The following is a 46089-nucleotide window of genomic DNA, read 5'->3' as shown; positions in this document are numbered from 1 at the left end:
TGCGGATGCGACCTTGAAAGACATCTTCACCGCCGCCGAACTGCAAGGAGCGGGGCACTGGTCGGCGAATAACCTGCAAACCAGCTATTTTGAAGGAAGTGCGGATGGTAAATTCAAAGCCAGAACTTTGCCCTTGGAGGCGCAGTTCTCCCCGGTGTTTGCCATTACCACGTTAGACTACAACCAGGACGGCAAACCGGATGTACTGCTGGCCGGCAACCTGAACCAGGCCCGGTTGCGGTTTGGCAAGTACGATGCTAACTATGGTACTTTGTTGCAGGGCAATGGAGCGGGAGGGTTTACTTACGTACCGCAGGCGCAGTCCGGACTGGCTATCAAAGGAGATGTGCGCAGTATACTAAATATCAAGAACACTTTGCTGTTTGGCATTAACCAGCAGCCGATTAAAGCTTATCGGGTAAGTAAATAATATTATGAGAAAGCTATTACCATTATTATTTCTGTTAATGGTTCTTGCCTGCAAAAGCAAGAGTCCGGAAGAACAAATCAGGTTTAACAGCCGCCACATCAATAACATTATTTCGGAAATGACCGACCTGATGGTGAATGATGTTACGAATCCGCCTTTAGCTGCCCGTTTCTTTTCTTACGCTTGTCTGGCTGGTTACGAGGTAGTATCACAAAACGATAGTGCGTACCGCAGTATGCATGGTTTGTTAAACAAATATCCGCAGATAGCGAAGCCCGCCGGTATTAGCGGCTATAATTACCAATTAAGTGCCATCCTGGCCATGCTGGAAACCGCCAAGAAAATGCAGCCCTCGGGCACCCTGCTTCAAAAATACCAGCAACAGTTTCTGGATTCCTGCCGGCAAGAAGGCTTATCCGAAGAAGTCATTACAAATTCCCTGACTTACGCCCAGGACATCAGCAAACAAATTCTGGCTTACGCCAAGGCCGATAAATACAACCGCATCAGCAACTATCCGCGCTATTCGCCAAACAACCAGGAAGGTGGCTGGTACCCGACACCGCCTGGATTTTTTGCCCCGGTAGAGCCTTACTTTAATACGGTTCGTTCTTTTACTCTCGATACCTGCGCGCAGTTTAAGCCAATTCCGCCGGTAGCTTTTTCCAAAGATAAAAATTCAGCTTTTTATCAGCTTACAAACGCTGTTTACCAGGAAGGAAAAAACTTACCCAAAGATCACCAGGAAATTGCGGCTTTCTGGGATTGTAACCCTTTTGCCTTGCAGGACAACGGCCACCTGATGGTAGGGATGAAAAAAATATCGCCCGGCGCCCATTGGCTGGGTATTACCGGCATTGCCTGTGCGCAAGCTAAAGTAGATTTTGCTAAAGCCATGAAAATAAATACCCTGGTGGCGGTTTCGCTGATGGATGGATTTCTTGCCTGCTGGGACGAAAAATTCCGGAGTAATCGTATCCGGCCGGAAACGGCTATTCGCCGTTACATCGACCCTAACTGGAAGCCCTTGCTGCAAACGCCACCATTTCCGGAGTACTTAAGTGGGCATTCTACTATTTCGGCAGCAGCGGCCGTAATTTTAACGCATTATTTGGGCGAAGATTTTAAATACACCGATACCGTAGAAGAGCGGTTTGGTTTGCCGGCCCGGAAATTTAATTCTTTCCAGGAAGCAGCGATTGAGGCGGGTATATCCCGGTTCTATGGCGGCATTCACTTTATGGATGCCATTGACAACGGTCGCAAACAGGGCTTACAGGTGGGCGAATGGGTATTAAGCAAAACAGAGCAGAAACCCGCAGTTGTTGCGGCCTCCCCTAAACCGGAATAAAATGTATTACATAGCAGCACCCCACCCTTGTTATTAATTCTGATAACAAGGGTGGGGTGCTGTACTCTATATTATCTTCTCCATCCGGTCGGGCTTTGCCTAAATTTTTTCTGATATTTTTTCTTTTTCTTTCGTAAACTAGTATCAGGCAAGAGATTTTAAGATAAAGAGAAGCGAAAGGATTCAGGTTAATGGCCAACTACAAGCAATACAGTATGAGTGCCGCCTCTGCGGTAGCCGTGCAAGCCGCCAAAGATCTGGAAGCTTATTTGCGGAATAAGCCCGAAACCATAGAAGTGCTGAATGTAGAAGACGAGCCTTCCTGCCGGGCCAAAGACATCGACCTGATCTGGACTTATCGTCGCTCCGACGGAGAGCAAGCCGTAAAGACCATTGAAATTAAAGGCGACCGGTACTACGGAACCGGTAATTATTTTTTGGAAACCATCAGCAATGAGGCAAAAAATACGCCCGGTTGTTTTATGTACACGGCGGCTGATTACGTTTTCTATTATTTTCTGGAGCCAAAGGAATTACACATATTGCCCATGCCGGCTACCCGCGACTGGTTTCAGCAACACCTAACCTCCTTTCCGGAGAAAAAAACCTCTACCCCGGTAGGCAAAAACAAATTTTACATTACAGTTGGGCGGTTAGTGCCCCGGCAACGTATTATTGATGAAGTACCCGGAGTAAGAGTAATGGATTTGGCAGCGCGATTAAATTTCTAAATTTCAAGGTTAATACCTTTTGCAAGAATATTACTCTCTGCTAAGTCCTCAATCCAAGCTTTATCCTGGCCTACTCAATAGCTACTACACTTTTGAAGCTTTACCTAAAATGGACATACGAGTAAATTAGCGCCTTTAAATAACCGGTACCTGCCATACCGCATCGTTCGAAATCAGTAATTCTGATATTTCGCCGCGGGCCTGCCCATTGGCGTTAATGGCCCGTTTGGCCTTAACCCGATTTACCGTATATTCCTGGTACAAGCTATCAAAAAAGCTAATATCTGCCGGCGAAGTAGCCGTATCGGAATTGCTCAAAACAAAATAGGCCCCGGTAGCCTGAATTGTATCGCAATAGGTTTTAAGCCTAATTTGGTCTTCGTCGTAGAAACCTTCTTTGGCATAGGTGTTAAAAGAAGCGGTACTGCTGAGCGGTTTATACGGCGGATCGAGGTAAACCAAACTATTCTCTTCTAAAAATGGCTCAGTTAGCGTGAAATCGCCGAGCAAGATTTCGGTATGCTGCAACGCTTCGCTATCGGCTAATATTACTTCCTGGTTGCAGATATTCGGTTTTTTATACCGGCCAAAAGGCACATTAAACTGCCCTTTGGCATTAACCCGGTACAAACCATTAAAGCAAGTTTTGTTTAAAAATAACAACAAGGCACTTTTTCGTACCGCGTCGGGCTGTATTTGGTTAAACTCCGCCCGAATCCTGTAAAAATATTCTTTCCGTTCAATATCAGTCGGGTAACTGAAATAAGTTTCTGCTAAGGCCGATAATTGTTCAATTAAGGCCAACGGCTGATCCCGGATAATCTTATACAAGTTAATTAAATCCGGGTTAATATCGCTGATAACGGCTTGTTTAATATATTGCTTGTAGTTCCGGAGTAAAAAAAATAAAACGGCACCACTACCAATAAAGGGCTCCAGGTAATTAACCTGGCCTCTGGCTTTAAAAAAAGGCACTATTTTGGTCTCGATGGCCCCTAACAGTTGGGTTTTACCACCCGCCCATTTCAGGAATGGTTTAACAGAAGCTTTTGTGTCTAGTAATTTTGGCATATAAACAGAACAGGTACAAATTTATGCTATTCCGGAATAAACTCCCGCAGGTTTCTCCACCTGTATCACTAATTTGTTTCTGTAGCTCGTTTCTTACAAATTTCAGTTTTGCTTTTATACACTTTAATTGGTTTAAGCTCGTTATAAATTTAAAGTTTTCTGAGCAATCCTTAATCAAGCTGGAAGAAGTATTACGGAAAACATTACAAATTATTCTTTGATAATTTTTTTAGCGAAATTTGTTTTACCTATAATCATCCGAATCAGATAAGGACCTGGAGCTAGTTTAGCGGTATCCAACTTAAAATGTGCCATTCCGGGGCTTACCCACATTTCTTTTTGCAAAACTATTCTACCCGTATAATCCATTAATTGGATAGTAGCATTAGCTGATTTCTCGGTTTGAAAATAAAAATTAGCTTGCTCTTTAATAGGGTTAGGATATACATTTATATTCATTGCAGCTTCACCTGTCGCTATTTTCGACTCATCAGTTTTCCCATTGACCATCATTTCCAAAACCCCACCTGTAGAATTTGAAGTTATTACATTCACATTAGTTAATCTTACTTCATCAAAATACATGGTGGCTGCAATAGTTGCATTATTTTGAATTATTATTTTTTGAATAGAAGCCGGATCACCTAATTGGCTTATACTAATTTTAACCTCAACCCATCTTCCTTTGGTAGGCTTAAGTGATAATACCTGACTTTGTAAGCCACTTGCCGTTTCTGTATAAATTTTAATCCCATTTTTATCCGTATTATAAGTCCAGAACTGCAATTGAGTATTAGCGGTCGTTATAACCTCATTTCTTTTACCGATAATCAATTTGCCATTACCTGAATAATTTACTTTGATAGAACTGCTACCTGTTTTTACCGGGTTGGTATTGCTGTAATTAGGAATACATGCTTGCGATACATCCTGCCAGTCTGCTCCGATCATATCAGCGTAAATCATATTGGCTACTAAAACCATGCACGACTTTGTTGATGCCGTATTACTTACTGATGAATAGTTACCTGCTGCATCTTTAGCTTTTACTGTAAACTCATAATTAGTAGCACAGCTCAGTCCGGTAACATTATAAGTAATATTAGTAAGATTGGCTTGTAGTAAGTTCGTTCCATTATAAATATCATACCCAGCTACACCTACATTATCGGTTGATGCTGTCCAACTTAGGGCAATACTGTTCTCAGAGATATTGGTCGCAATTAAATTAGATGGTGCTGACGGGGCCTCCGTATCAGCGTCTTCTGGCAAGTTTGTATCTGGCGGCATTAATCGGGCAAGCATTGAGACATAAGCGGCTTGGTAATAAATAGCGTTTTCTGTTATTTCCCATGACTTATCAGGCCAGTTGGTGTTCCAGTCTTTATATGCTTTTTGATGAGGTGCCATACTAATTTCACTCTCTAAGTCGCTATAACTTTTATTCGGACCACCAGGAACATAGCCAGGAGCAGGGCCTTTAGGAGAGATAAGAGCGTTATCCCAATCAGAACCATTGGTAAACCAAGTGTGAAATATTTCATTCACACATTTTTCTGCTCCATAATTATACATATTTGATAGCATAACCATACCCATCGGATTCACCCCATGCATCCAATGAATATATTGTTCAGCTACTTCTTTATACTGGGCATGCCGCGAATTATTAATATTGAAGGTAATATAATCAAGGTTTATATTTCCAGCATCAGCTCTGGCTTGGTTATGTCCCCAATGATATGCCTCATCATTCATATGTGACCTGTATAAATCTTTGCCAGAAATATAATCGGTTATGGAGCTTAAATTATCCATATTTGCTTTTTGGTTGCGAATATTAGTTATAACCGTAGAAGAAACACCAGGCAAAGTAGTCAACCGGAGCAATGCTAGATGTTGCGGCATTCTATAAGGCCCCCACCAGTATTCTTTATAAGGCCTAACTTTGGTATAATTCAATTCAGCAAAATTTCTGTATTCATCCTTGCCTGTAGCTTCATACAGGTACACCGCCGCAACAAAAGCATTTTCTAATTGCTGTTCAGCTGTATTATCAGCATCACCACTTTTTATATCGCCATCATCACAGTTGGTTTGCCAGTAAGAAAAATTGCTGGTGGTTATTTTGGCTCTGGCCCAAGCCCGTTCAGCTCTGGTAATGAGATCTAATCCATAATCTGCTAGGGCTGGCACATTCTTTAAGGCAACTCCTGACACTGCAAACATTGAGCAACCAGCTATTGTAGCGGAAGTACATTCAGGCAAATAATACCTCGGCCGCGTATCTTTACTTAGGGGGGTCACCTCATTATAATTATCCACTCCAACTTTCAGCAAGAAACCATTAGTACCAGTGGCATTCTGCATCCGTTTTAAAAAATCCAGTTCCCATTTTGCCTCGTCAAGCAGGTCCGGAATTCCGTTCCCAGATTCGGGTATATTATAATTATCTTTAAAAACACTTGGGTTAATACGATAAGCCTCCATTAGCTGTATGATGGCAGAAGTAGCAAAGGTTGTATATTTATTTACATCTCCTGCATCCATCCAACCACCATGTAAATCTTTAACCGTGGACATATCCCCTTTGGCAAACCGACTGGTTGCATACCGATCCTGATTTAATCCTTCATAGCTAGCAGCATCGGCCCACTCTGCATCGGTATAAGGTGTCTCCTTCGCAAAATTAAGCCGCTGGTAATAAAAAGTCCGCACAGCATGTTTTAATACTTCCTGATAAACTGTTTCCGCAATTTCAAAGCGAAAGGATCCTACATTATTAGCTGTATCATAAATATAATAAGATCCTGGTGTGGTAACAGCTGAGAAGTCGAACCACCAGCCTTTATCGCCCGACTGGATATGAGTAGAACCGTTGTTCCAAACCATTAAAGTACCACTAAAAACAACTTCATCATTGTCCCAACGTCTTACCTCATATTGATTAATTCCTGTACCCGCTGTAAATTCCTCAGTAGCATTAAATCCTTGTTGAGGATCCGCAATAACTGCCACTTTATTAGATATCGGGAAATAGCCAAATTGGTCTACCTTGATGTGGTAGGTTATTTGAGCAGGAGCAGCCAAAACAGAAACCATATTGACCAAGTAAATTAAAATTAGAATAGAAAGCCTGGTAAAATTTTCACACATAAGCACCACTTATTGTAGGACAAATAACAGATTAATAAATCTGTCTTATTTAAAAACCTTTATAAAAACAATTAAAATAGCTAAATTCGACTTAACAATTCAATCTAGCCCATTAAAGGTTTAATTATAATTATTAGCCTCTAAACATTTAATCACAAAAATATAATAAGTATTATATATAAAAAATTAAATAATAAAATAATACGCTTGATTAAATAGTAATTTTGGCAAGGAGTAATTAGAAACAACCCAGTAGAAGCAAAATTGGAACTGGATAAATTTTAGCACTGATATAAAAATAGTTAAACATGAGCCGTTGTAACAATCAAGCCAAAATCATAAAAACTATTTTAATCCTATTAAACATTTTACATAAATTCTCTACACAGCATTTAAGTACAATATTACTTCAGAAATTCTTTTATTTCTAAATTTGGAATACTATTGTATTAACCCAAGATGTAGTGCCTTGTTTTTAAAAGTAGTTGTTGATAGGTAGAACATTACTAAAATGTTCTAGTGAAGGCATACGGAGTAAATGATTTGCTTACAAACTGCAATAATATCTGGAATAATATTGGAATTTCTTTCTGCAGGAGAAAATTAGTAACCCTAATCTTATAAGCTGAAAACCATCGAAAGGCAGTTTAACATTAACTTGCTGTTCAAGTAATATCTTCCGGAAAACAGTTTACTATTCAACCAGGTATAGCACCTATTAAATTCAACATATAACAAGCCTGACGATTTTAAAGAAGTTTTTACCGATGTATGGATGTTTGTTTAGCCCCCAATTCCCATAAGCAATTAATCCATATAAATAAAAATGGGTGAATTACTTTTTAAATAAAAAAATTGGGTTAATTATTTAAATTGCATTCTCATTTGTACTGATGCCTCTAACCTTTTCACATCCAGCACTTGCCTTACCAATTTACTTTTTACACAAGCGCTATTTTTCTGTAACTGGATTAATTACGGGTAGCCTTGCGCCTGATTTTGAATATTTTATTCGGATGAAAAAAGGCCCAAGCTTATACAGCCATACAATACCGGCGCTGTTCTGGTTTAATTTACCTGTTGCCTTAGTATTAGCATTTCTATTCCACGCGTATATTAAAATACCATTGCTGCACAACCTGCCTCAATGGCTATATAAAAGATTTGAAAAGTATAAAGAACTTAAATGGCGCTCTTATTTAACTTACAATTGGCATATAGTAATATGCTCCATCCTTATGGGCGCAGCATCTCATTTATTATGGGATTGGTTTACCCATTACAGTATTAAATTTACCAATGGCAACCATAAAATAGACCTTGAAATAATCTCAAGGGGTTTTTATATAGATACATACACCTTAATACATATTATATTTTCGTTGGCAGGACTTATCTACCTTTTTGGTTTAGTAATTCAAATGCCGTATTATAACACGACTCAAATAGTCAGGCAACACTATGGGTACTGGACAAAAGTTCTGATATTAAGTTTAATTATTGTTTATATAAGAAAAATGCTTGGCTCTCCCATGAATTTTGCTGATACAATTGTTTCTGCTATATCAGCAATCATGATAGCAATTACCATAATATCCTGCTTTTTTATTAAGAAAAAAGGAGAAGAAATCTAACTATCATTTTAAATTTAAATTTCATAGTAGTAATGAGTGGATTTATATATTCATATATTGTAGGAATACATTAAATCACCTTTTAAATAGCGACAATAAGGTGCAAGTGTATTTATTAAAAGTGAATTTTATTTTTTAAACAAATATCTTTCTTTCAAGTTAAATGCTAATAATTAGGGTTAAAATAAAACAAATAAAAAAATTTCCTGCCTTTTTACATATTTATGAGGAACTATTTCATTATTGCTTTGCTAGTATTTCCAGGAGTATTTTCTTGTATAAATACTAAAAGAGCTACATATTTTAACAAAATAAAAGATTCCGTCACCTACGATTCTTTACAAATTCCTGAACATTTTATTAAACCAAACGACCTACTAAGTATAAACATTAGCAGCGCAAACCCAGAAGCAGCCAAAATTTTCAACCAACCAAATCAGTCTGAAATACGCAGCACCACTCCAACAGGAGATATAGTAGAGCCTGCAGGTTACCTGGTAAATAAAAACGGCTCTATTCAATTTCTTATACTAGGAACCATTAAGGCTGAAGGGTTGACTACACATCAGCTTCAGGAACATATAAGAAATGCTTTATTGTCGCGCAAATTATTATTAGACCCTGTTGTCAAAGTGAGATTTCTTAATTTTAAAGTGACCGTGTTGGGTGAAGTAGCCCGCCCAACCGTAATAACTGTGCCTAATGAAAAAATAACATTACTTGAAGCTTTAGGTTTGGCCGGAGATATAACCATTTTTGGGAAGCGGAGCAACGTTTTAGTAATTCGGGAAGAAGCAGGAAAAAAGGTGACTAAACGTATTAACCTCAACTCATATGATCTTTTTAAATCCCCCTATTACTATCTTAAATCAAATGATATTGTTTACATAGAACCCAACAAAGCAAGAATAGCAGGAGGCACCCGCTTTTACCAACTTTTGCCCACTATTATAAGTAGCTTTTCAGTAATCATTATAGTTATTGATAGATTAGGAAATTAATGACCAAAGTAACAAAATCACTTAAGAAACCTGTAGCAGAAACTTCAGGTGATACTTTATTAAACATAATTTTATTTCAGTTCATTCCTTATTGGCCTTTAGTAGCTATTCTTTCTCTAGCATTTTTATCTGTTGCTTTTGTTTTTACTAAGTACATTACCCCAACATATTTAATAACAGCAACACTTGTTATTAAGGATAAGGGGAAAGGGGTGGAAGAGTCCCAAACCCTGCAATCGCTTAACATGTACGCAGGAGGCAAAACAGTTGAAAATGAAGTTTTGGTATTAAAATCCAGAACGCTAATGCGGGACGTGGTACTCAATTTAAACTTATATGCCCCAATATTCGAAAAAGGGAACATTAAACCAGCTTCTGCTTATTTATCTTCTCCAATTATTATAGAGGCCAAGAAACCTGAAAACCTGAAGGAACAAACAGAAATAAATTTTGCATACAACCACAGTACTAACACTGTTAATATTGGAGATCAAAGCTATCCCCTAAACCAGTGGGTAAAACTTCCTTACGGTACCCTTAGGTTTTTAAGAAATCCCTTCAAACAACTAAGCACAACCCGAAGCCTTTATTTTTCTTTAGTTGACCCAAGAAAAGTGACTGATAACATGCTAGGAAGCTTGGAGGTGGCGGCAAGCAGTAAGCTTTCATCAGTTGTAAATATTGGTTTTACCGACGAAGTACCCAGAAGAGGCGAAAATGTAGTTAATACCTTAATTGATGCTTATAATCGGGCTTCGGTACAGAATAATAATCAACTTGCATCTAACACATTAACGTTTGTATCGGATCGGGTACGCCTTTTGGAAAATGAACTTGATTCTATTAACCGCAGAATTCAGGAATTCAAATCTAAAGAGGGCATTGTAGACCTTAGCGAACAAGGCAAGTTGTACTTGGAAAATGTTTCTGAAAACGATCGGAAAGCATCAGACATAAACATGCAATTAGCAATATTAAACCAGGTTGACCAACATGTACGTGCTGGTGGTAGCCAGACGGGAATTGTACCAACTACTTTAGGGATTGAGGATCCGGTGCTAACAGATCTGTTACAAACCCTAAACGAACTTGAACTCCGCTATGCCAGCTTACGGAGAACCACAGGTGAAAATAACCCAATGACCGAAGAGGTAGAAAGCGAAATTCAAAAAATAAGACCCAATATTTTAAGCATTGTACGTAACCAACGGCAACGTTTACAGGCTAGCCGGAATAATCTGGTCAGTACTTCCAACCGCTTTAATTCTGCTATAAGCACTATTCCGCAAAAAGAAAGGGAACTATTGGAAATTAGCCGGCAGCAAGCAATTAAAAATGATGTATATGCTTTCTTACAACAGCGGCGGGAAGAAGCAGAATTAAGTGCTGCTTCAACTATTGCGGATAGTAGAATAGTAGACAGAGCCGAGGCAAGCGTCAGGCCAGTGGCCTCTAAACGAGTGTTAATTTTAGCTGGGGCCATTATAGCCGCAACTGCATTTTCAATTGGCTATGTTTTCATAAAAGAAGGGCTAACGAATAAAGTTCTTTTTAGGTCTGACATTGAAAAGGCCACCAGTATCCCAGTAGTTGCTGAAATACCCCATATTAAAAAATTAAGAGCCTCGAAATCGCATTTGTTAACTAACTCCATACTTTCTGCTCAGTTTAATCAATTGCAAGCAACAATCGGCTTATTTGCTTTTGGAGTTAAAAACCAGAAGGTTATGATTACTTCAAGTATTAAAGGAGAAGGGAAAACATTAGTAAGTAACCAGCTTGCAATTAGCTTAGCCGAAACAGGGCAGAAAGTGCTTTTAATGGATTTAAACCTTACCTCCCCAGATACATCTATTCTGCATCAGATGGATGATTTTTCAGGCTTTATAGATTATATTAAAGGTGATTCGGAACTAGATGAAATTATTTATAAATCAAACATTGAAAATCTATCTATATTACCTGCAGGTGGTAATTATAATAATTCCACAAAGCTACTTTTGAATAGCCGCATACAGGACTTATTCAATTTAGTGGAAACTTATTATAATTATATCATAATCGATACTGCACCAACAGAACTTACAACAGATGCCTATCTCCTTACCCAATATATAGATCTTTCTTTGTATGTAATCAGACAAGGTAAAACTAATAAAAATAACCTTCAAAAATTTGGCAGAAATCCTCAAATAGAAAGGATACCCAAATTATCAATTATTTTTAATGATATAAAAGGACGAGGATTTCTTAATAAATATTACGGTTATGGCTATGGCTATGGCTATGAAACAATTCCAAAAAGTAATTTACTTAAGTTTAAAAAAGCTTGAAACAAATTAAAATTTACTTAAACCATATTATAGAAAAAAGATTTTAAATAAAATTGTAAAAAATGGATTTAAGTAAATTAATAGGAATAGCTGTTTTTTTAGGTTATATTCCCTATATTCTATCTAAAAGGTATACCCAGGTCCGCAAATCATATCTTTTATACATTTTATACCTTTTCCCATGTATTGATTTATTTATTACTCCGGTCCAATACGGTGGGTTCTCTTCATTCGATGGAATTAGCTTTCTTACCTTACTCATAATATTTTCTAAGTTTAAATTTAGTCTAAGGACCAATGGTATTTATATATTCCTTTTTTTAACCTTCTTCATTGTTCTATTTTTAGGATCTTTAAATTCAGAATTCTTTATAGAATCCTTATTCCCTTATCTAAAGGCAATACTCTTGTTTTTCTTTGCCAAATGTGTAATAGAGGAAATTAATTCTGACCCTGATTTTGGATTAGAATTATTAAAAAGACTGAAATTTTTAGCATTAATATCAATTGGATTTTTAGTAATGCAATTAATTATTGGCTTAGGGTTCACTTTTTATGCCGCTTTAAATACCAATACCAATACAGGTGCCGAAAGCACGTTTCGTTATCCAAGCTTTTTTCATGATGCTCAAAAATATGCTCAATATTTAGCTATGTCCAGTTTTCTTTTTTTTATTGATACAGATAGAACCAAAGTGAGAAGTAATATTTACAAACTAACTCTATTTTTGATAATGGTAATCGGCCTTATATTGTCAGGAGGCAGGGCTGGATTCTTAGGCATGTGCTGCGGTCTTGCATTTCTGTTTTTAACCGGCAGGAATAAATATAAAATGCTGGGTTTGTTAGGTATTTTCATTGCTTCTTTCCTCATTATAACTTTTGCCGATAAAATACCACTACTTAACCGGTCAGAAACAGTTGACGAATCTTATGAGATAAGAAACAGGTATTGGCAACAGGCCTTAAATATTTATGAGGATAATACCATATTAGGAATTGGAATAGGTAATTATCGTAATTATGTGGCAGCGTACTCACCGGATCAATTTTGGCTTTTAGAAAATGGCGAAATCCTTTTCTTCGATCATCCGGAAAGTGGTTATTTAAAATTTTTAATAGAATTCGGCTTAATTGGATTTTGCATTTGTATGTTATTTTTCATCATTCCGATTGGCTCATTCGTGATTGAATATATTAAAACAAAATGCTATACTCCTTTCTTCCTCATTGCTTCTGTTATCAGCTTTCTGGTATCATTTATTACAGTTTATACTTTAAGTGATTATCGGATTGCGGTTTTACTAATTGCTGTAATATGTGTTTTGATAAAGTCTAGAAATGTTTTTGAAGATATATGTTAGGTACTGCCACAAATAAAATAAACGCTTTTAAGAGTTCACCCTTATTTAAAAATAGTTTTTGGGGAATCCTTTCCAATATTGTGCAGAATGTGTTCTTAACGCTCTTCTTTGTGATTTTGGCCCGAAAGCTCGGTACAGATGAATTCGCACATTATCTTATCGCTAATGCCCTTTACCTGCTTTTGGCTGCTTTTTCCACACTCGGACTCAGCCAATGGTTTATCCGGGAACTGGACGATACAGCGGATGAAAAGGAATTGATAAACCGGTTCTTTAAGGTGCAGCTACTATTTGGCATAGCTTTTTTCTTTTTTAATGCCGGAACCGCACTTGTGTTGTATTCAGATTTCAACATTCGGGTTTACACCATTTTTTTTGGGCTTAATATTATTGTCGATAACCTTATATATGCTATTAAAGCCTTAAATATTGCCAAGCACGAGCAAAAAATAACATTCAAAATACTCATCATTGAAGCTTTATTACTTTTTGCTCTTGCGGGTACGCTGTACTTGTTCAAGGTTTCCGTACTCTTTCTTATAGTTGCCCAAATTTTTATAAGGCTTTTCAGCCTGAACCTATTTTTGAGGTTAGGGACTTCTAAGCTAGTATCGATTAGCACTATTTTAAAAAGCGAGATTTCCTACAAAGATGTAAAAGCTCTTATAATTAACAACTGGGTTTTTGTAATTATCGGAAGTATATCACTCATTTATTGGCGCAGTGCAAATATAATTGTTTCAAAATTTCTGTCTCTCACAGATGTAGCTATTTATGCTATAACGTATAAAGTATTTTCAGTATTTATCATATTCCCACTTATAGTTTCTAATTCCGTTTATCCAGCTTTGGTGAAATTATTTAATAAAGGAGATGTGGAGAAACTGAAGGAATTTTATCAAAATGTTTTTCTTTTTTATTTTTTATACGGTTTGTTGGCATTTAGCTTCATCTTTTCTTTTTCAGACATTTTGCTTCCATTTATTTTTAGTAAAACTTATGAAAGTACAGCCTTTTATACAAGGGAAATGTTTTTGACCATGCTGGTTTTTCCTACTGCCATTTTGCAGGCCAATTTATTGGTAGCTATAAAGCTTGAACGCTTTGATATGTGGATAAATGCTGCAAGTCTTGCTATTTACATAATCCTCACCATGATAGGTTTGGCATTTCACCAATCCTTAACAGGTATCTACCTCTCCATCTTTATTTCTTTTCTAGTTTTTCATTTTATACAGGATTTGGTACTTATTAACAGGAAGATCCTTACAAAAGGGCACATGGCCTTTTTTTATATAATTAGCATTACTTGTACTTTAGCATATGTAGAATTAATTCAATTTTTTAATCCATACTTATTTTTTGTACTGTTTTGGGTTATTGTAGGAACATTGTTTCTGTTATTCTTTTTACGTACTCAGAAAAAACATTCCATTCAACCAACAGTGGCAAAAAACCTGGAAGATAGTTAGTAGAACATCTTATTATTTATAAAGTATAAGCAGGATATTCTAATATATAAAATGCTTTTCTTAGCGATCAAATGCATTTTGTACAAAATTACAATACTTGGGCACAAAGCAACTCTAATATGAAGGTTTACTATTTTTCTATAACTTCTTTTTCAGATGTTGATATGGGGATTATGCATCACTTAAATGCTGATCTGGTTTATGGTGCCATAGTTCAGAAAAGGAATGCAAATTACACGCGGGAGGAGCTACAAGCATATTGTGATAAACACAATATTATATTTGAGGGCTATCAAATGAAATATAACTTAAAAGATCCTCGGTGTCTATTTACATTTCTTGAATGTATTGCTAATATCCGAAAGCATAAGCCGGAGGTAATTTATTTAGTTGCTTTTGATAATATTTATTTTAGTCTTTGTAGTTTACTGCTAAATAGAACAAAAACAATTATAGCTTTACACGATGTAGTATTTCATAGTGGCACGTCCTTCTTGTTTGTTTTGAAGTTAAGCCGATGGATCACGATGACCTATTTTCGTAATTTCCAGGTATTTTCGAGAGAACAATTCAAAATATTTAAGCGGTTATTTCCCCGTAAACAAGTAAATTTTATTCCTTTGCCACTTAAAGATTTCGGTAACGGAAACTTAAATATTAATAAAAGTAAAAAAGTAATTCAATTCTTATTTTTTGGCAATGTATTATTTTATAAAGGATTAGATATTCTGCTTAAAGCTGTTAATAATTTAGTAGAAGAAAAGAGTGCTCCGCCCTTTACATTAGTAATTGCTGGTAGGAGCGATAATTGGGAAACAGAATATGAGCCTCTTATTTTATATCCCGAAATAGTAAAAAAACATATTCGATTTATTGGCAACGATGAAGTTGCTAATTTTTTTCAGAATGCCGATTATTTGGTACTGCCTTATCGGGATGCTACACAAAGTGGCCCTTTAAAAATTGCCTTTCATTACAACATACCTGTTATAGCATCTGATATCAGCAGTTTTAAAGAAGAAGTTGTTTCTGGTGTTGATGGTTATTTATTCAAAACCGGAGATGTGGAAGATTTAAAACAAACCTTGTTACAAAGTCTTAACAAGCATCAAACAGATTACTATAACCTTAAGAAAGCACAATTACAATACGTGAATACTAATTATTCGCCAGAAAAAGTTAAACATGATTTTTCAGAGATGTTCAGTAAGGTAAGCTAATGCTTCAGCTTTAATAAGCTAAATAGATGTTCAATTTATTTTAATTTCCAAAAAGATGGGTATAAAGAAATTTTTATCAGCACAAAGAGGAAGGTACTTTAAGTACTTGCGAGATGTCCAAATTAAGCCCCTCCAGAACTACTTTTCTGATTCACCCTCCATTATTTCCAATAACTGTTTAGCAGGTTTTTTTTATCAGGACCTTAATATGCCTTACTTAAGCCCTACAGCAGGTCTATATTTCTTCTTTCCGGATTATATTAATTTTCTTTCTGATTTAAAAGGCAACCTTGAAGCAAAGCTTAGGTTTGTAACTGAATCCAAATACTCTTTGGGGAATGAGCGTTACAACAAGGCTAAAAAAAGTTATCCAATTGCCCTGTTAAACGATGAACATGAAATCCACTTTTTACATTACGCCAACCAGTATGAAGCCGAATCAAAATGGCATAAGAGGGCAGAAAGAGTAGATTTTGATAAATTGGTGGTAGTCGGGACAGAGTTGGATCAATGTACTGAGAAAGATATTCGGGATTTTGATCGGATGAATTTTGAAAGAAAGTTCTTTTTCACCCGAAAGGATTATAATCTACCGTCTACTATTTACATAAAAGATTTTGAGCACAATGTTAAAATAGGAGACCCTTACAGAAGTGGTCATATTTTATACAAATCTTTGGCCATTAATAAAAATGTTAAGCAATAAAAGTTCTATAGTTTCTCCCGAGCCAGAATCTTTAATTAATTTTTTTTTTGCTTAGTAATCTGATTTTAATGATGCAAAGGAATGGATTTAATAAATACTTTGTAAGACAAAACACCTATGAAGAATATTAATCTTTTTGTTTAAGTATTTGGCACAACCCGACTACTTTTAAGCGGGGAGTAGATTGCTCATTACTAAATTTAATAATTCATATGAATTTATACTATTAAAAAATGACGTCAAGCACATGGTATTTGAATCATTAAGAACCAAATCAATTGGTATCATTATTCCAGATTTTGATTACGGGGGCGAAGAAAAGAGGGCATTATACTTTGCTAATAACTATGTTTCTTTTTTTAAAAAGGTTTACTTGTTTTCGCCTGCCGGGGCACAAACCAATTCAATTGATACCCGGGTTCACCAAGTGCAAATGAAGATTCGAGGTTATAAAAACGTTTTTAAATTACTTAATTATGTAAAAGAACAACAAATCGATTTTATTCAAGGCCATAAGCGAACTACTTTTCCGTACTTGTATGCTTTGGAAAAATTTACGGACGCTCACGTTAACTTTAATTTTGATAATATTTATTTAGATAAAGAATGGCTTTATAGATTTGCTCCAAAAAGGTTATACTATTTATCTGATTACATGAAGAACCATTATCAGAAATGGTTCAGAAGCAAAGAGAATATAACTATAAACATGGGAGGAGAGTTTTACCAATCTATCCCAACAGAAGATGCTAATACTTTAAAAGCAAATTTAAATGTGCAGGGCAAATTTATACTTATTTCATTAGGCCGGTTATCTGACCAAAAAAACCAGGAAATTACTTTAAAAGCCTTGAGCACCATTCAAGATGACTCGATTATTTGCCTCATGGTAGGTGAGGGGCCTAAAGAAGCCATTTTAAAAAACTTGGCCCAGGAGCTTAACCTTGGTGCAAAACTTATTTTTTTAGGGCACCGGAATGATGTAGATAAATTACTTAATATTTCAGATGCTTTAGTGCAGGCTTCTATTTTTGAAGGTTTTCCTAATGTATTTATCGAAGCAGCATCCTTGGCAAAACCCATTATTACAACTAAAGTAGGCTCTTATAGTACCCTAGTAAAAGACAACGGCATTGCAGTTGAGGTAAATGATGTACAAGGATTAGCCGAGGCAATCATTAATATGAAAGAGAATTATGAGAAATATGCCGAAAAAGCCAGCAGCCTTAAAAGCAGTTCTTATTTTCAGCAGTTTCATAAAACTAAAATGCTGGAGAACTACCTGGCCCATTATAGTAATTACGTTAAGAAATAATTTGAAAAATGAGTCAAAAGGAGCAAGCAGAAAAAAGAAATGGGAACTGGAAAGTTGCCTTTACTAAAGTGCAAGACTTTACCATACAACGCGGGGTTAATTCATTTATAAATCCATTTTCGCTGTTGAAACTGGGTGAAACTAATAATGTGGTGAATGGAATAGACCATTTGTATGTGGATGGTATATCTTTAGTAAAGTTTTTTAATTTTTTTCTGAAAAAATCGGTAAGTCGTTACAGTTTTGATGATTCTTCTATAGCACCTGTTGTTTTTAAATTTGTAAAGGACAACAACCTCCGAATTGCCGTTTTGGGTACTACACAGGAAAACCTTGAAAAGTCTGTTGGAATTTTAGAAAAAAGGTATGATTTTAAAGTATCGTATAGTCGCAATGGGTTTTTCGCGGGTGAAAGTCAGAGAAAAGAAATCATTCAACTAATTAACCAAAATGAATACGATGTAGTGGTCTGCGGTATGGGTACGCCGCTACAAGAAAAATTTTTAATTGAGTTGAAAGAGGCCGGATGGAAAGGATATGGCTATACTTGTGGCGGTTACCTTCACCAATTAGCTACAAAAGAAAAATATTATCCTAAATTCTTCGACAAATTAAATATTCGTTGGATCTATAGAATTTACGATGAACCAAAGCTATTTCACAGGTACTTTGTTCTTTATCCTTTATTTGCTTTTTATTTTCTTATCTACTGCATCAAAAGCAACTGATTTATGAATAGAAAAGTAATTCAACGTAAATTAACTTACTTAATTTTCCCAATTGTTATCCCGCACCTGTATTTTTATCTAACTAGCCGTAAAAAATCTACTATAGACTTGGATCTCAAAGCATGGAATTATCAATATGAAATAGCCAATTCTAATATTTATAATCTTATTTATTTACTGATTTGGCACAAGGAATTCAGAAATCTTTTCTATTACCGTTTAAAACCTTGGGGTGAATTGTTAAATTTAATTTTACCAAAATTATCTTCTTTATTCTTAAACGCGAAATACATTGGTCCAGGCTTTTTTATTCAGCATGGCGATAATTCCCGCATTAATGGTGAGTATATTGGTGCCAATTGTTGGGTAAATCAGGATGTAGCCATTGCATTTACTAACAAAATGGATCGGCCAACTTTAATGGATAATGTAAAAGTTTATGTAGGGGCTAAAGTACTTGGCAAGATTACAATTGGAGAAAATTCAATAATTGGTGCTAATGCTGTAATTGTAAAAAATGTTCCTCCTAATTGTACAGTAGTGGGGGTTTATCCTGCTTATATTGTTAAGCAAGATGGCAAAAAAGTAAGAATACATCTATAGATTTACTGCCCCTTTCTATAGTCAACAGGATAAATACATTCACATGAAAAATTTAGCAATAATATAATACTTTACATCTTTCTAATAGTACAGTTATTAAGTAAGAATCAGTATTCCACTTATTTAGGGCAAGCTAAATGTATTTTTTAGATTAATTAAATTTTACTTTCTAATTTATTCTAGTATAAAGTATGTTTCGATTTATTTTTAAAGCAGGCTGCTGCATCAAATCAATAATATGTTATTAAAAGAAAGCCGCTAATTTACAGGTAATTATTGGGGCAAATGGTAGTAACCTGTAAATTTTGATTACAACAAACCACTCAAAGAAGACCTATTGCACTAATGTGAAGCTACCGTTCTGTGAAACTTTGGTTTTAGTTGAATAAGGTTACTAATCTGGTAAACAATGCATCTTTGTTATTGTTTATAAATTAACTTTATTAAAATCGCTTAAATACTTCTTTTTTATTTTATATTATGGAATGAAGTCTAAGATTAATAATAATATATATGAATAGGTCATTTAAGCGGTTTTTACAACTGTTCTTCCTCCTGCTAGATATAATTGTTTTAAATTTAATCTATTTCCTAGCCCAAAGTATTTTTGAAGAGGATCCGGAATCGCAATACTTTATGCGTTATGCCCAATATTGGCTTGCTATGAACGGATTTTGGTTTCTGTTAGCCTGGTTTGGAAAAGTTTACGCTACTGAAAATATCTCTTATTTCGAAAACTTCTTAAAAGCTACTTTCCGTGTTTATGCATTATGGGCCGGCCTTAATTTGCTTTACATGTTTTTGCCCCGGCTGGTACAGCTTTCAAGACCTTTGGTCTTTTTTACGGTCTTTGCTTTTCTGTTCGGCTTAATCATTAACCGCTTTATTTATTTCTCTATTAAAGAATGGGTTAAAAGAAGCGTTCACCTACAAAGAAAAATCTTGATTTTAGGAAACAACCAGGTAGCTAAAAAACTTACCGCTTACCTGGAACGGCAAGGTTTTGGAGCTAACATTGTAGGATATGTGGATGATAAAGTCAGCGCTACTGGAACTACAAAACTTCCGGTTTTCAATAATTTAGATGAAGCCTTGACCATCTCAAATCAGTTACAGGTTAACGAAATTTATTCGACTATTATGCCAGAGAATAACCATAAGGTTTATAACATGATGAAGCAGGCCGATAAGGACCTGATTCGGTTTAAAATAGTACCAGATTTTTCTTATTTCATTGACCGGCCTATACATATTGATTATTTAAACGACCTGCCTATTCTGACGGTAAGGCGAGAACCGCTGGAGGAAGAAATAAACCGGTTTAATAAAAGAGCCTTTGATATAGCCGTTAGCTTATTTGTAGTTATTTTTATTCTCTCCTGGTTATTTCCACTCATCGGAATATTAATTAAGCTTGAATCTAAAGGGCCTATTATATTTAGCCAGTTGCGCAGCGGTAAAGACAATAAGCCCTTCAAATGCTACAAATTCCGGAGTATGGGTGAAAATAATGACCCCAGCAAACAGGCTACAAAAAATGATATGCGGGTTACCCGGATTGGCAGAATATTACGCAAAACCAGCCTGGACGAATTTCCGCAATTTGTAAATGTATTAAAAGGAGAAATGAGTATTGTGGGTCCCAGACCGCATATGCTGAAGCATACCGTAGATTTTTCAAATCAGGCAGATGATTATATGATACGGCAGTTTTTAAAACCCGGTATAACCGGCTGGGCCCAGGTTAATGGTTTCAGAGGTGAGATAACAGAACTTTACCATATTAAGAAACGCGTGGAATACGACCTGTGGTACCTGGAAAACTGGAGCCTATGGCTCGACATCCGGATCATGTTCTTAACCGTTTACAACGCCATCAGGGGCGAAGAAAATGCCTATTAGTAGGGAAGAATCTTTTAACTGAATAATAAATTATTATGAAGTCGGCACCAATTCCTGAGAATGAGGAGGCTCGGTTAAAATCACTTAGCGAACACCAGTTACTGGATACCTTACCAGAGGAGGTATACGATGATATAACCCGGATTGCTTCCGAAATATGCGGTACGCCTATCGCGCTATTATCTTTAGTAGATGAAAAGCGGCAATGGTTTAAGGCCAAGCAAGGATTAAGTGCCGCCGAAACCCTGCGGGAATATTCTTTTTGCGCGCATGCCATTATTAATCCCGACGAACCTTTCATAGTGCCGGATGCCCGCTACGACGAGCGTTTCCACGATAACCCGCTGACTACCGGCGAACCACACGTGGTGTTCTATGCCGGGGTACCGGTAAAAGATACCGCCGGACACGCCTTGGGAACCCTTTGCGTAATCGATAACCGGCCCCGGGAGCTTTCGGATGATAAAATTGAGTCATTAAAAGCCTTGGCTAAGTTAATTAATACACATTTTGAATTAAGAAAGAAGAAGTTACGCCTAACTGAGGGCCAACAGAAACTTCAAATGGCAAAATTAACGGCAAATACCATTTGGAGAAAGGTACAAACATTAACCAATAATAGCCAGCCCGACCAGCCAAACCATTATCATAAGTTATTGCAAGCCGCCAATACCCTAAAGGAACTAACTTAATACGTAAGTGCAAAACAGGAATAAATCGCGAATTATGCCAAACTTTAACCTCTGCAATCTGTTATCGAATGGAATAAATAATTAGCAGAAAATATTAATTTAACTAATTACACTGTATCTGAAGCCCAGAACTATTCTTAATTTTATTTTCAGGATTCTTCAAAACGCAGGGTTTTTTATTACTACCAAAATTGTATTTCCCCGTATATTCAAAACTAGAAGTAAAGAAATTATAAAGTTTTCAGTTAGTTAAATAAGAACCAGTTTATGAAGTCTGCACCAATGCCTTCGGATGAGCCTGCGCGCTTAAATGCACTTTCGGCCCATCGTCTACTTGACACTTTACCGGAAAAGGTGTACGATGATATTACCAAAATAGCGTCAGAGATATGCGGCACGCCTATTGCGCTCCTTACGCTGATAGATGAAAACCGGCAGTGGTTTAAATCCAAGCAAGGCCTACACATAGAAGAAACCCCGCGAGAATATTCTTTTTGCGCGCATGCCATTATTAATCCCGACGAACCTTTTATAGTGCCGGATGCCCGCTACGACGAACGTTTCCACGATAACCCGCTGACTACCGGCGAACCACACGTGGTGTTCTATGCCGGGGTACCGGTAAAAGATACCGCCGGACACGCCTTGGGTACCCTTTGCGTAATCGATAACCGGCCGCGGGAGCTTTCTGAACAAAAGCTGGAATCGCTGAAGGCTTTGGCCAAGTTAGTTAACGCTCATTTCGAACTTAGAATAACAACTATAGACTTAGAAGAAACCGCTCTCAAACTCCAAAAAGCACATGCAATATCAACTACTATAAATAAAGAAGTCCAGAGTTTAGTTAGCAGCGGCCAAGTTGTTTCAAGCGTTCATTTTAATGAATTACAAGAGGCTGCAAACGCTTTAGAAGCCTTATTGGCCAGTTCGGAGGTGTCTAAAGAGTAATATCTTTTTTGTAATAACTTACAACATCAGATTCAACCCAATAAAAAACAGGACCTGCACGCCGTAGATGTACGGAGCCATGGGGTTTTCTTTTCGGAAAGGTGTTTTTTGAGCAATTACCTGTAAAATAAAAGCTACTCCTAACCAGCCCCAGTAATTACTAGCCGGAATGCGGTATTCCTGCCAGGTCCAGTAATCTAATACAGCCGCAACGGGTTCTATCAGCATATCCAGAAATACCATAAGCGCAGCTGCCAGCAAGGCTTTAAAAAGCCATGATACCGGCAGCCGCTGAACCAGGACCGCTGTACTATACACGAGGTAAAGCCAGTTAATAGCAATAATTACCGGTATCTCCCAAAGTTTAAGCCCCAGGCCGTCGCCATAAGTGTAATCGCCAAAGAGTAAGCCCGTGTGCACCCCAATTACTTCCGAAAAAAAGCCTGCGAGCAAAACCACCATTACAAATAAGGCAAAAGAAAGTGTCCAGGTTTTATGAAAACTGAACAATAAAAAATTGGTAAGCAGCAGGTTAAGCGCCGACAGCTGCCGAAACCAGCCTGGATTATGGCTAAAGGCCAGACCGTAAAAACCAACAATATGAAAAACAACTAAAACAAAAACGGCTAAAGCTAATTTTTTATCTCTCATGCGGTACTACCATTGGGGGCCAAATCGCTTACTATTCTGGCCGAAAGCAAACACAAAGGGATGCCGCCGCCCGGGTGCACGCTGCCCCCGCAGAAATATAAGCCTTTAACGCCCGAAGTAAAATTGGGATGCCGTAGAAAAGCGGCCATCCGGTTATTAGAAGAACTGCCGTACAAAGCACCGGCAAAAGAAGAAGTATCGGCCTCAATTCCTACCGGGTCCCATACCCGTTCGGTAGCGATTAAGCCGGCTAAATCAATATTTAAAACGCTGGAAATTTTCTGAATTATAGTCTCACGTGTAACCCGGATTAGCGTATTCCAATCCTGCCCGGCGTTATGCGGCACATTAACCATTACAAACCAGTTCTCACCGCCCGGCGGCGCATCGGTGGGGGTATACTTGGAGGTAATATTTACATACACCGTTGGGTCGGGACTAATATCTTTCTCCCTGAAAATGTGCTGAAACTCCTGCTGGTAATTCTGGCTGAAGAAAATATTATGCAGATGTAGTTCCGGAAAGGTTTGCCGGATGCCCCAGTAATATATTAAAGCCGAACTGGAACGGGGCTGCTGCAAGGTTTTTTCGGGTGCTTTCAGGTGCGGCAGTAACCGGCGGTAAGTTGGCACCACATCCATGTTACTTACCACCACATCAAAATCCAGTGCGCCGGCAGTTGTCCGGATACCGGTAACGTTATCATCCTGGGTAATAATTTCGTTTACTGGCTGATCGTAAAGAAAAACTACACCCAGTTCTTCGGCTAACCTAACCAAGCTCTGCGCAATGGCATAAATTCCTCCCTCCGGATAAAAAGCCCCCAGGTTATGCTCCAGGTGCGGAATCAGGTTTAAAGTAGCCGGCGCCTGATAAGGGTCGGAACCATTGTAAGTGGCAAATCTATCGAGCAGTTGTACCAGCCGGTTATCCGGAAAAGCCTGGGCGTTGGCCGCGTGCATGGTGGTGGTAAGCCCCAGCGCCGGTAATGCCGGTAAGGTTTTCAAAACATCCGGACTCAGGTAAGTACTTATTTTATGTAACGATTTGTAAAGAAAGGTAGGTGCCGTCGCCTCGTAAGTACGGGCACTCTTTTCTAAGTACGCTTTCACCTGAACGGCGGGTACGCCTAATTTTTCTTCTACTTCGGCCGCAAATTTAGCTGGTTGGGCGTAAGCCGTTAAGCGGGTACCATCGGCAAAAAAATATTGGGTAATAACATCCAGGCGCTGGTACCGGAAATAATCGGTTGGGTTCCGGCCTGCCAGGGTAAATAATTCGTCAACCAGGTGCGGCATGGTAAACAACGACGGACCCGTATCAAAACGAAAATCGTCCTGCACAAATTCTTTCATTTTACCGCCAAAGGTAGAACTGGCCTCAAATACGGTTACCGCATAGCCTTTTACCGCCAGCCGGATAGCCGTGGCAATGCCTCCTATTCCGGCACCAATAATAGCTGCTTTTTTCACAAGGTTAAACTACAGAACTTTTAGTATTGGTGAGATAACCAGAAAAAGATTAAATGGTTTTGCTTTTTCTGTGACCTGCTCGGTTTATTATATTCTAAATAAATTACTATATTAAAGAACCATAATAAGTTATACCCTTAAAAAACACCACATGAAAAAACGTTTACTCTTTTTGCTTTGCTTCAACCTTTGCCTGGCGTACCATCACAGCCGGGCCCAAACCACCCAACCTGCACCGGATGTTAATTTCCGGCAACCCTGGCTAAACCTGCAGAAGTTAACTTTTAAATCGGTAGAGAGTGGTGTCCGGAAAATATATACGCATATTAAATTTAAAGAACTTACCCAGAAACACCACCAGGTAGCTATTTTGCCCGTGGAAATTATTATTGATCAGAACGAAATAAGTCATATGCCGGCCCAGGACCTAAACCACCGGGCTTTTGTAGAGGCTAAAAATGCCTACCCTATTCTATTTGCTTCGTTGCAGAAAGAAAAAGTAATGCATCGTTATAACATTAATTTTCAGGACATATCGGAAACACAACGTATTCTTTCAGAAAACGACCTAACTCCCGATAAATTAAAAAGTACCCCTGCAGCTAAATTGGCCGCCTTGCTGGGTGTAGATGCAATTATTACCTGTAGCATTGTCCGGGACGAAAAACTGGTAGCCGAAGCCAAAACATTGGAAAACCTGCGGCGCTCGAAAGGATTGGTTGGACCCAGCGCCGGTACCGCCACCGTAAATATTTACGACGGCAGAAACAACGAATTGCTTTGGCAGTTTGAGCGCCTCCTGACGGCCGGCCTGGGCAATAATATGCACGAGACGATGCTTAACTTGGGCAACCGCATGGCTATGGCATTCCCGTATTTTAAGCCCCTGTAAGAAAGTAGTAAGTAATAAGTGTTAAGTTGTAAGTTATAATATGGAAGGTTCATAGCTTCAGGAGAGGAGGCCTAGCTGAGTTATATTGTTTAGGTAAGTTAGGTTTATTATTTATACCGATTTAGGAGTGACATAAGTAGAGATAGCTAATGCTGACGGGAGGTTAGCGTATAATAACTAAATTTGCCGTCGTACTTATTATTACAACCACATGACTTTAGATGATTTTAAAGCTTCGTTAACCCAAGATGCTCCGCCAAAAGGTTTAAGCAAAGAATTGCAAGCGTTGTGGTACGATGGCAAAGGCAATTGGCACCAATCCCACGAAATTGCGCAGGAAGTTAATACGCCCGCGCATTGCCTTATTCATGCGTATTTGCACCGCAAAGAAGGCGACAACTGGAACGCGAATTATTGGTACAACCGGGCCGGGCGTAAAATGCCGCAGGTATCTTTGGCGCAGGAATGGGAAAATATTTCCCGTGAAATGCTGGAGAAATAAGTAATTTATTACCTAAAATATCGCCGGTAAATAGGCTTGCGATAACTAAACTGGGCCAGCATAAACGGGTAAATCAATAAATCGAATAGCCGGAAAGCCGTGCGGTACTGAATTAGGTCAGAGATAATGGCCCCGCCGGCCGGATTGCTTTTAATCAGGTGTTGGTGCCGCCAGAACTTTAATGGCCAGGGTAACTGCTGGCCTTGGTCTATAAAGTAAGCCTGCTGGGCTGTGGTTTTACTTTCGGTTATCACACTCGTCCAGGTTTGCCGGAACAACCAGAAATTCAATTGTACTGCCACCCGATCGCCGGGCTGGCTCCCATCGAACCGTAATAATTTAAATCCCGGAAATGGTGGGGCCAGTTGTAGAAACAGCTTCTGGTCAAATTTTCTGAAAACCGAAAGGTAATCCTGGTTTACCGGGGTATGTATGGCTATTTTCAAAGCTGCGTTTCCTTTTATCTCTTAAACAACAATTTTGCAAGATAAAAGGTTATCCGCCAGAAAATATATACCTGTTGCTCAGCTAACCAAGTAAATGGTAAATGCCAGAACATGAACAGAACTCACCGTCTCCCTCCGTCTCTTCATCTATTAAAGGCTAATCACTAATCACTATTACTAATTACTAATTACTAATCACTAACAACTCTAAACCTACGACAGCAGACTCTCGATATCAGCCTTGGTTAAATTTTTGATTACGCTTTCGTCCGTAGAAATAAGGTCGGTTACAAGCTGCAGCTTTTTGTTCTGCAGGGCCAGTATTTTCTCTTCTACCGTATCTTTTGAAATAAATTTGTAAGTAAATACCGTATTCTGCTGGCCAATGCGGTGTGCCCGGTCAACGGCCTGGGCTTCAATAGCCGGATTCCACCAGGGGTCGAGGATAAACACGTAGTCGGCAGCCGTTAAGTTTAAACCCACGCCGCCGGCTTTCAGCGATATTAAAAATACCCGGATGCTTTCGTCGGTCTGGAAGCGGTCTACCTGCTGTTGCCGGTTTTTGGTGTTGCCATCTAAATACGTGTAGGTAATATGGCGCTCATCCAGGGCCGCCCGCACAATATCCAGGTGTTTCACAAACTGGCTGAATATTAAAACCTTGTGCCCCTTCCCTACCACATTCCGGATCATGCGCAATATTTCCTTCATCTTGCCCGATTCGCCTTCGTAAGCGGTATCGGCCAGGCGCGGGTGATTGGCGATCTGGCGGAGCTTCATCAGGCCCTGTAACAGCATAAACTGGGTATTTACGGTGCCTTGCTCTTCCAGCCCTTTTAATATTTTATTCCGGTAAAACGATTTGGTTTCTTCGTAGGCCTGCTCCTGCTCCTCGGTCATTTTGCAGTACGTTAGCTGCTCTATTTTCTCGGGCAGTTCTTTAGCTACCTGCGATTTGTGGCGGCGCAGAATAAAAGGCTTAATGAGCGAGTGCAGCTTTTTGGTTTTAACCTCATCTTTTTCTTTTTCAATCGGTTTTAAAAACTCTTCTTTAAAAAAAGCCTGATTACCCAATAAGCCCGGGTTAATAAACGACATCTGCGACCATAAATCCATGGTGCTGTTTTCGACGGGGGTACCCGTTAATATAAGCTTGTGTTTCGATTTAAGCTCCCGCACGGCCAAAGACGTATTAGAACCCGGATTTTTAATTGATTGTGATTCATCCAGAATAATGTAATCGAATAAATATCCTTTGAGCAGTTCCTTGTCCAAGCGTACAATCCCGTAGGAAGTTAAAACCAGGTCATAGTGTTTAAATTGCGAAACTGTTTTCTCGCGGTAAGTGCCGGTATAATTTAAAATGCGTAAACCCGGCGTAAAGCGTTGCGCCTCGTTCAGCCAGTTATAAATGAGCGAGGTGGGCATTACCAGCAAAGAAGCACTCTGGGCCCCATTCTCTTTCTGAAACTGCAGCATGGCCAGCGTTTGCACCGTTTTTCCCAAGCCCATATCGTCGGCAAGGCAGCCGCCAAACTTATAATCTTTTACAAAGTGCAGCCAGTTGTAGCCGGCTTTCTGGTAAGGCCGCAGTTCGCCTTTAAACCCAACCGGCATAGGCTTATCTTCAATAGTTTCGAATTCGCGCAGCTTTTCCAGTTTGCGGCTCATGGTTACCACAGCCAGGTTTCCGTTCTGCAGCTCGTTTACCAGCGCCATGTGGTGCTTGCGCAGGGTAAGTTCGGTATCGTCGCCATCCGAAAAAGCGAATAACTCAATATATTGGGTAAACCATTCTTCCGGAATAATGGCAATTTGGCCATTGGGCAGCCGAAACTCGTTTTTACGGTTTAAGATATAACTTTTAAGCTTGATAAACGGAATTTCAAACTCCCCGAAATGCACCGTACCGTAAATATCAAACCAATCGGTATTTTCGCGAATTCCCACGCTTACCCTAACCTCACCAATAAAATAATTTTTAGTGCCGCCGTTGAGCTGCTTAATGGTAAAGCCCTGCTCCTGTAATTCCTGCGCATGAGCGGCCAGCCAGGCAAAAGCCAAGTTTTTATCTAAGTAAGCTTTGCCGTTTTTAACCTCCAGCGCCCGGTTGCCTAATTCCTTAATTAAGTTCTTTTCTCTCTCAATATCCCGGATAAGCCGGTGAAACACGTACGAGTCCGGTGTTTTTTCCAGGCTTACGCTAACCCGCTTCAGGTCCTGGGTAGAAACCGAATATTCGCCGTACTTAAACGACAAATGAAATAATATTTTAACGTTGCTGGTATTTTTATTCAGCCCATTGCCGTTCAGGTGGCCGTTGCCATTTACAAAAAGTTGCGGAGCATTATCATTCTCGGCAATTTCCGAAAAAGTTAAATAAGGACTGGGCGCATATTTCTCCGAACGGATATCAAAACCTTTGGCGTACACATCAAACTGCTCTACCAGCGGCGCCACAAATTTTTCGTAGTAAGCTTCTTCTACCTTGCGGGGAATTAAAATAAATTTCTTGTTCAGAAAAGGCTGCAGCTTTTTGCCATCCACATCTTTCTGAAAACTGTAAAGCACGCCATCTAAAAGTAACCAGGCTGGCTCGTTGCACACCAACACCGCATCTTTGTACTGGAATTCCAGCTTCTCGCCGGCGTATTTAATCGTGGGAAAATAATGGGTGTTTTCTTCGTTGCGCCGGAAATGAAATAAAATGCTGGCTTTTTCGGGCGCCAGTTTAATCTCCTTCCAGGTAGGTTCGCCGTCTTTGCCCATAATAAACACTTGCTTATCGTGGCGCAACAAATCCAATATTTTGGCCATGCGTCCTTGCACGTACCGACAGATAGTATCCTGCAGCACTTTATCGCCTTTCTCTGCATCAAAAGTTTTCAGGAAGAAGTCTGCTACCGTTGTCTTTTTTGCCGAAAACTTCTTTACCACGGCCTCCTGCTGAATTTGCTCAACAAGACTAATTAACTTATAATCAGTAGCATCCAGACGAGAAGAAAACTCATCGGCGTTTTTGGGCGAAATGTTCTGGTGCTGTAAAGTAAGTTGCTGCTTGGTGTTTACCTGCACCACAAACGACTCGAACAAATACCCCAGGTATTCGTGGGCGAATAGCGAATAGATAACAGCAAAAGGCTGCGTGGTGAATACCTTCATGATTTTCCAAAATATCAGACTTCCAAATTAACATTTTTCTTTAAACCAAAGGCATTTACCCAATTATTTTTTTGTAAAACTTACTTTTTACTTCAGTTTTTGAAAAAATAAATAGCAAATAGTAAATATTTATCAAGACAAAGGCCTTAAATCAGGCTTCTTGTAAATAGTACAATGTAAAGATAAGTTGTATTTTATAAGGTGGTTTTGGGATCAACGGCCGCTGCTTTAATGGCCGGACGGATGGAAACCAGTAGCGTTATGATAATGATAGTGAGGCCAGTTAGTAAAAAGTCGATCAACTGCATTTTTACCGGATAGGCATCTACGAGCGCGGTAGCCATCCCCATGGATATAATGCCATAGGTTTGCTGTACCCAACAAACCCCAAACCCAATAAGTAAGCCGGTAATGGCTCCAATTACGGCTACAATGCTACCTTCGGCTAAAAATATATTCCGGATTATTTTAGGGCTCGCGCCCATTGCCGTTAAAATAGCAATATCTTTTTTCTTATCAATCACCAGCATGGAGAGCGAGAAAAAGATGTTAATAGACGCAATGAGCAGAATGAATGCAAATGTGAGAAAAACAAACATCTTCTCTACCTTAACGGCCCGCAGCAGGCTCACGTGTTGTTCATCGCTGTTCAGGACCTTAAAATCCGGCCCCAAAATTTCTTTTAATTGCTGCTGTACGCGCTTGACCGACTGGTCGGGCTTTACTTTTATTTCCAGGGAAGTTCGCCGGTTGCCGTAATCCATCAACTCCTGTGCAAATGCTAAAGGCACAAAAACATAATTGTCGTCGTACTGCTTTTCTATTACAAACACCCCTCCTACCATTATCGATTTTTCGTTGAAGGCGTCTTCGGGGTCGAGCGATAAAGATACTTTCTTTTTATTTTTGGGATACAGCAGGTGCATGGGAATAATGGCATTCTGCACCCTGATAGACAACTCGTACTGCACCCCCCGCCCAATTAAAGCATAATTGTAGCCGTTGCGGCGCAACCGGTAATCGCCTTCTATTACCGACGAATCTATTTTGTTCTGACCGAAGAAATTATTCGTTACACCTTTTAGCTTAATTACTTTCTGGCGGTTTTCGTAGCGCAACAGCGCATTATCTTCAATTACTTCGGTTAAGAATTCTACGCCGGGGGTTTTCTGCAGACGTTCTAAAAAAGCGGCATTTGTTTCGAAAGATTTGCCTTTAACAGCAGTTACCCGCAGGTCCGGGTCGAAACTGCCATAAATACTCCGAATCAGATCTTCCAGGCCATTAAACACCGACAATACAATAATTAAGGCCGCTGAACCAACCGCCACCCCAATCATCGAAATATTAGAGATAATGCTGATAATATTCCTCTTCTTTTTAGAACGGAAGTAGCGTCTGGCTATCAGAAAAGGAACATTCATTTTTTTAGTTGTTGAATTGCTTAATGGTTAAATTGTTGTGAGCTTAACGGCAAAATATTAGCTTAGTTAATGCTCATGATAAAAGAAGATAATATTCCTTAAAAGATTACTTGTTACAATCAACAATTAAACAATTAAACAATTAAACAATGCAACAATTAATTTACTTCCAGGCTTTCACAATTAAGCCGGTGCCGGTTGGGTGCGTTTGATTGGCATCGAGCCAGTTAAGCACGAGGCAAAAAGGAAAAGTAATTAAATAATAAAACGGCAGCAGCAAGAAAAAAGCTTTTGATTTACCCAGCATCAGAATGGGGTATTTCATAGACAAGCGCCAGGAAATCTGGCCGGGTTTGCCGTAAGAATAACGGGCCTGTACTTTTGAGAAGCCGGCTAACCTTAATTTATCCTGAATTTCGTTTATGTTGTAACCATCGCGCACGTGTTCTTCTATAAATGAGCTTTCGTCATCGCCGTGCACATCGGAGCCCCCCTGGTCCGATGGCGTAGAAATCAGTAGCATCCCGCCCGGCCTTAACGAAGCCTGAATATTACGAAAAACTTCTACGTCCTCCAGAATATGCTCCATTACATCTACCGAGAGCGCTAAATCATAAGCGTTGGGCTGGCGGAAGGTAACCAAATCGGCTACCGAAAATTTCACCTGCCGGCTGCGCCCAATCCGGGTAAAAAACTGATTACTGTCGGCTATCTGCTCTTCTTTTACATCTACAGCCGATATTTTCCAGGCGGTGCTCAGGCCCGATAAATAATAAGTATATTGGCCAAAACCAGAACCGGCATCCAGTATATGCTGCGCTTTATCTTTTTTACCTTGCGCCCAAGCTCTTAGTTCTTTGTGTACGTGCCAGGTGCGCAGCAACAGCAAATCGAGCAGGTTATAAAAAAGGCGGCGTAGAAAAGGTGTTTTGTTAAACGTATTGCCTAATACGCGTTTAATCGGGTCGTACTGCATTTAAAATAATATATTAGCGGGTCTTCTCATCCTCGGTGTCGTCGTCCTCGCTGGGCGGCGGTATATCTAAACCCGAAATAATTTTATCCATGTGCGCAGCATATTCGGCACTGTCATCGAGGTAAAATATTAATTCGGGAATTACCCGTACCTGGTTTTTAATGCGTTGGGCCAGTGCGTGCCGGATAGCCTTGGTGTTGGTTTTTATCGATTGCAACACCTCCTGCTGGTTATTGGCCAGTAACAAACTCAGGTAAATTTTAGCTACGCCTAAATCCGGCGATACCCGCACCAGGGTAATAGATACATAAGCGCCGTTAAATAAATGGGAAACATCGCGCTGAAATACCTCCGCTAACTCTTTCTGTAATACCCGGCTAAACTTTTGTTGTCGTTTACTTTCCATAGAAGCTGCAAATATCATATTATTTTCCCATTTTTACCTCTTTTATCCGGCTTTAGTTATGCGTTAGCCGCTTCCCTCCTCTTGTCCGGCATTTTAATAAAGCCGGATTCCTGATTTGGGACGTCTTAACCTGTAATGAAAGCGCCAAATATTTCGGCTCCTTGATAAGTTATTTTAAAGGCATATTACTTTCGCGGCTACTGGTATTAATCCTGCTATTTCTGGCTATCCGGGTACCGCTGATATTATTTAATTTCCCCCTTTCGTTGGCTGAATTAAAGTACATGATTTTGGGCGAACGGCTGGCCGATGGAGCTACTTTATACCGCGATGTGTACGATAATACCGCTCCACTGGCTGCGGTCATTTACCAGTTGCTGGATGTAGTTTTTGGGCGGAATATTCTGGTTTACCGGTTACTGGCATCCGTTATTCTATTTTTGCAAGGCATGCGCCTGAATTCCATTTTGAACCAGAATGGCATCTTTTCGGAGAAAAGCTTTTTACCGGCCCTCCTCTATTTTGTATTTGGCAGTATATTTTTTGAGTTCGATTTGCTGTCGCCCCTATTATTTGGTTTAACCTTCCTGATCTTCTCAATTAATTATTTAATCGTTCCGTCCAAAGAAGGCAGTAGCAACCCCAAACTGTTTAAAGCCGGCTTTTTAATCGGGCTGGCGGCTCTTTGCTATTTACCCTTGATGCTTTTTCTGCTCTGGGCTTTTCTGGCGCTTATCTTTTTTGCTTTTAATGCTTTCCGGAGTTCGCTGTTGCTGCTCTGCGGTTTTTTGTTTCCGTATGCGGTGGCTTTCACGTTCTTCCTGTACGCCGATACTATCCCCAACTTTGTTCAGTTTAACCTGGTTTCGGCCTGGAGTTTATACATTAAACTGCTACTGCCACCGCTCGATTTAATTAAGGTGCTGGCTATACCCTTGCTGTTTTTAAGCTTTTCCGTTTTTCATGCTATTATTAATGCGCCCACGCTTAATTATCAGCTTAAATTTTTACAACTCATGTTGTGGTGGGTTACGGTAGCTCTACTCGTTACCCTGGCCGGGCAAACCATTTCGGCCATTTCGTGGCTATTGTTTTTACCAGCAGCGGCTTATTTTGGTACGTATCTTTTTCTGCGTTCCGGCCGCTTGTGGATTACCGAACCTTTCTTCCTGGTGCTGTTGGGTAGCATGGTGGTTATTCGGTATAGCTTTTTATTACCGGCCACACCTTTTACCAAGCTAAATATTTCGCAGCTGCTGGTACAACCCGATGCCCGGTATGCCGCAGTAAAAAATGCGAAAGTGCTGGTTCTGGGCGACAATTTAAATTATTATACCTACAATCAATCGGCTACCCCTTACTTAAACTGGCAACTTGCCCGGCAAGATTTCAGGCAACTAGATACGTACTACGGCATATTTAAAATCAGGCGGAATATAGCGATTTCAGCCCCCGATTATATTGTAGACGAGGTGGGCTTAATGCCCGAATTAATTTATAAAATTCCGGATTTATTCTCGCGTTACGAAAGAAGCGGGAAGGGAGAAATTTACAAACGGGTACGATAAGAAAAATAAGAGAGACGCTAATACAATCTCCTGCAAGAAAATATTGCGTCTCTAAATTTAAGTTATTGTAAAACAAGAATTATATTATCAGCAAGGAATTTTATTTACCCGGGTAGCGTGGCGGCCACCTTCAAAACCGGTATTCAGGAATACATCCACCATTTCTTTGGCAACCTCTTCCGAAACAAACCGGGCCGGAATACACAATATATTGGCATTATTATGTTCGCGGGCTAGTTTAGCTATTTCGGGTACCCAGCACAAGGCCGCCCGTACTTTGGGGTGTTTATTGGCGGTAATAGCTACGCCGTTGCCGCTGCCGCATACCAGAATAGCGGTATCAAATTCGTTGTTATCCATGGCAGTAGCTAAGGGATGAACATAATCCGGGTAATCTACCGAGGCATCTGAACCGGGCCCGAAATCCTGTACTTCGTAGCCATTGCGCTGCAACTGCTCAATTAAAAAGCTTTTGTAGGTATATCCGGCATGATCGCCCCCGATTGCTATTTTCCGGGCCATACTTTTATAGTTTAAGTGGGTTAATTATTTAGCGCTTTGGGGTTAATGCAGGTTTAATGCCGCCTTTAACTTTCGAAATATCCGATAGCCTTATATAACCAAGTTAACTGCTTTAACTTTTTGCGCTATTCTGAATTCGTATCGTGGTTCTACTAAGTACTCTGGTTTAGCCGTCTTAACGTATTGCGCTGTACTATCTTGGCAATTAATATACTAACTTCGTATAACCCTATCAGCGGCAACGCAAAAATGGTCATACTTAAAACATCGGGCGGCGAAATAAGGGCGGCTACTATCAGAATAACCACAATGGCATGGCGCCGGTATAACCGCATAAGTTCCGGCGAAGCAATGCCCGCTTTAGCCAGGAAATACACAATCATGGGCAATTCAAACATAATACCGCAGGCCAGGGTCATGCGGGTAAGCGTACCAATATAAGACGACAAATCGAACTCGTTCAGAATAGATGGATCTACTGTGTAAGAGGCCAGAAAGTTAATGGATAAGGGAGCGGCAATAAAATATCCAAAAAATACCCCAATCAGAAACAAAATGGTTACGAAAAATACCGCTCCCCGCGAGTTCTTGCGTTCGTTCGGGTAAAGACCAGGCTCGATAAAGCGCCAGATTTCCCAGAAGGCATACGGGAAAGCCAGAATTAGCCCAATAATTAGGGAAACGGTTATGTGGGTGGTAAACTGGCTACTCATTTCCCGCGATTGCAAGGTAAACGAGATCTTATCGATACACAGATCTTTATTACCCAGGTAATTACCTAATTGGCACAATTTACGGTAGGTATAAAAATCGGTGCGGGAGGGGCCCAGAATTACATCATGGAAAACAAAGGTTTTGGCCATGAACGCGCCTACCGCAAATACTACAATGGAAGCTAATGCCCGAACAATATGCCACCGGAGTTCTTCCAGGTGGTCAATAAAGGACATTTCGTGCTCGCCGGCTATTTCCTCTTCTTCCGCCACAGGGCTTGATTCTGTTTATAAGATATTAACTAAACAAAGGAAAATTCTTCATCCAGTTGTTAATTTCCCCTTTCACGGCCGAAATCTTGGATTCATTTTCGTGGTTTTGCAGCACGTCATCAATCAGGGTAACCACCCGTTCCATATCGGCTTCTTTTAAGCCGCGCGTGGTAATAGCTGCCGAGCCAATGCGCATACCGGAAGTTACAAACGGCGACTTATCGTCGAACGGCACCATGTTTTTGTTGATGGTAATATCGGCTTTAATCAGGGTATTTTCGGCTTGTTTACCCGACAGGTTCTTCGAGCGCAAATCAATTAACATCAAATGGTTATCGGTTCCGCCTGATATAATATTATAGCCGCGGTCGGTGAAGCCTTTGGCCAGGGCTTTGGCATTTTTCTGCACCTGGATGATATAGTTTAAATAATCATCGGACAAAGCCTCGAAGAAAGAAACCGCTTTAGAAGCAATTACGTGTTCCAATGGGCCGCCCTGGGTACCCGGGAAAACCGCCATATCGAGCACCGATGACATGAGGCGCAGCTCACCTTTCGGGGTTTTCAGGCCAAACGGATTTTCAAAGTCCTGTGCCAGCATTATCATACCGCCCCGTGGCCCACGTAGCGTTTTATGGGTGGTGGTGGTTATAATATGGCAATATTCAAAAGGGTCGTTTAATAAACCACGGGCAATTAAACCAGCCGGGTGGGAGATATCGGCCATTAATAAAGCATCTACTTCATCGGCAGCCGCCCGTAAAGCTTCGTAATTCCAGTCGCGGGAATAAGCCGAGGCGCCGCAAATAATTAATTTTGGTCTTTCGCGGCGGGCAATATCTGCTACTTTTTCCCAGTCAATTAATCCCGTATCGGGCTCTACGCCGTAAAATACCGGCTGGTAAAGTTTACCCGAAAAGTTAACCGGCGAACCGTGAGTTAAGTGGCCACCGTGCGCTAAATCAAAGCCTAATATTTTATCGCCAGGGTTTAATACAGCCAGCATAACGGCCGCATTGGCTTGGGCGCCGGAGTGCGGCTGCACGTTTACCCACGCGGCATTAAACAATTCTTTTGCCCGGTCAATGGCTAATTGCTCCGCCTGGTCTACAATTTCGCAGCCCCCGTAATACCGCTTGCCTGGTAATCCTTCGGCATACTTATTCGTTAGTTCACTGCCCATGGCCTGCATTACCTGCTCCGAAACAAAGTTTTCGGACGCAATCAGTTCCAAACCATGCATCTGGCGTTCTTTTTCCTGACGGATTAAATCAAATATTAGGCTGTCTCTTTGCATTTTACTCTTTATAATCAGGCCCAAAATTAAGTTAAGAACTTTAATAAACCAATTGCTTTTATGCTTTAAGTAAATATCTTTTGGGACGACTAATCTGGTAAACGAAGCAGCAGGAGGGATGCTATTATTTAGCTTATATTCTTTAACCAAACAACGTACCAGACTCCCGCATTAAGTAACCCAACAAAAAGAGGCGGAGGATTTTTATCTACCACCTTTTAGGGATATGAAAATTTATGGCAGAAGCCCGGCGAGGCTAATATTTAAATTCTGAATATTGCATAATATTTCAAAAGCAGTAACAGGTTAATCCGGATTTCGGAATTAAAGAAGCAACGGCGATTAAAGGATTTTTATAAAGTGTATCCGAGACAGAATTATATCAATCTTGGGTACACCTATAAAAATATATTTCAGGCTTATTACAGAATCCTATAAACCAGAAAAGCAAACGTAAGGCAATTACGCCAGGCTCACCTGAAGCGTAAAGGTATTTTTTAGCTATATTAAATTGGCAAAAGAACCTAAAACCTTCAACCTGGTCTTTCTTTATCTTTTCAACTGCGCAAACATAAATCTATTTATATATATTTAAAAGGACAATCCAATTCTTTTGGTAACATTAATAGCCTAGTACTCTAAAGCCACTAGCGTTAGTAATATCCTAATGGTCAGCAGAATTCAAACCAATACAAATGAACAAAGTACCGTATTTGTAACAATATAGTAGTTGCGGAACAAAAATTATTTTAACCTATCCGGCATCAAATATATCCTTTTAAAGGCACTCCTAAATGCAAGCGGGATGACCGCCGTTAAACCGGTGTCATCCCGCCCAAAATACTAAGAAAGTATTGAGACCTACAGACAAATAGGAATTGGCACAATGGCACATTTAGGTAACACCACCGTTTTCCGGAAGTCTGCTTCTCCACCGCGGGTTAAAGGATGGCAGAAAAAATAATATTTATCTTCTGCATCTTCAAAAATTTCGTGTTTATCTATGGTGTAAACGTAGTAATTATTGTTCCCGCGTAATTGTACCGGCGAGTAACGGGTATAATCGATATTTTTTAACCGTATCATAATGGCTTTATAATCTTATGCGGGGCATTTGCCCCCTATTTTTCTTATTTATTTTCTGATAAAAGTCTAGCCCTCACTGTGTCCATCTGTATTCTCCACCAGAACCTTGTCAGACACTTAGGCTAATGCTACATCCAAATCAGAGAAGATGTCATTTAGAATGATTAGGCCTTAATCATCTCTCTCACAGCAAAAAGCGGGCAACTCAGAACGGCCGGCAGCAATTTGCGGAGATTAGATTGTCTGCCTGAAATTTTTATCCGACAATGATCTACTATAAATATTTACTGAGGTTAGGGTTAGGGTTATAGCTGTAACCGGAACTAATGAAAAGGATATAGCAGGGGAGGCAGCCAATAGCCTGGTTAGTGCGGCTTTAATAACCGTTATAGAAGGTAAATGAATACGTAACATTCGTTTATTTATTTAATATAGCTAAATAACTATATACTAAACTCATGCCACAATATTGCTTACCTATAACTGGTTGATTATCAACAATATATATAATAGTATTAAGATTTGTTCTATTTGATTAAAGATTATCTACGCAAGCTAGCAAGTAAAAACCTTTAATAATACAATTATTACAAAATTCAGTTGACAAAAACCAAGAAAATTTTATAACGCTTATTTTGAACTTCTATATTAGAATACACGCAGGGCACACGTTAAATGGCGGATTGCACGGCAATTATATAAGTATTTTTATACGAAGTTGTAAACAGAGAGCGTTGGAATTATCGCAAAAAGACAATTCCAAATTTTGGAATGCGCCCAAAAATAGGTGGGAGGAAAGCGGATAATTAGTTACAGAAAAGAAAAATATATAGCTTTTTATAGCTTTACCACTTAAAATTATTCTGAAGCCGATAATACCTGTTCCAAATATTGGAACAGCAACCTAACATTTTCAGCTCAAAACTGACTATGGTCTAATCTAAATTAACAAGATAAGGCATTGTTATTGCGCAGATAAAGTTCGCCTTCGATGGTAAGTTTTATCAGAAGCCTTTCTTCTCCGGCTTTGGACTCAATCCAACCTTCTGCTATTAAATATTGCGCTAATCCAGCTAAGCGGGCCCATTCTTCCATTTCCAGACCAGGTATATCAAACATGTCATGAAAACGATCCGGCTCCGTATCCAGCGTATTCAGGATAACCTGGGTTAGGAAATATACCTCCTCGGGTGCCGTTACATGCAAAAGATCTTCTTTTAATATACAATCGGCAACGGCCTGTCCGCCACAACGGTAATAACTCCGAATCTCTCCGCCTTCAGCTACTTCCAAACCGGTAAAATGGCTAAAGAAAGAATCGTTTAAAGAGTTCAACACATTAGAGACCTCATAGGCAGGCAAAGCCGTTTCTCTATCCCGACAGGATATCCAGGCTATTGACTTACTTAAAATTTCTCTAGTGTTCATTGCTTTATCATTTAATTATACAAACATATTATAATCTATATATATACCAAAGGACAATGTTGCCTCTCCCGTAACATGCATTATTAACATATATTCATCAAATATAAGGCTTATCTAATTGATGAATAACGTTTTAGGAAATAAAATATTTATAAATCGCCTTCATTCGTAACAATAGCATAAATACTGAGGCCAAATTATTTTAGAACAATACAATAAATATTCTTCTCTGATAAATAGCTATTTGCCCGAATTTCAGAATTTTCGAAATAAAGAACATTGGCAATGCGTATTGGAAGGCAATTTGAAATTTTATTTTAAATACTAAGTCCCTTAAAAGACATGCACAATTTAAAAATAGCCTTTATAGCTTAATGAAGATGGTTAGCTACCCTAAATGCTACAATCGCACTAATAATTTATTTTAGCAACTGGGTAGTAAAAAGAGTTATGCCGTCCTGGATTGGTCTTAGGAGCTATTATGGCTCTACCAGCAATATAGCAGCAACACAGTTATAGTTCTTTCGACAAGTGCAACTTAACTACTCTCATTTCAGCTCTTTAACTATTTTACAAGGTGATTCGTTTATTAAGTATACCTGCTTACTCCTGCCGGATTATCCGTTAAAATACCAGATTAATGGCCAAAATAAACGACTGATTGAAATTCACCCAATAAGATAAAGGCTCCCGCAATCCAAGCTGGGCTAAAGCTAAACTCAGGAAACTGCTTTCGGCTATTTACCCTAAATAGTTGCTTGTATAACAGCGTTCTTTCTTGGTAAATGTTCAGCCATTCCAGCCTTCTTTCATCTGTATCTAAATTTGGAGATTATACCCAATGGCTCGATTTGCCTGCCGTAGAGAAGCAGGAAAGGCCCAAGCATACGCTTGAGCCAGGTTATTGATGGAATAAGGTTTAGGAGAGAGAGTGTTACTGGCATAGGCAATATCGGCAAAAATAAAAAGGGAAGCCATCGGCTTCCCCCTTTAAACATTGCGTATGAAATTCGTTTATCTCTTAACCATCTTCAGATGCTGCTGAAAATTATTGGTTGTTAAGTTAATAATGTAAATACCGGCTGGGAATTGGCTGCCCAGGTTAAATTTAATATCATTCGACCCTTTTGTTAGCGTAACGGTTTTCTCCATTACTTTCTTGCCCAGGGCATCTGTAATAGTTAAACTGGCAATTTTCTGAGCATCGGCATTAACTACTACTGTAAAACTGTCATCAAATGGATTGGGATAAGCGCTTGCGGTTATGGCAATATGCTCATTATTATAAGTTACCGCTTTAACCGCTGAGTACGTTTCAGTTCCATCGAAATCGACCTGTCTCAGTCGGTAGTACAGCACATCAGCCGGCTTCGTCTTGTTATCAACATAGTTGTACTTCTGAATTGCTGTTGAATTACTATTCTTTGAATTCACAAAACTTACCACTTCAAAGTTTTTAGCATCGGTAGAAACCTGAATTTCAAAACCTTTATTATCTTTTTCCATAGCCGTGGCCCAGTTTAGCTGCACTGTCTGACCATTGCGGGTGGCAGTAAATTCCAGCAGCTCAACCGGCAGAATGGTGGCCTGTTCGCCCAACGTCCAGGAAGAGAAACCTGTTACACCGGACAGCGTTATAGTTCGCTGCACAGGAGTTCGCACATAATTTCCTACCTGCTCCAGCCAAGGATCTTCTCCGGCTTTTTTATACATGCTCAGTTTTGCTTCGTCCTGGCCTGCTAACAATTCGGCTGGCGCATATTTAAGGGTGATAGCCGTATTTAAGTCGCTGCTATTAGCGGCCGTAATGTCATACACCCGGGCAATGCTTTGTCTTTCTTCGTTAAGCTTAATACTTCCTATACCGGTAGACCGCACGACAGTAGTATTACCAGGGCTTAAGCTCCCCGCCGTTGGCGCCAGGGTAAGACCTACCCCGCCAAAGTTTTGCGTTGCGCCCGCTGTTACATTCCGGGTTGCCTCCACTTTGCCTATTACATAACTGGTCTGGCTTTCGCTAATAGTAGCTGCACTATTCAGAATAATTCTATTAGCGCCCGTGTTAATGGTAGTTGCAATTACATTCACATTGCCGTTCACCTGAATATTTCCGGCCAGAGATTTACCAGCTGAACCAGATGCTGTTAAGCTATTATACGGAAGAACCGGTATAATTTGTGCACCGCCATTAAATTCTACGGTGTTGTCAGTAGCCGCATAACTAAGATTTAACGCTGGATTTGTAAATGCTTCGGACACTTTTATAGTACCAGCACCAAGAGTTATAGTATTGCCGTTACGATTACCTGATATAGTTAGGTTAGCATACTTAATTGGACTAATTGTTTGAACTCCTAAACCATAGTACTCGATGATAGAACCTGGATTTAAGGTAGGTGTTACGCCGCTGTTTAAAGCAGTTGCTGCACCACCTGCAAATCCTTCCACAACATTGGTCTTAATAGACCCATCCACTATTACATTTCCAAAACCAGAAATTTGCTTCTTAAGGTCAACCACAATTCCTAAAGGAACATTTAAGCGGGCATTATTTCCTAAAAATAATTCTCCAAATCCTGAGATAATTCTAGTTCCATTTCCACTCATATTAATGTTATTAGCAGCGGCCGGGTTAAAGTTTAAAGCCCCACCTGTTACAGTAATATCGCCTTTAATAGAAATTGTACCACTTAAATTAATATCAAAATTATTTGCACTGGTAACTGTAAGGTTATTAACCGTTAAATTACCTGTACCTGCAACTGTTTGTGAAAAGGCAGCATTACTTACTTCGAAGTTACTGTATATACGATTATTTAAATCCGGAGCAGTATTTCCAGTATGCTGATAGTAACTTCCCGGATCAAAAATAAGTACTGAATTTGGTTCAGCTGCCCCAAAAGGTGAACCACCACTTTCGTTTATCAGGGTAGCCCCACCAGTAAAGCGCACGGAGTTTAAGTTAGTAGTTCCAAATGGATTGCCAGAAAAATTTATACCTGTAACAAATTTTCCATTATTTTGAAACAACAAACCGTCACTACCTTCTGCTAAGATTTTGTGTGCAGCAGAACCGGCATCTCCTTTCAGTACAAGTTCCCCAGCAACTGTCCCTGTCTCTCCATTAGTAATAACAACTTCTAATTTTGCACCAGCTACGGAATTGGTAATGTTTACTGCAGCTCCTGCGGTAATCAAAAAGTCTGTTCCTGCAACGCTATTATCTAAAATTAGCATTTTATCATTTGCAACCTTAAGCGTCGCTTTTACGCTATTTGTAAATCTAATCTGACCAATTGTTTGCGAGTTAACATAATCTATATCAACAAATGGGCTAGAAGTTTTACTTCCATCAAATATTAAAATATCTGCTGTTGTTGGGCTATTCCGTACTGGGTCCCAACTATTAGGGTCAGTCCAGTTGCCCGAGCCCACATTCCAGGTATAAGTTGTGTTAGGAATTATTACTTCAAATGGAGTAGCACTACTATTATTGGTATTACTTCCAGAATTAGCAACTCTTATAAAACCTGAAGTAGCTCCCTCTGGTACCAAAACAGTTATTTGAGTTGAGCTATTTACTATTAAGCTTGTAGCTGGTGTGTTGTTAAAGGTTACAATAGTGTTTGCCGTATAGTTTGTTCCTGTAAGCACCACCTGTTCTCCGACTTTACCTGATGCTGGTGAAAAGCTTTTTATGGTAGGAGCAGGAACAGTTATAATAAAATTATCATAAGTAGTTGTAATACCAGAAACCGTTACTTTTAAAGGACCTGTACTAGCAGTAGCCGGAACAACAGCGGTAATCTTAGTGCCATCCTGAGTAGCATTACCAAAAGAAGTAGCCGCTACACCATTAAATGTTATTAAAGAAGGGTTCTTTAAATTTTGGCCATTAATAAAAATTCTTTCTCCTGGCTTTGCAGATGTTACAGGTGGCCCAGTAGTTGTTAAAGCTATGTAGCTAATGCTTGGCGCAAGTACAGATACAGTAAAGGTTTCGCTGTTGTTAGAAGTACCAATTACGGTTGTACCATTTTTAGTTTCTACTTTTATCGGTCCGGTAACGGCTCCTGCCGGAACTACCGCCTTTATCTCACCAGCGTCCACAAAAGTAATAGAAGTAGCTTTTACTGAGTTTAACGCATCTTTATAAAAGTAAACCGTTGTATTACCATTTACAAAGTTAGAACCATAAATTGTTACTGTAGAACCCACAGGACCATTATTAGGAGAGATACTGCTAATAACAGGGTTTTGTAAAACCTCAAAGTCCGTTGTACTGGTTACTTCACCACCAGGTGTTTTTATAAAAATTTTGCCAGTGCTTGCATTACTTGGAACTGTAGTTGTAATTTCAGTACCATCAGTGTTCACATTAATTGAAGCCCCAACAGAGCCAAACTGAACTACAGTTGCCCCTTTGAAATTGGTTCCGGTAATAGTTACACTTGTTCCAACTTTTCCCTGAGCAGGATTAAAGCCAGTAATAGTTGGGGCGGGCTGTGGATTTACTGTAAAGGTAGAGCTTTCAGCAAAACCTGCAGCCGTCGAAACTCTTATGCGGCCCGTAGTAGCATTTGCCGGGACTATAGCTGTAACCTCATTATCACTAACCCTACTCCAACTGGCTTGCACTAAAGTAGGATTACCATTGCCATCTAATGGGCCATTAAATGCTACCTCAGAAGTATTCCATAAATTGGAGCCGTTTATAATAACCGTGCTACCAATCATTCCTGCCGTTGGGTTTATTGTGATGTTAGCCGGGGCAAATATCTTGGCATTACCTTCCAATTTAATCGAGAAATTCCCTTCGTCCGAATCGTTATTTACTATGATTAAAGTGGCAGCTTTCGATCCAAAAGTAACTGGAGCAAAAGTAACAGTAAAAACACTTTCACCACCAGCAGCAATAATTGAAGAAAGTTGGCTAATATCCACTTGAAACTCCTTAGCTTGCGTGTTACTACCTGGTATAATGTTAATAAAAGGGTTATTTGTCAAAACCAGATCTGCCGTTCCATTATTCTTAATTTTAAATGTAACCGCACTACTCAAGGTATTTTGATTTTGAGTAGGAAAAACATACGCACTGATATTACTTGTGTAGTTTGTATTACCTTGTGTTATCTCAATTTCTGGCCCTGCTAATTCAGTTAACCGAATGGCATCTAACTGCACTGATTGAAAATCAAGTCCAGCATCATTATACTTAAAGCGTACATATCTTGTGCCAGCACTAAGTTTATGAATAAAATTCATGCCGCCTTCAATGTTGGTCAATGTTGTTCCATTAGGCCCAAAAGTTTTTAGATTCGAGAAATTAACGCCGTCTGCTGATTCCTGAACTACAAACTCCCCACTTAGTTCTAAATTCATCCAATCGTTCTGCAGATTTATCTGATAGCTTAATTCATTTGGTAAAATCCCTGGCTTAGTCTCAAAACTTACTAATATATAATCTTCTGCAGAATCAAAATTAGCAGATGTGCCATCGGTAGAACCATTTAAATCAAAGCCAAAGTCCTCTTCCAACCCTTCTTGCTTCCATCCAGGCTTAGACATTTCATACCAAGGCCCATCGTGCCCGGTAGGCAAAGTAGTCTTATCGTCCTGCCCGAACGCATCTGTCAAGCTAAAATTTAGCAGCACCAGCAAGCCCCATAGGAGCAGGCTCTTGGTTTGCCTCTTAATTAATTGTAGATTTTTTTTCATACACCCTCCTTTTTACTATTCACTAAATTTATATTTCAATTTTTAAAGCTTAAAACAATACCATTAACCCAAACCTTATTTTATACTTTTCGTATAAATTGGATTTATGCACGCAATATAAATTTAATTATTCACATCCAATAATCTCCTATAAAAAATAATTATAAAATTTAAAGATTGTTGTTTATGTTAAATTTTTTATATAATTATTATACAATTTAACGTATAACATAGTCGCTCACAACCACTATTCTATTCTAATAAACCAATTTAGTAATTTTAGAAGATCTGTTTCATTAGCAATTTATATTCTAACAGCAAAAGCAAGTTTTTAAACTATATTAATTTTAATTGACATTTTTTATATTTAATAACTAAACTAAATTGTAACATTTCCCATATTATAATATAACTGACCTTATTCAAATACAGGAGGATGTTACAATTTTAGACTGCATTCTCCGGAGCGCACAAAAAAAGGCTCCTGCCAATTACGACAGGAGCCTTTTTTACGCTCGGACTAGCAATAACTTTTATCCGTAAGGTGGTTTATCAATTTTTGGTTTGTTTGTGTTCCGGTTCGGGTGACTACCCAACTTCGTGTCGATAGTTGGCTCATCTACGCCATCGGTATACTCGGCCCGCAGTCTTTCGTGCAGTTCGTCTTCACTATCGGGGCTTACCGGTTTTACGCCGCCCTTGCTTTGGCCACGTCCAGCCGGATCACCGGTATTTTCTTTTGACTGCTTGTTGGTTGAATTGCTTTTATAAGGCATATTTCTTTCTCCTCCTGTTTAAGGTTATAAATCGTCGTCCTCGTCTTCGTCTAAATCTTCGTCCAGATCCAAATCATCGTCCAGATCATCGTCAAAATCGGTGTCGTCAAAATCAGTATC

Annotated in this window: 36 protein-coding genes (1 of these 36 cut by a window edge); 19 read left to right on the top strand and 17 right to left on the bottom strand. The window is 39.3% G+C overall.

Annotated elements, in window-relative coordinates:
• From AAE02nite_RS26375 to AAE02nite_RS18505, 3 genes are all read left to right on the top strand, one after another.
• The coding region (locus AAE02nite_RS26375; RefSeq protein WP_170252642.1) for an FG-GAP repeat domain-containing protein at positions 1–430 on the top strand (430 nt) is incomplete at its 5' end.
• Between the two features lie 895 nt (positions 431–1325).
• On the top strand, positions 1326–1781 hold the full coding sequence (locus tag AAE02nite_RS27045; RefSeq protein ID WP_371863489.1) for a vanadium-dependent haloperoxidase: 456 nt from the start codon (positions 1326–1328) through the stop codon (positions 1779–1781).
• Positions 1782–1996: 215 nt separating this feature from the next.
• Positions 1997–2512: a hypothetical protein gene (locus AAE02nite_RS18505; protein WP_174761971.1), complete on the top strand. Its 516-nt coding sequence runs from the start codon at positions 1997–1999 to the stop codon at positions 2510–2512.
• Positions 2513–2647: 135 nt separating this feature from the next.
• On the opposite strand, the gene AAE02nite_RS18500 is transcribed toward AAE02nite_RS18505, so the two are convergent.
• Both AAE02nite_RS18500 and AAE02nite_RS18495 read right to left on the bottom strand, forming a co-directional pair.
• Positions 2648–3583 carry a DNA adenine methylase gene (locus AAE02nite_RS18500; RefSeq protein WP_146901192.1) on the bottom strand — a complete coding sequence of 312 codons (936 nt, stop codon included), beginning with the start codon at positions 3581–3583 and terminating at the stop codon, positions 2648–2650.
• Positions 3584–3793: 210 nt separating this feature from the next.
• A complete protein-coding gene (locus AAE02nite_RS18495; RefSeq protein ID WP_146901189.1) occupies positions 3794–6739 on the bottom strand; it encodes a glycoside hydrolase family 9 protein in 2946 nt (981 codons plus the stop codon).
• A gap of 893 nt (positions 6740–7632) precedes the next feature.
• Between AAE02nite_RS18495 and AAE02nite_RS18490 the strand changes: the two genes are divergently transcribed.
• The 13 genes from AAE02nite_RS18490 to AAE02nite_RS18430 all read left to right on the top strand — a co-directional run bounded on the left by AAE02nite_RS18490 (position 7633) and on the right by AAE02nite_RS18430 (position 22657).
• Positions 7633–8373, top strand: coding sequence for a DUF4184 family protein (locus AAE02nite_RS18490; protein ID WP_146901187.1), 741 nt, complete (start codon positions 7633–7635; stop codon positions 8371–8373).
• A 224-nt stretch (positions 8374–8597) separates the two neighbouring features.
• Positions 8598–9374, top strand: a complete 777-nt coding sequence (locus tag AAE02nite_RS18485) for a polysaccharide biosynthesis/export family protein (protein ID WP_146901184.1) — start codon at positions 8598–8600, stop codon at positions 9372–9374.
• Complete coding sequence (locus tag AAE02nite_RS18480) at positions 9374–11707, top strand: GumC family protein (RefSeq protein ID WP_146901182.1); 2334 nt, start codon at positions 9374–9376, stop codon at positions 11705–11707. The genes AAE02nite_RS18485 and AAE02nite_RS18480 overlap by 1 nt, the downstream gene beginning before the upstream one ends.
• A gap of 62 nt (positions 11708–11769) precedes the next feature.
• Positions 11770–13071: an O-antigen ligase family protein gene (locus tag AAE02nite_RS18475; RefSeq protein WP_146901178.1), complete on the top strand. Its 1302-nt coding sequence runs from the start codon at positions 11770–11772 to the stop codon at positions 13069–13071.
• Positions 13065–14543, top strand: a complete 1479-nt coding sequence (locus tag AAE02nite_RS18470) for an oligosaccharide flippase family protein (protein ID WP_146901175.1) — start codon at positions 13065–13067, stop codon at positions 14541–14543. Before AAE02nite_RS18475 ends, AAE02nite_RS18470 begins: the two co-directional genes overlap by 7 nt.
• 71 nt (positions 14544–14614) lie before the next feature.
• Positions 14615–15763 carry a glycosyltransferase family 4 protein gene (locus AAE02nite_RS18465; RefSeq protein WP_146901172.1) on the top strand — a complete coding sequence of 383 codons (1149 nt, stop codon included), beginning with the start codon at positions 14615–14617 and terminating at the stop codon, positions 15761–15763.
• A gap of 55 nt (positions 15764–15818) precedes the next feature.
• The gene (locus AAE02nite_RS18460; RefSeq protein WP_146901169.1) at positions 15819–16469 is read left to right on the top strand and encodes a DUF1919 domain-containing protein; all 651 of its coding nucleotides are present in this window, start codon (positions 15819–15821) and stop codon (positions 16467–16469) included.
• Between the two features lie 247 nt (positions 16470–16716).
• Positions 16717–17784 carry a glycosyltransferase family 4 protein gene (locus tag AAE02nite_RS18455; protein ID WP_146901166.1) on the top strand — a complete coding sequence of 356 codons (1068 nt, stop codon included), beginning with the start codon at positions 16717–16719 and terminating at the stop codon, positions 17782–17784.
• Between the two features lie 8 nt (positions 17785–17792).
• Positions 17793–18512, top strand: a complete 720-nt coding sequence (locus AAE02nite_RS18450) for a WecB/TagA/CpsF family glycosyltransferase (protein WP_146901163.1) — start codon at positions 17793–17795, stop codon at positions 18510–18512.
• Positions 18513–18515: 3 nt separating this feature from the next.
• A complete protein-coding gene (locus AAE02nite_RS18445) occupies positions 18516–19115 on the top strand; it encodes a serine O-acetyltransferase (RefSeq protein WP_146901160.1) in 600 nt (199 codons plus the stop codon).
• A gap of 513 nt (positions 19116–19628) precedes the next feature.
• Entirely contained in the window at positions 19629–21017 is a 1389-nt protein-coding gene (locus AAE02nite_RS18440) for an undecaprenyl-phosphate glucose phosphotransferase (protein ID WP_146901157.1), read from the top strand.
• A gap of 35 nt (positions 21018–21052) precedes the next feature.
• Positions 21053–21709 carry a GAF domain-containing protein gene (locus AAE02nite_RS18435; protein WP_146901154.1) on the top strand — a complete coding sequence of 219 codons (657 nt, stop codon included), beginning with the start codon at positions 21053–21055 and terminating at the stop codon, positions 21707–21709.
• A gap of 267 nt (positions 21710–21976) precedes the next feature.
• Positions 21977–22657 (top strand): GAF domain-containing protein, encoded by a 681-nt coding sequence (locus AAE02nite_RS18430; protein ID WP_146901151.1) that lies wholly within the window; start codon positions 21977–21979, stop codon positions 22655–22657.
• Positions 22658–22675: 18 nt separating this feature from the next.
• On the opposite strand, the gene AAE02nite_RS18425 is transcribed toward AAE02nite_RS18430, so the two are convergent.
• Positions 22676–23308, bottom strand: a complete 633-nt coding sequence (locus AAE02nite_RS18425; protein ID WP_146901148.1) for a carotenoid biosynthesis protein — start codon at positions 23306–23308, stop codon at positions 22676–22678.
• Positions 23305–24780: a 1-hydroxycarotenoid 3,4-desaturase CrtD gene (crtD, locus tag AAE02nite_RS18420; RefSeq protein ID WP_146901145.1), complete on the bottom strand. Its 1476-nt coding sequence runs from the start codon at positions 24778–24780 to the stop codon at positions 23305–23307. The genes AAE02nite_RS18425 and crtD overlap by 4 nt, the downstream gene beginning before the upstream one ends.
• Positions 24781–24931: 151 nt before the next feature.
• On the opposite strand from crtD, the gene AAE02nite_RS18415 reads away from it, so the two are divergent.
• Together AAE02nite_RS18415 and AAE02nite_RS18410 are read left to right on the top strand one after the other, a co-directional pair.
• On the top strand, positions 24932–25672 hold the full coding sequence (locus AAE02nite_RS18415) for a hypothetical protein (protein ID WP_146901143.1): 741 nt from the start codon (positions 24932–24934) through the stop codon (positions 25670–25672).
• 211 nt (positions 25673–25883) lie between these two features.
• Positions 25884–26174, top strand: coding sequence for a hypothetical protein (locus AAE02nite_RS18410; RefSeq protein WP_146901141.1), 291 nt, complete (start codon positions 25884–25886; stop codon positions 26172–26174).
• Positions 26175–26182: 8 nt separating this feature from the next.
• Here AAE02nite_RS18410 and AAE02nite_RS18405 read toward each other — a convergent pair whose 3' ends face one another.
• The 5 genes from AAE02nite_RS18405 to rbfA all read right to left on the bottom strand — a co-directional run bounded on the left by AAE02nite_RS18405 (position 26183) and on the right by rbfA (position 32588).
• Positions 26183–26620: an SRPBCC family protein gene (locus AAE02nite_RS18405; protein WP_146901139.1), complete on the bottom strand. Its 438-nt coding sequence runs from the start codon at positions 26618–26620 to the stop codon at positions 26183–26185.
• Between the two features lie 213 nt (positions 26621–26833).
• Positions 26834–29782 carry a DEAD/DEAH box helicase gene (locus tag AAE02nite_RS18400; RefSeq protein ID WP_146901137.1) on the bottom strand — a complete coding sequence of 983 codons (2949 nt, stop codon included), beginning with the start codon at positions 29780–29782 and terminating at the stop codon, positions 26834–26836.
• Positions 29783–29976: 194 nt separating this feature from the next.
• Positions 29977–31206, bottom strand: a complete 1230-nt coding sequence (locus AAE02nite_RS18395; RefSeq protein WP_146901135.1) for an ABC transporter permease — start codon at positions 31204–31206, stop codon at positions 29977–29979.
• Between the two features lie 163 nt (positions 31207–31369).
• Positions 31370–32182 (bottom strand): class I SAM-dependent methyltransferase, encoded by an 813-nt coding sequence (locus AAE02nite_RS18390; protein ID WP_146901133.1) that lies wholly within the window; start codon positions 32180–32182, stop codon positions 31370–31372.
• Positions 32183–32195: 13 nt separating this feature from the next.
• Positions 32196–32588 (bottom strand): 30S ribosome-binding factor RbfA, encoded by a 393-nt coding sequence (rbfA, locus tag AAE02nite_RS18385; RefSeq protein ID WP_146901132.1) that lies wholly within the window; start codon positions 32586–32588, stop codon positions 32196–32198.
• Positions 32589–32749: 161 nt separating this feature from the next.
• Between rbfA and AAE02nite_RS18380 the strand changes: the two genes are divergently transcribed.
• Positions 32750–34156 carry a hypothetical protein gene (locus AAE02nite_RS18380; protein ID WP_146901129.1) on the top strand — a complete coding sequence of 469 codons (1407 nt, stop codon included), beginning with the start codon at positions 32750–32752 and terminating at the stop codon, positions 34154–34156.
• Positions 34157–34243: 87 nt separating this feature from the next.
• Here AAE02nite_RS18380 and rpiB read toward each other — a convergent pair whose 3' ends face one another.
• The 8 genes from rpiB to AAE02nite_RS26490 form a co-directional block, all read right to left on the bottom strand.
• Entirely contained in the window at positions 34244–34678 is a 435-nt protein-coding gene (gene rpiB, locus AAE02nite_RS18375) for a ribose 5-phosphate isomerase B (protein ID WP_146901126.1), read from the bottom strand.
• 152 nt (positions 34679–34830) lie between these two features.
• Positions 34831–35664 (bottom strand): twin-arginine translocase subunit TatC, encoded by an 834-nt coding sequence (gene tatC / locus AAE02nite_RS18370; protein WP_307725555.1) that lies wholly within the window; start codon positions 35662–35664, stop codon positions 34831–34833.
• Between the two features lie 25 nt (positions 35665–35689).
• A complete protein-coding gene (gene glyA / locus AAE02nite_RS18365; protein ID WP_174761969.1) occupies positions 35690–36961 on the bottom strand; it encodes a serine hydroxymethyltransferase in 1272 nt (423 codons plus the stop codon).
• Positions 36962–37822: 861 nt separating this feature from the next.
• Entirely contained in the window at positions 37823–38047 is a 225-nt protein-coding gene (locus tag AAE02nite_RS18360) for a hypothetical protein (RefSeq protein WP_146901122.1), read from the bottom strand.
• A 945-nt stretch (positions 38048–38992) separates the two neighbouring features.
• Positions 38993–39475 carry a hypothetical protein gene (locus AAE02nite_RS18355; protein WP_146901119.1) on the bottom strand — a complete coding sequence of 161 codons (483 nt, stop codon included), beginning with the start codon at positions 39473–39475 and terminating at the stop codon, positions 38993–38995.
• Positions 39476–40489: 1014 nt separating this feature from the next.
• Positions 40490–45193 carry an IPT/TIG domain-containing protein gene (locus AAE02nite_RS18350; RefSeq protein ID WP_146901116.1) on the bottom strand — a complete coding sequence of 1568 codons (4704 nt, stop codon included), beginning with the start codon at positions 45191–45193 and terminating at the stop codon, positions 40490–40492.
• A 533-nt stretch (positions 45194–45726) separates the two neighbouring features.
• Positions 45727–45969, bottom strand: coding sequence for a hypothetical protein (locus AAE02nite_RS18345; protein WP_146901113.1), 243 nt, complete (start codon positions 45967–45969; stop codon positions 45727–45729).
• Positions 45970–45993: 24 nt separating this feature from the next.
• A protein-coding gene (locus tag AAE02nite_RS26490) for a hypothetical protein (protein ID WP_146901110.1) crosses the window boundary here: on the bottom strand, positions 45994–46089 show its 3' end. Its footprint extends 366 nt past the window's final position; 96 of the gene's 462 nt are visible here — the last part of the coding sequence; the start codon falls outside the window, past its right edge; it ends in the stop codon at positions 45994–45996.

It is taken from the genome of Adhaeribacter aerolatus, from assembly GCF_007991635.1.
GTDB lineage: Bacteria > Bacteroidota > Bacteroidia > Cytophagales > Hymenobacteraceae > Adhaeribacter > Adhaeribacter aerolatus.
Note: the sequence above shows the minus strand (reverse complement) of the source record. Positions and strands in the feature narration are given on the sequence as shown.

Bases quoted from the DNA above. Each gene is read 5' to 3' on its own strand.
- AAE02nite_RS18445 (WP_146901160.1), top strand. From the start codon at position 18,516: ATGAATAGAAAAGTAATTCAACGTAAATTAACTTACTTAATTTTCCCA.
- AAE02nite_RS18440 (WP_146901157.1), top strand. From the start codon at position 19,629: ATGAATAGGTCATTTAAGCGGTTTTTACAACTGTTCTTCCTCCTGCTA.
- AAE02nite_RS18435 (WP_146901154.1), top strand. From the start codon at position 21,053: ATGAAGTCGGCACCAATTCCTGAGAATGAGGAGGCTCGGTTAAAATCA.
- AAE02nite_RS18470 (WP_146901175.1), top strand. From the start codon at position 13,065: ATGTTAGGTACTGCCACAAATAAAATAAACGCTTTTAAGAGTTCACCC.
- AAE02nite_RS18500 (WP_146901192.1), bottom strand. From the start codon at position 3,583: ATGCCAAAATTACTAGACACAAAAGCTTCTGTTAAACCATTCCTGAAA.
- AAE02nite_RS18350 (WP_146901116.1), bottom strand. From the start codon at position 45,193: ATGAAAAAAAATCTACAATTAATTAAGAGGCAAACCAAGAGCCTGCTC.
- AAE02nite_RS18465 (WP_146901172.1), top strand. From the start codon at position 14,615: ATGCATTTTGTACAAAATTACAATACTTGGGCACAAAGCAACTCTAAT.
- rpiB (WP_146901126.1), bottom strand. From the start codon at position 34,678: ATGGCCCGGAAAATAGCAATCGGGGGCGATCATGCCGGATATACCTAC.
- AAE02nite_RS18430 (WP_146901151.1), top strand. From the start codon at position 21,977: ATGAAGTCTGCACCAATGCCTTCGGATGAGCCTGCGCGCTTAAATGCA.
- AAE02nite_RS18345 (WP_146901113.1), bottom strand. From the start codon at position 45,969: ATGCCTTATAAAAGCAATTCAACCAACAAGCAGTCAAAAGAAAATACC.
- AAE02nite_RS18460 (WP_146901169.1), top strand. From the start codon at position 15,819: ATGGGTATAAAGAAATTTTTATCAGCACAAAGAGGAAGGTACTTTAAG.
- AAE02nite_RS18480 (WP_146901182.1), top strand. From the start codon at position 9,374: ATGACCAAAGTAACAAAATCACTTAAGAAACCTGTAGCAGAAACTTCA.
- AAE02nite_RS18415 (WP_146901143.1), top strand. From the start codon at position 24,932: ATGAAAAAACGTTTACTCTTTTTGCTTTGCTTCAACCTTTGCCTGGCG.
- AAE02nite_RS18355 (WP_146901119.1), bottom strand. From the start codon at position 39,475: ATGAACACTAGAGAAATTTTAAGTAAGTCAATAGCCTGGATATCCTGT.
- AAE02nite_RS18505 (WP_174761971.1), top strand. From the start codon at position 1,997: ATGAGTGCCGCCTCTGCGGTAGCCGTGCAAGCCGCCAAAGATCTGGAA.
- AAE02nite_RS18400 (WP_146901137.1), bottom strand. From the start codon at position 29,782: ATGAAGGTATTCACCACGCAGCCTTTTGCTGTTATCTATTCGCTATTC.
- AAE02nite_RS18390 (WP_146901133.1), bottom strand. From the start codon at position 32,182: ATGCAGTACGACCCGATTAAACGCGTATTAGGCAATACGTTTAACAAA.
- AAE02nite_RS18360 (WP_146901122.1), bottom strand. From the start codon at position 38,047: ATGATACGGTTAAAAAATATCGATTATACCCGTTACTCGCCGGTACAA.
- AAE02nite_RS18475 (WP_146901178.1), top strand. From the start codon at position 11,770: ATGGATTTAAGTAAATTAATAGGAATAGCTGTTTTTTTAGGTTATATT.
- AAE02nite_RS27045 (WP_371863489.1), top strand. From the start codon at position 1,326: ATGAAAATAAATACCCTGGTGGCGGTTTCGCTGATGGATGGATTTCTT.
- AAE02nite_RS18485 (WP_146901184.1), top strand. From the start codon at position 8,598: ATGAGGAACTATTTCATTATTGCTTTGCTAGTATTTCCAGGAGTATTT.
- rbfA (WP_146901132.1), bottom strand. From the start codon at position 32,588: ATGGAAAGTAAACGACAACAAAAGTTTAGCCGGGTATTACAGAAAGAG.
- AAE02nite_RS18425 (WP_146901148.1), bottom strand. From the start codon at position 23,308: ATGAGAGATAAAAAATTAGCTTTAGCCGTTTTTGTTTTAGTTGTTTTT.
- AAE02nite_RS18450 (WP_146901163.1), top strand. From the start codon at position 17,793: ATGAGTCAAAAGGAGCAAGCAGAAAAAAGAAATGGGAACTGGAAAGTT.
- glyA (WP_174761969.1), bottom strand. From the start codon at position 36,961: ATGCAAAGAGACAGCCTAATATTTGATTTAATCCGTCAGGAAAAAGAA.
- AAE02nite_RS18395 (WP_146901135.1), bottom strand. From the start codon at position 31,206: ATGAATGTTCCTTTTCTGATAGCCAGACGCTACTTCCGTTCTAAAAAG.
- AAE02nite_RS18455 (WP_146901166.1), top strand. From the start codon at position 16,717: ATGGTATTTGAATCATTAAGAACCAAATCAATTGGTATCATTATTCCA.
- AAE02nite_RS18495 (WP_146901189.1), bottom strand. From the start codon at position 6,739: ATGTGTGAAAATTTTACCAGGCTTTCTATTCTAATTTTAATTTACTTG.
- AAE02nite_RS18410 (WP_146901141.1), top strand. From the start codon at position 25,884: ATGACTTTAGATGATTTTAAAGCTTCGTTAACCCAAGATGCTCCGCCA.
- AAE02nite_RS18490 (WP_146901187.1), top strand. From the start codon at position 7,633: ATGCCTCTAACCTTTTCACATCCAGCACTTGCCTTACCAATTTACTTT.